At 67.6% G+C, this 57,074-nt stretch carries 56 protein-coding genes (1 of these 56 running past the window's edge); 31 read left to right on the top strand and 25 right to left on the bottom strand.

The window, feature by feature from the left end; translation table 11 throughout:
* The 5 genes from E3O18_RS06105 to rbsD form a co-directional block, all read left to right on the top strand.
* On the top strand, positions 1-179 hold the 3' end of the coding sequence (locus tag E3O18_RS06105) for a sugar ABC transporter ATP-binding protein (protein WP_134393671.1). It extends 1,336 nt beyond the left edge of the window; only the last 179 of its 1,515 coding nucleotides appear in the window; its start codon lies off the left edge, out of view; it ends in the stop codon at positions 177-179.
* 11 nt (positions 180-190) lie between these two features.
* Positions 191-1,162, top strand: coding sequence for an ABC transporter permease (locus E3O18_RS06100; RefSeq protein WP_134417722.1), 972 nt, complete (start codon positions 191-193; stop codon positions 1,160-1,162).
* A 71-nt stretch (positions 1,163-1,233) separates the two neighbouring features.
* Entirely contained in the window at positions 1,234-2,178 is a 945-nt protein-coding gene (locus E3O18_RS06095; protein WP_134417721.1) for a substrate-binding domain-containing protein, read from the top strand.
* Entirely contained in the window at positions 2,175-3,098 is a 924-nt protein-coding gene (locus tag E3O18_RS06090; protein WP_134393668.1) for a ribokinase, read from the top strand. The genes E3O18_RS06095 and E3O18_RS06090 overlap by 4 nt, the downstream gene beginning before the upstream one ends.
* Complete coding sequence (gene rbsD, locus E3O18_RS06085; protein WP_134393667.1) at positions 3,095-3,478, top strand: D-ribose pyranase; 384 nt, start codon at positions 3,095-3,097, stop codon at positions 3,476-3,478. Before E3O18_RS06090 ends, rbsD begins: the two co-directional genes overlap by 4 nt.
* 132 nt (positions 3,479-3,610) lie before the next feature.
* On the opposite strand, the gene E3O18_RS06080 is transcribed toward rbsD, so the two are convergent.
* Positions 3,611-4,504, bottom strand: a complete 894-nt coding sequence (locus tag E3O18_RS06080) for an NAD-dependent epimerase/dehydratase family protein (protein ID WP_134417720.1) — start codon at positions 4,502-4,504, stop codon at positions 3,611-3,613.
* A gap of 74 nt (positions 4,505-4,578) precedes the next feature.
* On the opposite strand from E3O18_RS06080, the gene E3O18_RS06075 reads away from it, so the two are divergent.
* The gene (locus tag E3O18_RS06075) at positions 4,579-5,109 is read left to right on the top strand and encodes a pyridoxamine 5'-phosphate oxidase family protein (RefSeq protein ID WP_134393665.1); all 531 of its coding nucleotides are present in this window, start codon (positions 4,579-4,581) and stop codon (positions 5,107-5,109) included.
* Between the two features lie 258 nt (positions 5,110-5,367).
* Here E3O18_RS06075 and E3O18_RS16065 read toward each other — a convergent pair whose 3' ends face one another.
* Together E3O18_RS16065 and E3O18_RS06070 are read right to left on the bottom strand one after the other, a co-directional pair.
* On the bottom strand, positions 5,368-5,505 hold the full coding sequence (locus E3O18_RS16065) for a hypothetical protein (RefSeq protein WP_166784544.1): 138 nt from the start codon (positions 5,503-5,505) through the stop codon (positions 5,368-5,370).
* A gap of 24 nt (positions 5,506-5,529) precedes the next feature.
* Positions 5,530-5,790 (bottom strand): hypothetical protein, encoded by a 261-nt coding sequence (locus tag E3O18_RS06070; RefSeq protein ID WP_134393664.1) that lies wholly within the window; start codon positions 5,788-5,790, stop codon positions 5,530-5,532.
* A 221-nt stretch (positions 5,791-6,011) separates the two neighbouring features.
* Here E3O18_RS06070 and E3O18_RS06065 point away from each other — a divergent pair, with 221 nt between their 5' ends.
* From E3O18_RS06065 to deoC, 7 genes are all read left to right on the top strand, one after another.
* Positions 6,012-6,506, top strand: coding sequence for a MarR family transcriptional regulator (locus E3O18_RS06065; protein ID WP_134393663.1), 495 nt, complete (start codon positions 6,012-6,014; stop codon positions 6,504-6,506).
* Between the two features lie 92 nt (positions 6,507-6,598).
* The gene (locus E3O18_RS06060) at positions 6,599-7,318 is read left to right on the top strand and encodes a GAF and ANTAR domain-containing protein (RefSeq protein WP_134393662.1); all 720 of its coding nucleotides are present in this window, start codon (positions 6,599-6,601) and stop codon (positions 7,316-7,318) included.
* Positions 7,311-8,024: a GAF and ANTAR domain-containing protein gene (locus tag E3O18_RS06055; RefSeq protein ID WP_134393661.1), complete on the top strand. Its 714-nt coding sequence runs from the start codon at positions 7,311-7,313 to the stop codon at positions 8,022-8,024. Before E3O18_RS06060 ends, E3O18_RS06055 begins: the two co-directional genes overlap by 8 nt.
* Before the next feature lie 277 nt (positions 8,025-8,301).
* Positions 8,302-8,946: a hypothetical protein gene (locus E3O18_RS06050; RefSeq protein WP_241976502.1), complete on the top strand. Its 645-nt coding sequence runs from the start codon at positions 8,302-8,304 to the stop codon at positions 8,944-8,946.
* 116 nt (positions 8,947-9,062) lie between these two features.
* A complete protein-coding gene (locus tag E3O18_RS16060) occupies positions 9,063-9,209 on the top strand; it encodes a hypothetical protein (RefSeq protein ID WP_166784545.1) in 147 nt (48 codons plus the stop codon).
* Positions 9,210-9,576: 367 nt separating this feature from the next.
* Positions 9,577-9,960, top strand: a complete 384-nt coding sequence (locus E3O18_RS06045; RefSeq protein ID WP_241976503.1) for a hypothetical protein — start codon at positions 9,577-9,579, stop codon at positions 9,958-9,960.
* A gap of 177 nt (positions 9,961-10,137) precedes the next feature.
* Positions 10,138-10,851: a deoxyribose-phosphate aldolase gene (gene deoC / locus E3O18_RS06040; RefSeq protein WP_134393658.1), complete on the top strand. Its 714-nt coding sequence runs from the start codon at positions 10,138-10,140 to the stop codon at positions 10,849-10,851.
* Between the two features lie 109 nt (positions 10,852-10,960).
* Here deoC and E3O18_RS06035 read toward each other — a convergent pair whose 3' ends face one another.
* The 3 genes from E3O18_RS06035 to E3O18_RS06025 form a co-directional block, all read right to left on the bottom strand.
* Positions 10,961-12,631 carry an ABC-F family ATP-binding cassette domain-containing protein gene (locus tag E3O18_RS06035; protein WP_134393657.1) on the bottom strand — a complete coding sequence of 557 codons (1,671 nt, stop codon included), beginning with the start codon at positions 12,629-12,631 and terminating at the stop codon, positions 10,961-10,963.
* A 37-nt stretch (positions 12,632-12,668) separates the two neighbouring features.
* A complete protein-coding gene (locus E3O18_RS06030) occupies positions 12,669-15,167 on the bottom strand; it encodes a transglycosylase domain-containing protein (protein ID WP_134417719.1) in 2,499 nt (832 codons plus the stop codon).
* Positions 15,168-15,283: 116 nt separating this feature from the next.
* Positions 15,284-15,748, bottom strand: coding sequence for a MarR family transcriptional regulator (locus E3O18_RS06025; protein ID WP_134417717.1), 465 nt, complete (start codon positions 15,746-15,748; stop codon positions 15,284-15,286).
* Positions 15,749-15,886: 138 nt separating this feature from the next.
* On the opposite strand from E3O18_RS06025, the gene E3O18_RS06020 reads away from it, so the two are divergent.
* Complete coding sequence (locus E3O18_RS06020; RefSeq protein ID WP_198410893.1) at positions 15,887-16,981, top strand: chloride channel protein; 1,095 nt, start codon at positions 15,887-15,889, stop codon at positions 16,979-16,981.
* A gap of 72 nt (positions 16,982-17,053) precedes the next feature.
* A complete protein-coding gene (locus E3O18_RS16475) occupies positions 17,054-17,563 on the top strand; it encodes a CBS domain-containing protein (protein WP_241978127.1) in 510 nt (169 codons plus the stop codon).
* A 22-nt stretch (positions 17,564-17,585) separates the two neighbouring features.
* Here the strand turns inward: E3O18_RS16475 and E3O18_RS06015 are convergent, their stop codons facing one another.
* Complete coding sequence (locus tag E3O18_RS06015; protein WP_134393654.1) at positions 17,586-18,713, bottom strand: nucleoside hydrolase; 1,128 nt, start codon at positions 18,711-18,713, stop codon at positions 17,586-17,588.
* Between the two features lie 29 nt (positions 18,714-18,742).
* A complete protein-coding gene (locus E3O18_RS06010) occupies positions 18,743-20,182 on the bottom strand; it encodes an MFS transporter (protein ID WP_134393653.1) in 1,440 nt (479 codons plus the stop codon).
* 114 nt (positions 20,183-20,296) lie between these two features.
* Between E3O18_RS06010 and E3O18_RS06005 the strand changes: the two genes are divergently transcribed.
* Positions 20,297-21,115 carry a GntR family transcriptional regulator gene (locus E3O18_RS06005; protein ID WP_134393652.1) on the top strand — a complete coding sequence of 273 codons (819 nt, stop codon included), beginning with the start codon at positions 20,297-20,299 and terminating at the stop codon, positions 21,113-21,115.
* A gap of 252 nt (positions 21,116-21,367) precedes the next feature.
* Here the strand turns inward: E3O18_RS06005 and E3O18_RS06000 are convergent, their stop codons facing one another.
* From E3O18_RS06000 to E3O18_RS05990, 3 genes are all read right to left on the bottom strand, one after another.
* Positions 21,368-22,870, bottom strand: coding sequence for a hypothetical protein (locus tag E3O18_RS06000; RefSeq protein ID WP_134417716.1), 1,503 nt, complete (start codon positions 22,868-22,870; stop codon positions 21,368-21,370).
* A 295-nt stretch (positions 22,871-23,165) separates the two neighbouring features.
* Complete coding sequence (locus E3O18_RS05995; RefSeq protein ID WP_134393649.1) at positions 23,166-23,981, bottom strand: alpha/beta hydrolase; 816 nt, start codon at positions 23,979-23,981, stop codon at positions 23,166-23,168.
* Positions 23,982-24,493: 512 nt separating this feature from the next.
* Entirely contained in the window at positions 24,494-25,192 is a 699-nt protein-coding gene (locus E3O18_RS05990; protein ID WP_134393648.1) for a hypothetical protein, read from the bottom strand.
* A gap of 500 nt (positions 25,193-25,692) precedes the next feature.
* Here E3O18_RS05990 and E3O18_RS05985 point away from each other — a divergent pair, with 500 nt between their 5' ends.
* Positions 25,693-28,104: an AMP-binding protein gene (locus E3O18_RS05985; RefSeq protein WP_166784546.1), complete on the top strand. Its 2,412-nt coding sequence runs from the start codon at positions 25,693-25,695 to the stop codon at positions 28,102-28,104.
* A gap of 48 nt (positions 28,105-28,152) precedes the next feature.
* On the opposite strand, the gene E3O18_RS05980 is transcribed toward E3O18_RS05985, so the two are convergent.
* Positions 28,153-28,854: a DUF4386 domain-containing protein gene (locus tag E3O18_RS05980; protein ID WP_134417715.1), complete on the bottom strand. Its 702-nt coding sequence runs from the start codon at positions 28,852-28,854 to the stop codon at positions 28,153-28,155.
* Positions 28,855-28,967: 113 nt separating this feature from the next.
* Between E3O18_RS05980 and E3O18_RS05975 the strand changes: the two genes are divergently transcribed.
* Positions 28,968-29,654, top strand: a complete 687-nt coding sequence (locus E3O18_RS05975) for a TetR/AcrR family transcriptional regulator (RefSeq protein WP_198410562.1) — start codon at positions 28,968-28,970, stop codon at positions 29,652-29,654.
* Between the two features lie 73 nt (positions 29,655-29,727).
* Here E3O18_RS05975 and E3O18_RS05970 read toward each other — a convergent pair whose 3' ends face one another.
* The 3 genes from E3O18_RS05970 to E3O18_RS05960 form a co-directional block, all read right to left on the bottom strand.
* Positions 29,728-30,768 (bottom strand): hemolysin family protein, encoded by a 1,041-nt coding sequence (locus tag E3O18_RS05970; RefSeq protein ID WP_134393645.1) that lies wholly within the window; start codon positions 30,766-30,768, stop codon positions 29,728-29,730.
* The gene (locus tag E3O18_RS05965; RefSeq protein ID WP_134393702.1) at positions 30,761-32,128 is read right to left on the bottom strand and encodes a hemolysin family protein; all 1,368 of its coding nucleotides are present in this window, start codon (positions 32,126-32,128) and stop codon (positions 30,761-30,763) included. The genes E3O18_RS05970 and E3O18_RS05965 overlap by 8 nt, the downstream gene beginning before the upstream one ends.
* A 721-nt stretch (positions 32,129-32,849) precedes the next feature.
* Complete coding sequence (locus E3O18_RS05960; protein WP_134393644.1) at positions 32,850-33,686, bottom strand: exodeoxyribonuclease III; 837 nt, start codon at positions 33,684-33,686, stop codon at positions 32,850-32,852.
* Positions 33,687-33,837: 151 nt separating this feature from the next.
* On the opposite strand from E3O18_RS05960, the gene E3O18_RS05955 reads away from it, so the two are divergent.
* Genes E3O18_RS05955 through cofC form a run of 3 tightly spaced genes read left to right on the top strand, consistent with a single transcriptional unit; the run spans position 33,838 to position 36,316 of the window.
* Positions 33,838-34,839 carry a TIGR03557 family F420-dependent LLM class oxidoreductase gene (locus E3O18_RS05955; RefSeq protein WP_134393643.1) on the top strand — a complete coding sequence of 334 codons (1,002 nt, stop codon included), beginning with the start codon at positions 33,838-33,840 and terminating at the stop codon, positions 34,837-34,839.
* Positions 34,840-34,841: 2 nt separating this feature from the next.
* Complete coding sequence (gene cofE, locus E3O18_RS05950; protein ID WP_198410564.1) at positions 34,842-35,666, top strand: coenzyme F420-0:L-glutamate ligase; 825 nt, start codon at positions 34,842-34,844, stop codon at positions 35,664-35,666.
* Positions 35,663-36,316 carry a 2-phospho-L-lactate guanylyltransferase gene (gene cofC / locus E3O18_RS05945; protein ID WP_134393642.1) on the top strand — a complete coding sequence of 218 codons (654 nt, stop codon included), beginning with the start codon at positions 35,663-35,665 and terminating at the stop codon, positions 36,314-36,316. The genes cofE and cofC overlap by 4 nt, the downstream gene beginning before the upstream one ends.
* Before the next feature lie 107 nt (positions 36,317-36,423).
* Here the strand turns inward: cofC and cofD are convergent, their stop codons facing one another.
* From cofD to E3O18_RS05920, 5 genes are all read right to left on the bottom strand, one after another.
* Positions 36,424-37,425, bottom strand: a complete 1,002-nt coding sequence (gene cofD / locus E3O18_RS05940) for a 2-phospho-L-lactate transferase (protein WP_134393641.1) — start codon at positions 37,423-37,425, stop codon at positions 36,424-36,426.
* Entirely contained in the window at positions 37,422-38,288 is an 867-nt protein-coding gene (locus tag E3O18_RS05935; RefSeq protein ID WP_134417714.1) for an ATP-binding cassette domain-containing protein, read from the bottom strand. Before E3O18_RS05935 ends, cofD begins: the two co-directional genes overlap by 4 nt.
* Positions 38,279-39,301: a putative F420-0 ABC transporter permease subunit gene (locus E3O18_RS05930; RefSeq protein WP_134393700.1), complete on the bottom strand. Its 1,023-nt coding sequence runs from the start codon at positions 39,299-39,301 to the stop codon at positions 38,279-38,281. The genes E3O18_RS05935 and E3O18_RS05930 overlap by 10 nt, the downstream gene beginning before the upstream one ends.
* Before the next feature lie 164 nt (positions 39,302-39,465).
* A complete protein-coding gene (locus E3O18_RS05925) occupies positions 39,466-40,476 on the bottom strand; it encodes a putative F420-0 ABC transporter substrate-binding protein (RefSeq protein WP_134393639.1) in 1,011 nt (336 codons plus the stop codon).
* Between the two features lie 321 nt (positions 40,477-40,797).
* Entirely contained in the window at positions 40,798-41,583 is a 786-nt protein-coding gene (locus E3O18_RS05920; protein ID WP_134393638.1) for a (S)-acetoin forming diacetyl reductase, read from the bottom strand.
* A 472-nt stretch (positions 41,584-42,055) separates the two neighbouring features.
* On the opposite strand from E3O18_RS05920, the gene E3O18_RS05915 reads away from it, so the two are divergent.
* From E3O18_RS05915 to E3O18_RS05895, 5 genes are all read left to right on the top strand, one after another.
* The gene (locus E3O18_RS05915) at positions 42,056-42,904 is read left to right on the top strand and encodes a nitrilase-related carbon-nitrogen hydrolase (protein WP_134393637.1); all 849 of its coding nucleotides are present in this window, start codon (positions 42,056-42,058) and stop codon (positions 42,902-42,904) included.
* Positions 42,905-42,914: 10 nt separating this feature from the next.
* Positions 42,915-44,351 carry a dihydropyrimidinase gene (gene hydA / locus E3O18_RS05910; protein WP_134393699.1) on the top strand — a complete coding sequence of 479 codons (1,437 nt, stop codon included), beginning with the start codon at positions 42,915-42,917 and terminating at the stop codon, positions 44,349-44,351.
* A 12-nt stretch (positions 44,352-44,363) separates the two neighbouring features.
* Positions 44,364-45,380: a TIGR03842 family LLM class F420-dependent oxidoreductase gene (locus E3O18_RS05905; RefSeq protein ID WP_134393636.1), complete on the top strand. Its 1,017-nt coding sequence runs from the start codon at positions 44,364-44,366 to the stop codon at positions 45,378-45,380.
* A 106-nt stretch (positions 45,381-45,486) separates the two neighbouring features.
* Positions 45,487-46,821: an aspartate aminotransferase family protein gene (locus tag E3O18_RS05900; RefSeq protein ID WP_241976504.1), complete on the top strand. Its 1,335-nt coding sequence runs from the start codon at positions 45,487-45,489 to the stop codon at positions 46,819-46,821.
* A gap of 56 nt (positions 46,822-46,877) precedes the next feature.
* Complete coding sequence (locus tag E3O18_RS05895; protein ID WP_134393635.1) at positions 46,878-48,377, top strand: CoA-acylating methylmalonate-semialdehyde dehydrogenase; 1,500 nt, start codon at positions 46,878-46,880, stop codon at positions 48,375-48,377.
* Here the strand turns inward: E3O18_RS05895 and E3O18_RS05890 are convergent.
* Entirely contained in the window at positions 48,374-49,297 is a 924-nt protein-coding gene (locus E3O18_RS05890) for a LysR family transcriptional regulator (protein WP_134417713.1), read from the bottom strand. The two genes, E3O18_RS05895 and E3O18_RS05890, sit on opposite strands and share 4 nt — an antisense overlap.
* Before the next feature lie 137 nt (positions 49,298-49,434).
* On the opposite strand from E3O18_RS05890, the gene E3O18_RS16755 reads away from it, so the two are divergent.
* The 3 genes from E3O18_RS16755 to E3O18_RS05880 all read left to right on the top strand — a co-directional run bounded on the left by E3O18_RS16755 (position 49,435) and on the right by E3O18_RS05880 (position 52,248).
* Positions 49,435-49,557, top strand: coding sequence for a hypothetical protein (locus E3O18_RS16755; protein ID WP_255408580.1), 123 nt, complete (start codon positions 49,435-49,437; stop codon positions 49,555-49,557).
* A 52-nt stretch (positions 49,558-49,609) separates the two neighbouring features.
* Positions 49,610-50,158 (top strand): orotate phosphoribosyltransferase, encoded by a 549-nt coding sequence (gene pyrE, locus E3O18_RS05885; protein ID WP_104170664.1) that lies wholly within the window; start codon positions 49,610-49,612, stop codon positions 50,156-50,158.
* Positions 50,159-50,523: 365 nt separating this feature from the next.
* Positions 50,524-52,248 carry a hypothetical protein gene (locus tag E3O18_RS05880; RefSeq protein WP_134397074.1) on the top strand — a complete coding sequence of 575 codons (1,725 nt, stop codon included), beginning with the start codon at positions 50,524-50,526 and terminating at the stop codon, positions 52,246-52,248.
* A gap of 59 nt (positions 52,249-52,307) precedes the next feature.
* Here E3O18_RS05880 and E3O18_RS05875 read toward each other — a convergent pair whose 3' ends face one another.
* The 4 genes from E3O18_RS05875 to E3O18_RS05860 form a co-directional block, all read right to left on the bottom strand.
* Positions 52,308-53,108, bottom strand: coding sequence for an HAD-IIA family hydrolase (locus E3O18_RS05875; protein WP_134393873.1), 801 nt, complete (start codon positions 53,106-53,108; stop codon positions 52,308-52,310).
* A gap of 53 nt (positions 53,109-53,161) precedes the next feature.
* Positions 53,162-53,806: a metal-dependent transcriptional regulator gene (locus tag E3O18_RS05870; RefSeq protein WP_134417712.1), complete on the bottom strand. Its 645-nt coding sequence runs from the start codon at positions 53,804-53,806 to the stop codon at positions 53,162-53,164.
* Entirely contained in the window at positions 53,806-55,062 is a 1,257-nt protein-coding gene (locus E3O18_RS05865; protein ID WP_134393954.1) for an Nramp family divalent metal transporter, read from the bottom strand. The genes E3O18_RS05870 and E3O18_RS05865 overlap by 1 nt, the downstream gene beginning before the upstream one ends.
* Positions 55,063-55,323: 261 nt before the next feature.
* Complete coding sequence (locus E3O18_RS05860) at positions 55,324-56,016, bottom strand: VTT domain-containing protein (RefSeq protein ID WP_134393871.1); 693 nt, start codon at positions 56,014-56,016, stop codon at positions 55,324-55,326.
* 115 nt (positions 56,017-56,131) lie between these two features.
* Here E3O18_RS05860 and E3O18_RS05855 point away from each other — a divergent pair, with 115 nt between their 5' ends.
* A complete protein-coding gene (locus E3O18_RS05855) occupies positions 56,132-56,761 on the top strand; it encodes an RNA methyltransferase (protein ID WP_134393870.1) in 630 nt (209 codons plus the stop codon).
* A 121-nt stretch (positions 56,762-56,882) separates the two neighbouring features.
* Positions 56,883-57,074, top strand: a 192-nt coding sequence (locus E3O18_RS05850) for a hypothetical protein (protein ID WP_134417710.1), incomplete at its 3' end; no start/stop codon positions are given.

Genomic DNA, 57,074 nt, shown 5'->3' with positions numbered 1-57,074 from the left:
CCGGGGGAGCGATTCTGATGGTCTCCAGCGAGCTGCCGGAGATCCTCGGCATGAGCGACCGCATCCTCGTGATGCGCGACGGCCGGATCGCCGGCGAGCTCAGCGCCGCCGAGGCCGCCCAAGACGCAGTCATGACACTCGCCGCCCGCGATGTCGACGAGAATCACGAACAGAGATAGGGAACCACGCCATGTCCACCACAACCGTGCCGGCGAAGCACCGCAGCTTCGACTACAAGAAATTCCTCGCCAACAACGGCGCCCTCGTCGGCCTCGTCGTTCTCTGCCTCGCCCTGTTCATCGCTACTCCCGACTTCCTGACCGCGCAGAACCTGCTCAACATCGGCATCCAGGTATCCACGGTGGCCGTGCTGGCCTTCGGGATGACCTTCGTCATCGTGGCCGGCGGGATCGACCTCTCGGTGGGTGCCGTGGCGGCCCTGTCGGCCATGTCGTCGGGCTGGATGTTCGCCAGCGCCGGCCTCCCCGGCTGGATCGCCCTCCTCGGTGGCCTCTTCATCGGGGCCCTGGCCGGCACCATCAACGGTCTGGCCAACGCCTACGGCAAACTGCCCTCCTTCATTGCCACGCTCGCCATGCTCAGCGTGGCCCGCGGGCTGACCCTGGTCATCTCCGACGGCCGCCCGATCAAGATGCCGGCCGAGGTCTCCTTCCTCGGCGGCAACCTGGGTCCGCTGCCGATGCCGATCATCATCCTCGTGCTCGCCGCCCTGGTCGCTTCCTTCCTGCTCAACCGCACCGTGATCGGCCGCTCGATGTACGCGGTCGGCGGCAACGCCGAAGCCGCCCGGCTGTCGGGACTGCCGGTCAAGCGCATCCTCGTCACCGTCTTCGCCCTGGCCGGACTTTTCGCCGCCCTCGCCGGGCTGTTGCTCGCCGGGCGCCTCGACTCCGCGCAGCCGCAGGCCGCGGCCGGCTACGAACTCGACGCCATCGCGGCCGTCGTGATCGGCGGCGCCTCGCTCGCCGGCGGCCTCGGCAAAATCTCGGGCACCTTCGTCGGCGCCCTCGTGCTCGTCGTCATCCGCAACGGCCTGAACCTGCTCAACGTGACGTCGTTCTGGCAGCAAGTCGTGATCGGCCTCGTGATCGCCCTCGCCGTGGGCGTGGACGTGCTACGCCGCAAGACCCGTAGCAGCTGACCTGGCCGACGCCCGGCATCCGTTACCCGTCACCTCTCACCCCATCCATCAACACCCCAAAGGAATACACAATGAAGTCCTCCTCATTTCGCAAAATCGCGGCACTGACCGCCACCGCCGCCCTGATCCTGGTGGGCACCACGGCCTGCGGCCGCGGCGGCGGGGACGAGGCGTCCGGCACGAAGATCGTGATGGCCCTCTCCACCCTGAACAACCCGTTCTTCGTGGAACTGCGGGACGGCGCCCAGGCTGCCGCCGACGAAGCCGGCGTGCAGCTGAACATCGTCGACGCGCAGAACGACTCGGCCACGCAGGCCAACCAGCTCGCCACCGCCGCCTCGGGCGGCACCAAGGCCGTCATCGTGAACCCGGTCGACTCCGACGCTTCCTCCTCCTCCGTGAACGAGCTGCTCAGCGCCGACATCCCCGTCATCGGGGTCGACCGCACCGTCAACGGCGCCGACCTGAACTCGCTCGTCGCGAGCGACAACGTGGCCGGAGGCCGTCAGGCCGCCGACGCCCTCGCCAAGGCCATGGGCGAAAAGGGCAGCGTCATCCATCTGCAGGGTGTCTCCGGCACCTCGGCCAGCCGCGACCGCGGCCAGGGCTTCGAAGAGGGCATCAAGGCCTACCCGAACATCACCGTGGTCGCCAAGCAGACCGCCAACTTCGACCGCGCCGCCGCGCTCGACGTGACCACCAACCTGCTGCAGGCCAACCCCGGCGCGACCGGCCTCTTCGCCGAGAACGACGAAATGGCCCTCGGCGCCATCCAGGCGCTCGGCTCGCGTGCCGGCACCGAGGTCGCGGTCGTCGGCTTCGACGGCACAGCCGACGGACTCGCCGCCATCGAGGCCGGCACCCTGGTCGCCACCATCGCGCAGCAGCCGGCCGAACTCGGCAAGCTCGCCGTTGAACTCGCCATCAAGGCCATCGCCGGCGACACGATCGAGAAGACCGTCCCGGTCGAGGTCGTCTCCGTCACGAAGACGAATGTCGGCGACTTCACCAAGTGAGCAACTCCACCAGCACGGTCGTCGTCGTCGGGTCGATCAACGTCGACCAGCTGATCACCATCGAACGCCACCCGCTGCCCGGTGAGACCCTCATCGGAACGTCGATGGAGTTCCTCCCCGGAGGGAAAGGCGCCAACCAGGCCGTCGCGGCAGCCCAACTGGGCGCCACGGTGCGCATGGTCGGCCTCGTGGGCCGGGACCCGCAGGCCGAGGTCGCCACCGCGATCCTGACCCGCTCCGGAGTGGACCTGTCGAATGTGCGCGCGGTGGACGGCCCGACCGGCCTGGCACTCGTCACCGTTGCCGCCGACGGCGAAAACACCATCGTGATCATCCCCGGCGCCAACGCACTGCTGGGCGCGGAGGCCGTCGAAGCCAGCGCGACCGTCATCGCGGAGGCCGCCGTGGTGGTGCTCCAGGGTGAGATCCCCGCGGCGGGCATCATGGCGGCAATGCGGCTGGCCACCGGCCGGGTGGTGCTGAACCTGGCGCCCGTGATCGAACTGGATGCCGCGAGCATCCGTCGGGCCGACCCGCTGGTCGTCAACGAGCACGAGGCTGCCCTCGTGCTCGCGCAGCTCGCCCCGAAAATGGTCATCCCCACCGAGGACGCCGAGCTCGTCGCCCGGCTCCTCGACTGGGGCGTTCCCTCGGTCGTGCTCACCCGCGGTGCGAAGGGCGCGATCTGCGCCGACCGGGACGGCACCCACAGTCTGGCGTCGCCACGGGTCGTTGCCGTGGACAGCTCGGGCGCCGGCGACGCATTCGTCGGCGCCCTCAGCGCGCAGCTCGCGGCCGGGTCGAGCCTGTCCGAGTCCGTGCGGCGGGCCGTGCGCGTGGGTGCCTTCGCGGTGCAGTCGCGCGGCACGCAGACGTCGTATCCGTCCCTGGCCGACGAGCTGCCGCTGGTGCGCGCATGAAGCGCCGCGGCATCCTGAACGCCGACCTCTCCGGCGCCCTGGCCCGCCTCGGGCACACGGATGTCGTTCTCCTCGCGGACTGCGGCATGCCGATCCCGGCCGGCGTTCCCGTGATCGACCTGGCGCTCGTGCATGGTGTGCCGCGCTTCGAGCAGGTTCTCGATGCCCTGCTCGAGGAGATGGTGTTCCAGCGCTGCGTGGTCGCGGAGGAGGCGAAAACCGCCCCTGCCGGGGCCTGGCTGGCCGACCGGTTCGACGCGATCGAATACATCAGCCACGCCGAGTTGAAGGACCTGTCGGCCTCGGCGAAGCTCTTCATCCGTTCGGGGGAGGCGACGCCGTTCGCGAACGCGGCGCTGGTCTGCGGCGTCTCGTTCTAGACGCCTCGTTCCGCGGCGCCTCGTTCCTGAACGAATTCGACGGAGATTTTGGTCAGATCGGCCGTGAGCCCACGAAAAGGCCGTTCTAAACGAAAATCTCCGTCGAATTGGTTCACACTGAACCCGGTCAAGCTACGGGTGACGGATGCCCCGGCCGGCCAGCACGGCCCGGTAGCCCTCGCGGTAGGTCGGATAGCTGAACGTGAAACCCGTGCCCAGCAGCAGTTGGTTGCGAAGGCGTTTGTCGCCTCCGCGCTGGCTGTCCCGCGGGACGGGCCGAGTGGGCGCGGCCGTCGTTGCGCCGGGAGCGCCGGGTGCCTCGGGCATAGGGGCCGGCAGTCCAAGCTCCTCGGCAAGGAACGCCAGCACCTCACCGCCGCGCACCGGTGCGCTGTCGACGCCGAGATAGAGGGGCGCCAGTGCTTCCTCCCGCAGCATCAGGTGCACGATCGCGGCCGCGGCATCATCCCGGTGGATGCGGTTCGTGTGGCGGGCCGAGGCCGACGCGGTGGTGCGGCCGCTCCGCACCTGGGTGATCAGGCGCTCCCGGCCGGGGCCGTAGATGCCCGACAGGCGGAAGACGACGGCCGCGGGGATGCGGGCGTGCAGCATCTGTTCGGCCTCGAGCAGAATGGCGTCGGTGCCCGGCCTCGGGTTGGCGGGCGTCTGCTCGTCGACCCAGCTCTCGTCGGACACGTCGTAGACGGCGGTCGACGACACCAGCAGCACGCGGTGGGGCGTGACGCCGGCCTCGTCGAGCGCGTCGAGGAGGTTCTGCAGACCGTCGACGTAGGCCGCCCGGTAGACCGCGGGGCTGGGGTCGCCCGCGGCGATCGTCACGATCACGATCTCGGTGTCAGCCGGCACGACCGGCTGGTGCGCGCTGAGGTCGACGGACTGGCCCTCAATACTGGCGGGGAGAACGGCCGCGTTGCGGCGCAACCCCACCACCCGGTGCCCGAGCGCCGCGAAACGCAGGCCCACCTCCGTGCCGAGGTCCCCGCATCCTGCAATGAGTACCGTCATCTCGCTCCTCTTGTCTGCTTCCAACGCTAGCGGCACTCTCTGAACGCTGACAGCCGGCGCAGTAGGCTCGGTGGGTGAGCGAATCATTCCGCAGCATGCTGCGTTCCCTGCCGGATTTCCCCGTCGATCTACCGATTTTCGACCCGGCGTCGGCTCCACTCGACCCGGCTGTACTGTTCCGGTCCTGGCTTGATGAGGCCCTCGCGGCCGGGGTTTCCCAGCCGCACGCCTTCAGCCTGGCGACCGTCGGCGCCGAGGGCATGCCGTCGTCGCGCATGCTCATCCTCAAGAATCTCGACGCCGAGGGCTGGCACTTCGCCACCTCGCGGGCGTCGCGCAAGGGCCGGGAGCTGACGGAGCATCCGTTGGCCGCGATGAATTTCTTCTGGTCGGCGCTGGGCCGCCAGGTGCGCGTGGTCGGCCCGGTCACCGAGTTGTCGACGGATGCCTCGGCGGCCGACTGGTCCGAACGGCCCGGCGCCGACGGATCAGAGAACCCCACCTGGCAGCTGTATGCCCTGCGCCCGGTCGAGGTCGAATTCTGGCAGGCCGACCCCAGCCGCCGGCACGTGCGCCACCGCTACCTGATTCCCGCAGAGGGCTGAGCGCGCTGGGGCTGAGAGCGACTACTTCCAGCGGCGGGCGGCCAGGCAAGGAACTGCATATCGCCGACCAGTGACGCGTAGGAGCACGGCACCGGGTATCCGAGCAGCTAGGCCAGGTAGCCGAACCGATGCGCCGCACTACCAGGCCGAGAGGACCGAAGACCCGGCGGCTCTGGAACAAGCGCCGATTCCGAGGGATGGTCGCCGGCACCTCCGTGAACGGCGCAGCGTCTGCCGGGGCGGATCGAAGCCGGGAGATCACTGGCGCCGGGTCTTCCGATGCAGCAGCGTGTCCGCGTCGACCGTGATCAGATAGGGCGTGGTCACGTGGGTCCGTGCTGAGATCAGCGCGTTCGACTTGCCGGGGACAGGTTGCCGCGCGACCAGCAGGTCCACAGCAGGAGATACCAGGTCGGGTAGCTAGAAGTCCTCGTAGGTGAAGGCCTCCTCGGCGAGAAGCTGCGTCCACGGTTCCGGTCGTTGGGAGCGGACTCGTTGCAGGGTGACGGTCGAGTTCGGGGTGATCAGAAGCGTAGTCAAGAACCCGGCGGAATTGATCACATTGATGAATCCGCCACCGCGCTGTACCGCGTCGGCCACGGAGGTTTTCCATGCTGCCAGGTCATCGTCGGTGTCGACAACGTAACGGTCGCCATTCACGGTCAGACGGTACTCGTTCATGGAAATAGACCCTGTCTCTCAGCGGACCCTGAAGCGCCACGTGGTGGTTCAGCAGAGATCGGACGATGCCCTAAGAATTGGCGTCGGAACGTAATATATAGCGATCAGTTTGGATTTCAAACTATTTTATGTTGGAAGATGATGCACGTCGTCGATAGGGTGGAGGCGGAAATGTGCCGCAGTTCCAGTTGAGTACTTTTCGTTGATGTCGGGAGGAAACCATGTTCAAGGAAAATGGCTCCGTCCAGGTTCTCGAGGGTGTTGCTGCTGCGGTGGTCGTTCTGCTTCGGGCGCTGGACAAGACGCGTGCCGGGATGGCGGCTAAGGATGGCTTCACGGGTTCTGAGATACGGGTTCTTTTTCGAATTTCGGAAGCGGGCCGGGTGACACCGAAGATTTTGGCCGGTTCCACAGATCTCTCGATGGGTGCGGTCACCGCGATCTCTGACCGGTTGGTCGCCCGGGATGTCGTACGCCGAGTTGCCAACCCGGATGACCGGCGGAGCCTGTTCCTGGAGCTGACTGCGACGGGCGAGACGTTGATGGATAGCATCTACGGTGATTTTCGTGCACGGATCGCCGAAGCTCAGAGAAAAATGTCGAGTCCTGAACAGGAACTTCTCGAGGCGCAGCTGCTGAATATCGCTGCGGCGCTTGGCTACGACCTGGAAGAAGGACTAGCTGGAACTCAAATATCGGTTGTGAAGGCTTCTTGAGCCTCCTGCTCCGGACGTGGCGGAGTACGTTCGGAAGATGACTTGGCCACGTCTGACAGGGAGCAGCAGAGAGAATCGCAGGAGGGATTGCCATGCGTGATCAATTTGCAGTTGCCGAAAAGGCATTGTCCGCTTTGGCAGGTAGCGAGTCCCGCCTGTTCGAACCGTTCCTCGGGGCACTGCCAGTGGATGGGGTGTCAATCTCGACGTTCGGTGACTTTCTCCCTGATGAGACAATCTCGGCGAGCGACGCCCAATCGTTTCGGCTGGACGAGCTGCAATTCGATCTGGGTGAGGGTCCGTGTTGGGATGCTCTAGAAACCGGGGCGCCGGTTTTCGAGCCGAACATTCGCGAACGGCCGAACCGGGTTTGGCCGGCGTTCTCGGAGGCAATCATCGCCGATGATCTGGGCGCGCTTTTCGCTTTTCCTTTGTCGCTGGGGCCGTTGCGCATCGGGGCGATCGACCTGTACACGAGTCGGCCCAGTCATCTCAGTGATCTGAATATCCAGCGCACTGCAGCCCTCGCGACCGTCGTCAGCCGTCTCGTTCTCGCTCGAGCCATCCGGCTGTCCCAGAGCGACATTCAGGGTGAAACTGGCACGCGCAAACAATTCTCCCGACGTGAGGTGCATCAGGCCACAGGCATGGTGCTGGCCCAACTGGGGATCTCTGCCCTGGATGCCCGTCTGATCATCCAGGGCCATGCCTTCGCCGTCGGCCGATCTGTGCAGGAGATAGCGGAGGAGATCATCGACCGGCAATTGACTTTTGCGGTGAATGAAAACCAGATCGAAGGGTCTCATGATTGATGAAACGAGAGAAGACCGCCTGATCGAAACGTTCGCGACCCTCGCTGACACCCTGGTTGCCGGTTATGACGTGGTGGAGCTCCTCCAGACACTGGTGGAGAGTTGCGCCGGGCTCTTCGATATTGCGGCGGCAGGTATTCTCCTGGCCGACGAAAACGGAGAGCTCGAAGTTGTCGCTTCCACCAGCGAAGCCAGCAGGCTTGTCGAGGTGATGCAACTGAGCGCTCGGGCGGGCCCGTGTGTCGAGTGTTTCATTACCGGGTCGGTCGTGTCCCTGCCGGACGTGGAGGACAGCCCGCCCGCGTGGCGGCGGTTTCGGGACAGCGCCAGGGAGCAGGGTTTCGCTGCGGTCCATGCGATTCCGTTGCGGCTGCGTGAGACGACCATCGGCGCCCTCAACCTGTTGTCCACTGTTCCCGGCGCCCTGCGTCAACAGGATGTTCGCGCGGCCCAGGCGTTGGCTGCTGTGGCCACGATCGGGATTCTGCAGGAACGCACGCTCCGAGAAAGCAACTCGGTGCGGGAGCAATTGACGATTGCGTTGAACTCCCGAGTCCTCATCGAGCAGGCCAAAGGCGTGATCTCGCATTCCCGCGGAGTCTCGATGGAGGACGCATTCGCGTTGCTGCGGAATCACGCTCGCGGTAACCACTTGTTGTTGTCCCAGGTTGCACAGGGGCTGGTCGACCAGACCCTTGTCATCTAGCCGGGAGACCCCCGCGCCTCTCGGAGCGACTGAATCCGCCAGGAGCGCGAAATTGCCTGTCTGATTTCTGTGACGAACACCCTCCGAAATACGACTACATGTTAAGAGATCCTCGTTGTGGACAGATTCTGCCTCGGCGGGACACGCTCCGATCGCGTCCGCTTCATCGATTCTCCTGTGACGCGGTTGAGCGCAGTCGTCCTGACTCTCTGAGTTTCATACCTGTATCAGTAGAGGAGATATCGACATGGCAACATACGACTCATCCGGTTCAAACATGAAGCGAAACATCGACGACCACGGCTCCGACGCCGCGGTATCCGCGGGCGATGGGGCGACCAACCGCCACGAGGTCGCCGGCCGTGACAAGGCTGTCGGCCGCGACGAGGCCCGCTTCGGCGGGATCAAGTGGGGATCGGCCTTCTTCGGCTGGCTCACCGCCACCGGGACCGCGGTGATCCTCACCGCCCTGTTCGCTGCGGTTGGAGCCGCAGTCGGCTTGGGCGGGGCCGATTCCACGGATCAAGCTGCCGGAACTGCTGCCGAGAACGCCGGCACCATCGCACTGGTCGGAGCGATTGTGCTCGCGGTTGTGGTACTCGTGTCCTATTTCTGCGGCGGCTACGTCGCCGGTCGGATGGCCCGCTTCAACGGAATCAAGCAGGGAATCGCGGTCTGGGTCTGGGCGATCGTGATCGCTGCCGTCGCCGGGATCCTCGGGGTCATTGCCGGCGGTGAACTCAACATTCTGGGGAACCTGAACAGCTTGCCCAGCATCCCGCTCAATCCGGAAGGCCTCACGGCAGGCAGCATCGTCACCGCGATCGTCATCGTCCTGATCAGCCTCGTCGGCGCAATCGTCGGCGGACTCGCCGGAATGCGGTTCCACCGCCGCGTCGACCGCGAAGCACTCGGCCGCTGACTCCGAGCACCTAACACCCGTCCGCCAACCTGCACGGGGCGGCTGGGCGGGCGCAGGTCTGCCCAGCCGCTACCGCACTCTCGTACCAAACTTTTTCGAACAGAAATGAGAACGCCATGGCGCGCCTGCTCAAGTACATCCCCGTAATCCTGACCCTGGTCACCAAGTACCTGCGCAGCCCGCAGGGGAAGGCCGCGATGCAGAAGGTTCGCTCGTCGCGCCGCAGGCCGAAGAACGCCGGCAGAACCCGCCCGGGATACTGAAGAAATCCGTCTGGGCCGCGAGCACCGGCCCTGCACCTGGCCGACGCCGCTGACGATGCCTAAAACTGGGAAGTAGCTGAGACAGTCCACAGTGGTCGGCACTGGAGCATGAGATATCGGTCTCGGCAACCGTCACAGATAGCACCTATCCCTGTACGCACCCGTACGGGAAGACGAATCGAACCAAGAGGAGTACTCCGTGACTGGACGCAATACCGTTGTTCGAAGCCTGCATGATGTGGGGTTGGCGCTGTGGGCTGGGGGCGCCTTGATGGGCGCTGTCGGGCTGAATGGGAGCGCTTCGACTGCGAAAGATCCCCGAGAACGCCTGGTTCTGGCGAGTGAGGGGTGGAAGAGGTGGGCGCCGGTGCAGGTCGCAGCTCTCGTAGCCCACGGCGTGGGCGGCGTGGGCCTGATTCTCGGGAACCAGGCGCGACTGGCCGGCCAGCCGGAAGGCCGCATCAACACGATCGTGAAACTCGCCCTCACCGGTGTGGCCGCGGGCACGACGCTGTACTCGGAGATTCTCGGCAAGAAGATGAGCGATCATGCGGGGGAGCCCACCGCCGGAATCACAGAAGCCGGTCCCGGTGTGCCTGAGGAACTCGAATCGGCGCAGCGGCAGCAGCGGGTGTTGCAGTGGGTGACGCCCGCTCTCACGGCGATCCTGATCGTGCTCGCCGCGCAACAGGGTGAGCAGCAGCGACCGATCGCCGGGTGGATGGCGCGATTCGCACCACACTCCCGCTAGCCGACAGGCCGGGCTGCCGGTGATCGAGCGTGTCGAAATCGCCCATTGAGCGGGGACGACACGTCGACCACCGGGGCCTGTCAGCAGGGGACGCGTAGTGCACATCGAGGCGTTTGGCGGATCGGGCAGCAGGCCCGAGGTCCCGCGAGACTCGTCACCATTTAAGGACGCACCACCATGACCACCACCCGTTCCACGCCCACCATTTCCCTTGACGCCGCGAGCGTCGCCCGTTTCATCGACCACACCCTTCTCAAGCCCGAGGCCACCGCCGGTGACGTGACCGCGCTCATTGCCGAGGCAATCGAGCTCGGCGCCTACTCGGTCTGTGTCTCCCCGTCGATGCTGCCGCTGCGCATCCCCGCCGGCGCCGAGCTCAAGGTCGCGGTCGTCTGCGGTTTCCCCAGCGGAGACCACCACAGCGCCATCAAGGAGGCTGAGGCCGCCCTCGCCATCGAGCAGGGAGCCGACGAGATCGACATGGTCATCGACATCGGTGCTGCCAAGGCCGGCCGGTTCGCCGATGTGCAGGCCGACATCGCGGCTGTGCGGGCCAGTATTCCCGCCCCCGGGGTGCTCAAGGTGATCATCGAATCCGCGGCCCTGACCGATGCCGAGATCGTCGCCGCGTGCCAGGCCGCCGTCGACGCGGGTGCCGACTTCATCAAGACCTCCACCGGTTTCCACCCGGCCGGCGGGGCGACCCTGCACGCGGTGCGCCTGATGAAGCAGACCGTGGGCGATCGGGCCCAGGTGAAGGCGTCGGGCGGGGTGCGCAGCTTCGATGACGCCCTGGCCATGATCGCTGCCGGCGCGACCCGACTCGGCGTCTCCGGCAGTGCCGCACTGCTCGCTGGGGCCACCCCGGTAGGACCGGCCGACGGCTACTGAGTCCGTGATGAGAGGCGCCTGACAGCCGTGAGGGATCACGGATTTGGGTTCGCGGCGGTCGTCCGCGAGGCCTGGCAGCGACTCCACCAATCGGATAGGGGCCACTCACCTACGCCTCGGTCACCTGGCCGTTGTCCACCCGCCAGTGCCGATCCGTGTGCACGTTGGCCAGCATCCGTCGGTCGTGGGTGACCAGCAGCAGCGTGCCCGCATAGGACTCGAGGGCCTGCTCGAGCTGCTCGATGGCGGCCAGGTCGAGGTGGTTGGTGGGCTCGTCGAGCACCAGTAGGTTGTTGCCGTGCGCCTGCAGCAGCGCCAGGCCGGCACGGGTGCGCTCGCCGGGGGAGAGGTCCGCGGCCGGACGGTTGACGTGGTCGGCCTTGAGGCCGAATTTTGCGAGCAGGGTGCGCACCTCGGCCGTGGACAGATCGGGCACGAGTTCCTCGAAGCTGGTGGCGAGGGGTCGGGTGCCATCGAGTTGGGCCCGGGCCTGATCGATTTCGCCAATACTGACGCTGGTACCGAGGCTGGCCGTGCCGGCATCCGGAACCTGATGCCCCAGCAGCGCGCGCAGCAGCGTGGACTTGCCGGCCCCGTTCGGCCCGGTGATGCCGATGCGCTCACCCGCGTTGACCTGCAGCGACACCGGGCCGAGGGTGAAATCGCCCTGGTGGAGCACCGCGTTGCTCAGCGTGGACACCACCGAACTCGAGCGGGGCGCGGACCCGATCGCAAAGTCGAGCTGCCACTCCTTGCGCGGCTCGTCGACCTCCTCGAGGCGCGCGATGCGGCTCTCCAGCTGCCGCACCTTCTGCGCCTGCTTCTCGCTGGACTCGGCGGATGCCTTGCGTCGGATCTTGTCGTTGTCGGGCGCCTTCTTCATGGCGTTCCGCACGCCCTGGCTCGACCATTCGCGCTGGGTGCGGGCCCGGCCCACGAGGTCGGCCTTCCTCTCGGCGAACTCGTCGTAGTGTTCGCGCTTGTGCCGGCGGGAGGTCTCGCGCTCCTCCAGGTAGGAGTCGTAGCCGCCGCCGAAGACCCGGTTCGCGCCCTGGGCGAGGTCGAGTTCGAGAACGCGCGTCACGCAGCGGGCCAGAAACTCGCGGTCGTGGCTGACGAGCACGACGCCGCCGCGGAGGCCGGTGACGAAGGACTCCAGGCGTTCCAGGCCGTCGAGGTCGAGGTCGTTGGTGGGCTCGTCGAGCAGCACGATGTCGAAGCGCGACAGCAGAAGGGCGGCCAGTCCGACCCGCGCGGCCTGCCCGCCGGACAGGGACGTCATCAGGGTGTGCTCGGCGAGCTCGGTGCCGAAAGTGAGGCCGAGGCCGGCGAGCACCACGGGCATCCGTTCATCGAGATCGGCGGCGCCGCTGGCCAGCCAGTGCTCGAGGGCGGCCGAGTACGCGTCGGCTGGGTCGAGGCCGTCGGGTCGCGGGCTCGGTGAGGCATCGCCGAGAGCGGATGCCGTGTCGTCCATCTCGAGGGTCGCCTGGGCGCAGCCGGTGCGCCGGGCGATGTAGCCGGCGACGGTCTCACCGGGCAGGCGCTCGTGCTCCTGCGGCAGCCAGCCGACGAAGGCATCGGCCGGGGCGAGTCTGACGGTGCCGGACTGGGGCTCGGCGAGGCCGGCGAGCAGGCTCAGCAGGGTGGACTTGCCCGATCCGTTCACGCCGATGACGCCCACGACGTCGCCAGGCGCGACGGTGAGGTCGAGCGAGTCGAAGAGGGTGCGGTGTGCATACCCGCCGGCCAGGCCCTTGGCCACGAGTGTTGCGCTCATCCATCTATTTTCTCATTGTTGCAACCGCGTCGGGGCGTCAGCCGAGTGCGCCCACGGTGAGGGTGACAGTGTCCCCAGCCCGCGCGAGGGATCCCGAACGGGGCGTCATTGCGTTGACCTTACCGACCTGTTCCGGGTCGGTCATGATCTCGGCAACCGTGACCACGGAGTAGCCGGTGAGCCTGGCCCGAGCGACGCTTTCACTGAGTCCGATGACATCGGGCAGAAGTTTCAGGGTGGCGTCGCTGGTGTAGACGGTGACCGTCGAATCGGGGCTGGCCGTTGTGCCGCCGGCCGGAGCCGAACGGGCCACCGTGCCCGAGGGCAATTCGGAGGCTGTGGCACCGCCGTCCACGACGGTGAATCCGGCAGACTCGAGGGCGGCCTGCGCCTCCGCGAGCGATTGGCCACGCACGTCCGGTACGGCGACCGGCTCACCGTGAACCGTCTTGGCTGATGCTTCGGTGAAGGCTTCCCCCCCGTATTTGGCGTTGGCGATCGACATGACGTCAGGCCACATCCGATGCCGGGCGGTCGCGGCCTGCCCGCTGTCGAAGTAGATCCGGCGTTGGTTGTCCGACCCGGTGACGCTGACCACGCCCGCGACGGTCGCGACCCGGGAGCTGGCCCCGCTCATCCAGGTGTCCTTGTTTCCGTCGGTGGTTCCGGTCTTGCCGATCATGGCAACGCGCGGGGAGGTGTTTCGATAGGACTGGTTGGCGGTGCCTTCGGTCATGACCCGGTGCATCGCGTATGTCATCCCCGCGGCCACCGCCGACGAAACCGATTGGGTGCAATCGGACTGGGAAATCGGGATCTCGGCGCCGCCCGGGCCGGTGACGCTGTCGATGCCGACGGGGGTGCAGGTCGTGCCGTCGTTGGCGATTCCGGCGAAGGCGGCGGCCATCGTGAGGGGTGCGATCTCGTTCGTGCCGAGCACGGAGGACGGTCCCTGTGCCAGCGGGCCGAGGGTGGCGCGATGCACCCCGAAGGCTTCGGCGGTTTTACGGATGCCGCACAGGTCGAGTTTCTTCGCCATGCCGATGTAACCGGTGTTGATGGAGCCGATCGTCGACTGGAGGGCGCTGTAGTTGCTGCCGGACTCGTTGTCATCGTTCTTCGGGTTGAAGACGTAGCTCGCGTTGCCGTTGCAGCTGTCCTTGAAGACGCCCCAGTCGGATTTGCGCCGGGAGTCGACCCGCTCGTTGAGCGAGTGCCCCTCCGCCAGCCACTCGCCCAGCGTGAACACCTTGTAGGTTGAGCCCGGCTGGAAGCCGCTGGACCCACCCTGGTCGAAATCGGTGTTGTAGTTGATGGCGGTGTAGTTGGCGCCGGTCGATTGCACGGCCGGATCCTGGCTGTAGTCCTTGTTCTGGGCCATTGCGAGCACCCGCCCGGTGCCGACCTCCACACTGGTGACCACTCCGCCGACGTCCCAGCCGGGATAGGTGGAGGGGACGTTCGCGGCCAGAGTGGCCACGGCCGCGTTTTGCAGGTCGAGGTCGAGGGAGGTGTAGACGCTGTAGCCGCCGCGGCGGAAATTGAGCTGACGGCTGTCCTGGTTCTTCCCGAAGGCCGGGTCGTGCAGAAGCTGTTTGGTGACGTAGGCACAGAAGAAGGCGTTGGAGCCGGCCGTCTTGCAGCCGGTGCTGGGCTGCGTAATGGTCGGCTCAATGGGAGTGGCGACGGCCGAGTCGTGCTGTTCCTGGCTGATCTTGCCGTGGGTGAGCATCTCGCCGAGGATGTAGTCTCGGCGGCTCTTGTTGGCGGCATAGCCATTCGCCCCTCCGTTCGTGTCGCTGGCCGGGTGGTCGAGCTGGAACTTGCCGGGGTTGTTCACGATCGCGACCAGGCTCGCCGACTCCGGAAGGGTCAGCGTCGCGGCGGTCGTGGCGTAGTAGTAGTTCGCGGCCGCTTCGATGCCGTACACCGTGCCGCCGAAGCCGGTGATATTGAGGTACTGGCGGAGAATGTCGTTCTTGGTGTACTTCTTCTCCAGGCCGATCGCCATTCGCATTTCCTTGAGCTTGCGATCCGGTGTGGTTTCGGTTGCGGCCAGGTAGCAGACGTTCTGATCGGTCTTGTCCTGGAGGACCTCGCACTTCTGAACGAGCACATTCTTGACGTACTGCTGGGTGATCGACGACCCACCCTGGGTGGCGCTGCCGCTGGCCGCTCTCAGCACGGCACGGACGGTGCCCTGAAGGTCGACTCCGCCATGGTCGTAAAAGCGCGGGTCCTCGCCGGCAACGGCGGCGTCCTTGACGAATTGGCTGATCGCATCCCACTCCACCTCGACCCGGTTCTGGTCGTAAAAGGAGGCCAACAGCACGTTGGTGCCGTCGGTCTGAGTGGCGTAGATGTTGCTCTTCTGCGAGAGCTGGTCAATCGCGAGGTAGCTGGGCAGATTCTCAAAAACGTTTATCGCGTTCGTGGCCGCCACGCTCGACAGGGCCAGCACCGGTGTGACCGCGGCCGCGGCGAGGATGCCGGCGAGGGCGCTGGTTGCGACAAAGCCGAGAAGCCCTCCGAGCACCCCGCCAAACGTGCGGTGGTGGGAAGAGATGGTGGTCGTAGAGAAGATGTGATCGCTCCGGGTCGAACTCGTGGCCGTGCAGTCCAGGGCCAGGGGTAGTGCCGTACGGGGGGCAGTCAGATGCCCAGGGTGAGAAGATCCGACGCCGAGGTTTCGCCGGCGGCGTCGGCGAACAGCTGCAATGCGTCGCGTACGGCCTTCTGCTGCTCCGAAGTCAGGGGCGAGAGGATCGCGGCGATGCCCTGCCGGCGACGCTCCGTGACATCGTCGACGAGTTCTCGGCCGGCCGAGGTGAGCGTGATCAGCACTTCGCGGCGGCTCTCGGGGCTTGGGCCCCGTTCAACCCAGCCTCCGGCAACCATGCGGTCTATCGACCGGCTGAAGGTGGACGGGTTGGCCCCCATCCGCTCCGCCAGGGTGCTCATGCGCGTGGGCCCGGCCGAGCTGAGCACGACCAGCACACGGAACTGCGGCAGCGTCACGACGTCCAGGGCCGCCGTGACAGACCGGGCAACCACGCCGAGCAGGGCGCGAGAGGCGGCGAGGGTGGCGTCGGCCGCAGCCGTAGTGAGCGCATCCATGCGGGGCTCCCTTGTTCGGTACAAGTGATATTGCTTTTATTGCATAAAAGCAATAGTTGCGATTGCGCACGCTGAGTCTACACAGGAAGGAGCCCTGATGTCCCAGCCCGCCCTGAGCCTGAGGACGCTCGCGAGCCGTTGGCCGCGGCGACCGTGATCTTCACGGGGACCGCCGACTACGCCGCGACGCAGGGACATCCTGCCCACCCCTGGCTTCCCTGGCTCGGCGGTGCGTTCGTCATCTTCGCGCCGGTCGTCGGCGGTCTTCTCTACGGCCCCCTGGTGAACAGGTTCGCGCCGGAGGCCCGAGGCCACGGTGTGCCGGAGGTCATGTACGCCGTCACGAAGCGCGGCGGGCGGATTCCGGGCAAGGTGGCGATTGTCAAGTCGCTCGCCTCGGCCATAACCATCGGTTCCAGTGGTTCCGGTGGTTCCGTCGGCCGCGAGGGGCCGATTGTGCAGATCGGCTCCACACTGGGCTCGACCCTCGGGCGAGCGGTGCGGATGCCGGAATCGCAGCTGCGGACTTTGGTCGCCTGCGGTGCTGCCGGTGCGATCGCCGCAACCTTCAACGCTCCCATAGCCGGCGTCTTCTTCGCCCTCGAGCTCCTGCTGCGCGATTTCGCGGCTCGTTCGTTCGGCATCGTTGTGCTGTCCTCGGTCACCGCCTCCATCGTCGGCCGGTCGATCCTGGGCGATCATCCGTTCCTCACCCTGCCGACGTGCACGATCGTCAATTCCGCGCAATTCGCTCTTTTCGCGGTGCTCGGACTCGCGGCCGGTCTCGTTGCGGTCGGGTTCACCAAAACCCTCCACGCCGTGGAAGACGCCTGCGACTGGGCCTGGCGGGGCAAGTCGGAATGGCTGCGGCCGGTGGCCGGCGGGCTCCTCCTCGGCCTCCTGCTCTTCGCCCTGCCGCAACTGTATGGGGTGGGCTACCCGGTGCTGGAAAAGGGTGTCGAGGGCGGCTATGCCCTCGGGTTCGTGGCGCTGCTCCTCGTCGGAAAGATCGTGGCCACGAGCCTCACCATCGGCATCGGCGGTTCCGGCGGCGTTTTCGCACCGTCGCTGTTCATCGGCGCGATGCTCGGTGCCGGGTTCGGCCAGGTCTCCTGGGCGATGTTCCCCGTGTTCGCGGGTCAGACCGGTACCTTTGCCCTGGTCGGATGGGTGCGGTCTTCGCAGGCGCTGGGCGAGCACCGATCACCGCCGCCATCATCCTGTTCGAATTGACCGGGGAATACTCGATCATCCTGCCTCTGCTGCTGGCCATCGTGATCGCGACCGGAGTCTCGCGTGTCCTCAGTGAGGACACGATTTACACCCTCAAGCTTCGCCGCCGCGAGGGTGAGCGTCGACGGCGGCCCCGGCGGCATCCTGCTGCATTCGACGCTTGTGCGGGAGGTCATGACCGAGGCACCCGACGCGGTGAGCTCCCGGCTCACTCCGGCGGAAGGGGCCCGGATGTTGCTCGGGTCAGGCAGGCGCGCCCTGCCGGTACTTCATCGTGGGGGTGAGTTCATCGGAATCGTGACAGTCGCTGCCGTCTCTGACTCACTGGGCAACGACGACGACAGCGCCACGATCACCCTCGGCGCGTTGATCGAGACGCCCGCGGTGGCCAATCCCGACGACACCCTGGACAAGGTTTTGGATGTGGTGCTGGCCGCCAGCGAGAGCGACGGCCTGCCCGTTGTCGACTCAGACGGGCTGCTCCGGGGGTGGCTCACCCTCGACGCCGTGCTTCGTGCGGTGACCATCGGGCACGGGCCGGGTTCGGGGGTCGTTACGAGCCCGCCCCGTGGCACCCGCTGACCGACGGATGCCGACGGCCGTCTCAGACGGGTACCGGTTCCGCCTGCCTCCGGGCCCGAGCGGGCGAGAGTGCGCGGGCTCCGGTCGCAGCCAGAGCTCTAGCCGGCACCGGCACCGGAGTCGCGGCGGGCGCGAGGGTGAGGATGCGTTCCAGGAGCAGCGTCGCGGCGTTGCGCCGGAGAGACAGCACCACCCGGGCCTCGTGCGGGTTCTGCCCGGCAGGCCCCGCAGTGACAGGCCCCGCGGTGACAGGCCCCGCGGTGGCAGGCACCCCGACCGCCGCCTCCACCTTGGCGAAGTGGGTCTGGCCATGGCGCGGACCGGCGCTCATGTCCACGCGGACGCGCAGGGTTGGCGCCCGCTCGGCCTCAAGAGCGCCGGTCGCGAAGGCCGCGGCGATGGAGTTGTGCAGGGCGAAGCGCCGCGTGCTGAACTGCGTGCCGCACTGCGTCAGGCAGGTGCCGAGCATGGCGGACAGTGCCTGCTGGGTCAGCCCCGAGGCCGAGGCGAGTGCCCGCCGGTGGGTCTCGTCGAAGGTGTGCGGCACCGTTGCGTCGAGCGGGACCACGGTCACCGGCCAGCTGGCCGCGAAGACGTCCGCGGCGGCCGTGGGGTCGGCGGCGATGTTGCCCTCGGCGAATTTGCCGACGTTGCCGGGCGCGAAGACGGCGCCGCCCATGATGGTGACGCGACGCACGAGCCGGGGAAGTTCCGGGTCGAGGCAGAGGGCCTCGGCCAGGTTCGTCAGCGGGCCGATCGCGATGACCTCCAGTTCGCCGGGATACTCGTGCGCCAGCCGGATCAGCAACTCCGTGGCGCTTTCGTCGACTGGGTGCCGCCGCGAGCGGGGCAGCAGCACGTCTCCGATCCCGTTGCGGCCGTGCATGTGTGCGGTCCCACGCCGGGAGATCCCGCTGACGGGCTCCCAGACGCCGACCGCGACCGGGATATCGTCACGCCGGGCGGTCGCGAGCAGGCTCAGGGTGTTCGCCGCGGCGACGGCCGGGTTGACGCATCCGCTCACCGTGCCGATCCCGACCAGACGGATGCCCGGTGTCGCCAGCAGGAACGCAAGCGCCATCGCATCGTCGATCCCGGTGTCGCAGTCGAGGTAGATCGGGCGGGGGTGGGGAGCCGTCGTGTGAGTCATCGTTGACCATCCGTTCTCATCGTGCTGTTTCAGGGGTTCAGAAGTGGTGCGGGTGTTTCTGCGGCGGGGCGCAGAATCAGGGAGGCCAGGAAGGATGCCAGGGTGAGGCCCGCGGAGATCCACAGGGCCGTCTGGAAGCCGGCGACCGTGCCCGCGGCCACGACCGGGGCGACGATGGCGATGCCGATGCCGATGCCGATGCCGAAGCAGGCGCCGTTCAGGCCGGGCAGGGCCCCGCGGGCCTCGGGCGGCGAGTTGAGCACGGAGATGCCGTTGACCGAACTCTGGAACAGGCCGAGGTAGAAGACGCCCATCACGATGAGCAGGCTGAAAACCAGCCAGCGGTCCATCGCGAACACGGCCAGGCCGACCGTGATCAGGGTGATGACGCCGCTGCTCAGCCGCAGCGCGGTGATCCAACCGATCCGCACGGCGATCCAGCCGGAGAAGATCGCCGCGGTGACGCCGACAAACGCGGTCGGGGTGAGGTAGAGCAGCGCCGACATCGAGGCGGAGAGCCCGTAACCCACCTGATTGTTCTGGCTGAGCAAGACCACGGTGAAGTTGAGCGCGGAGAAGACCCCGGCCAGGGTGAGCACCGTGGACAGCAGGAGCGGCCACACCTGGCGGGAACGCAACGCGTGGATGGGAATGAGCGGCCGTCGGGTGCGCCTCTCAACGAGCACGAAGACGACCGCGCTGACGACCGCCCAGACGAGGTAACCCAGCGTGAGCGGGTCGGCCCAGCCTGACGCCGACGCCTGCGAGATCAGGCTCGTGAGCAGCACCAGAAACAGGGACAGGATGCCGGCACCCCACCAGTCCATTGACCCGTCCTGGGTGCGCGGCTCATCCTGCGGAATGAAGAGTGCGACGCAACTGATCGCGACCAGCCCGAGGCCGAGGGTGATCACGAAGAGGAACCGCCAGCCGATGGTGTCGGTCACGTAGCCGCCGAGGAAGCCGTCGACGCCGAACAGGCCGCCGTTGACCGAGGTGATGATGCCGACCGAGATGCCGAACAGGCGGCTGTTCAGGCGCTCAGAGAGCAGGAGGAAGGAGATCGTGAAGGTGGCGTTGGACGCGCCCTGCAGCACCCGGCCGAGCAGCAGCAGTGGGAGGCTCGGTGCGAGGGCGCAGATGACGGTGCCGATCAGCAGCAGCGTCAGTACGATCACGAGGCTGCGCTTGCGGCCGAGGAAATCGCTCCAGCGGGAAAAGACCATGCCGAAAACGGCGCCGGAAAGAAAAAACACCGACTGCACCCGGGCGACATCCTGCATGCTCTCGCCCAACTGGGCGCCGACGGCTGGCAAGGCGGCGGAGAGGAGGGTGGCATTCAGCTGGAACGTCAGGATCGCCAGGACCAGCGTGCCGATCAACACCCCGGGAGCCCGAGGAGCCCGGGGAGCCCGGGGAGCGCGGGCGCGCCCCATTACGGGAGCGGCTTCGGAGGAAAGCACGAGCATGACAAGCCTCCTTCATTGGAGCAACGACAAGATCGACACGCTCAGTGTACATGCTTGTTATACAAGTGCGTGAGATCACACGCTAGGCTCGACTCACCGACCAGGGGAGAACGAATGGATCGACGCACGGAGGCGGCCCTGGCAGGTCCGCTCGAGACCAATGGAAGTCTGCCGCTGCGGGTGGCGGTGTACTCGCGCATCACCGAAGCGATCCGCAACGGATCCCTGCCGATCGCCTCCCTGCTCCCATCGGAGTCCGAGCTCGGCACGGCGATGGGCGTCAGCCGCACGGTCGTGCGGGAGGCCCTCATACTTCTCGAGGAGGACCGCTTCGTGCGCTCGCGCCGGGGCATCGGGCGCTTCGTCGCCGACCGGCTGCCTCACCTCGGGCTGCAGAAGATCCGTCCGATCGAGGAGCTTCTCAGTGAGACCGGACCGACCGTGCACGTTCGCCGCACCCAGACTGCGCTGCAGTCCGCGTCGCCCGCGTTCACTGCGGACGCCATCGGCATTCGCACCGACGAGGCCTCATGGTTTCTCGAGAGCGTCATCACCCGGGAGGGTGCACCCATCGCCCTGATCCAGGAGCACGTGCCGGGAGACCGCCTGAGCCGGTTCGGCGAGGCGGCGGTGGCGGCCGTGTCCGAGGCAGGCGTCGACGCGAACGCCCAGGGTGACGCGGGAGCTGCGGGACGCAGTGCGCTCGCCGCGCTGATCGCGGTGCTCGGTTCGATCTTCGGGCCCGGCGAAACGGACATCACGCTCGGTGTTCCCGGTGCCACACGCGGCAAGCTGCTCGGGCTGCCGGCCAGCAGCCCGGTGCTCATCCTCACCCAGACTCTCGACCACGACGGGCGCCCGTTCTATCTCTCGAAGGCCCTGATCAACACCGACTTCGTGCAGCTGACGATCAGCCACGCGGTGCAGTCCTGAGCGGGGCCGCTACCGCAGCGCCGAGATAGTCATCGAGATCGCCTTGAAGTTCGCGATCCGCTGTTCGTAGCGGGCCGCGAGCACGATCAGGATGACGCCGCCCACGCCCAGCTGCAGCTACCACGGCACCGCGCCGTAGGCCAGCGAGATCCAGGGCCAGAGCTGCGCGACCGCGTGCAGCAGCAGCACGATCGCGCCGATCACGAACGGAGCCTGCAACTTGCGCACGGCCGGCGTGACGTCGAGGTGCAACTAACCGGTCGCCAGCAGGGCGATGGCCAGAGGAATGCTCACGATCTCCACCGTGGCCGGCGCCGCGTACGCGGACCCGGCGACCACGGCGCCGCCGCCGGCCCCGATTGCCACCCAGGCGACCATCCGGCCCGGTCGGCTGTCGTCGTACCAGAACGCCGCCAGGTGCAGCGCGGAGAAAGTCCAGACGAGCAGGATCACCCGGATGACCGCCAGCGGCTCGTAGCCGAGTGCGACCACCTCGGCCGCGAAAACCCCGATGATGGCCAGGACTAACAGGACGTAACCGAGGTGCAGCGCGGGGGCATCCGTCGCTTCGCCGCGGCCGGGGGCGGTACCCTCATCGGTGCGCCGGGTGACGGTGACGAGACCTGTGCCGACGGCCGCCAGGATCAGCGCCGAGGGCAGCAGCCATGCCTCGAGCCGGGTGTCGGGGCCGTTCGGCGCGAGCTCGAGCAGCGGCTGGATGCGGGATGAGGCCGTGAGCACAACCGTGAGCGCGCCGACGCCGAGGGCCGGCCAGGCGAGGGATGCCCAGCGCGGCCGGACCAGGAGGAGCGCCCCGCTGACGGCGAACGCACCGCCGATGGTCAGGGCCAGCACGGGGCGGAGGAGGTCATTCGTGCCGCCGACCACCGCGCCGGGCAGCAGGGCCAGGGCCAGTCCGGCCGCGATCCAGCGAGCCCGCACGGCGACCGGCACGTCGCTGACAGGCGCACCGGTCACAATGGCCACGGCGACCGGCTCCTCGGTGTCGGCCGGTCGCGCCCGCCCGGCGAGCACCTGGCCGACGACGATAGCGAGGCCGAGCGGCACGGTGACGAGCTCGAACGGTTCGGTGGCTTGCGTCCCCACGGCGCTCACCAGGGCGAACCCGGCCAGCCCCGCCGCAATCCAGCCGACGGCCAGGGTCACGGGCGCGCGCAACCGCCACGCGGCCAGCACGTGCACGACCCCGAGGGCGAGCACGAGAACGGATGCACGCACCGCGGTCACGGTGGCGTCATCGGTCATATCGGCCCCGGTGAAGGCGGCGATCTCGGCCGTCGTCACGGTCGCCAGCGTCAGCACGAGCAGCGTGATGCTCGCGATGGTGCGCGGACGGAGGGTCGCCGGGTCGGTGCGGGCGCCGATCAGGAACGCCCCCGCCGCCGCGGCAGCGAGCGGGAACAACCAGCATTCGAGCCGTGCATCGGGTGTGCCGAACACGCGCATCAGCTGCACGATGCTGGTGACCAGGAGCCCGAGGCGAGCCAGCGGCACGATCGCCACGAGCAGGCCGGCCAGGGTGAGCAGCGCCGCGACCGGGCTTGCCGCTGCAGCCCGAGGGGTGCGGCCGAACCGGCGGATCAGCACGGCCAGGACCAGCAGCATGCCGGCGAACGGGCTCCCGGCGGCGAGGGTCAGGAGCGTGCCGGGAACCAGAATCAGGCCCGCGCCGGCCTCGAGGGCGAGCCGGTCCGTCCGCCCCTGGGCGTTCGCAGCCGTGTCACGTGCCCCCACCGTGTCGAGTACGAGGCCGAGGGCGCAGACGAGTGATGCCGCGGTCGCGACGGCGATGCCGCGGTCGCGACGGCGATGCCGTCGACGGGCGCGGGGGCATCCGTCGTCTGCCGCACGGACCAGATCAGCGCGAGCAGCGTTGGTGCGGCTGCGCCGAGGGCCACGACACGCTCGATCCGTGCGGTGCCGGAATTGCCGTGCAGCCGCAGCCAGATTCCGATGGCGCAAGGGTACTGGTCGGCCGGCCTAACGGGTGCGTGCGCGGTCAACCGGGGGAAAACACTGCCGCGCCGGACTAGAGCCGGTGCTCCGCCAGCCAATCCACGAGCACCCGATTGAAATCCGCCGGGCGTTCGACGCTCGGCAGGTGGGCGGTGTCGCGGAAGGTGAAGCCGGTGACGTCAGGGAGCGTCGACAGAAGGTACTCATATTCGGCGAGATGCGGGGTGATGTCGAATTCACCAACCGAGACGAACGCGGGTACCTCGATGTCGCTGACCTGGTTGAAAGTGGGCGGCTCAAGCGGAATCGGCGTCGGGGACTCTTCCGCATGCACGGCGTTGACACGGCCCAGCGCGTAGGCCGTGGCCACGAATTCGGGGTCGAGGTCGGCCTCGGTGCGCAGTGGGCCGAACGCCCAGAGCGCCACCTCGAGTCGCGCCAGACGGTGCCAGTCCTGGGCGTCGAACGCGGCATCCAGTTCGTCGAACCGGGAGTCCTCGAGATCGGTCAGTTCAACTTCGGGGAATCCGCTGGGCCCGGCTCCCACGGTCACCAGGCCGTCCACGCGGTCGGGACTTTCCGTGGCCAGGTCGATGGCGGTCCCGCCTCCGCGCGAGCACCCGATCAGCGTGGCCGACGCCACCCCGAGATGGTCGAGAACCGCGAGGGCGTCCGCACGCGGCGAGAACTCCACGTTCTCGGTGGTCGTCTGGCCGCATCCGCGGCTATCGAAACGGATGACGAAGTGGCCGGCAGCCAGCGCGTCGATCTGCGGGTCCCACATGCGCAGATTGGCGATGCCGGCGTGCAGCAAGAGGAGTGCCGGTGCCGATACGTGGCCGGCTGTCTCGTAGTAGAGCGACGCGCCCGGAACGGTGAGGTGAGGCATGATTCAGCGTAGGCGTGCGGCGGGCGCCGCGGCAAGGGAATTACCGTGAGCGCACGAATCTGTGACCGCTGAATACCGGCGACCCCAACCCGGGTGACGGGTATGCAGGTGGACAGATTGACATCCATCGGGGCAAGAGTCACATTCGATATATCGACGCCGATCGGTTAGTTGGTTGTCTGCCGTTCTGGGCCACGACGTGGCCCCCTGAATTGGACCCACGACCTGGGACCAGTGGATCAACCCCATGGCGATCGCCCCAGAGTCGCGCGACGCCCCCACCAATGCCCCGTCACCTGCGCCGGGACTGAGCGGGCAAGTCCGAGGACTCGTGTGTCCGGGTTGCCCCGCGAACTCCTGCTCGCTTCGCGTGGCCGAAAAATACGAGGAACACCATGAACGCGTACATCACGACCACCTCTCCCCGCGACGGTGATTTCGGTATGCCTATGGCCCATCCGGCAGGATGGGCCATAGGCTCTTTCAACCCAGAGTCGTGCTGAGGGTGCTGTCTATCCCAGGATGCCGCAGGCGGCCGGATCCGTTGCTTCTGCCGGCAGGTTCGGGTCGAGTTCGCTTGCACCTCGGCTGAAGTCATACTCGCCGTTGCCGTTGTAGTCGACGCCATGGATCACGACGACGCCTTCGCCCTCGCGGATGGAATCAGCGATCTCTTTCGCCGTTCCTGTTCCGCTGGGGCCGGGGTATCCGGTTCCCCCCACCTTGGTGATGTGGAGATTGTCGCGGCTGTAGTGGTAGCTGCCGCCCTCAGACACCGGGAACCGGGTGACGTCCAGCAAGCTGGCCGGTGAGGTGTCCCCTGTCGTCGTCAGTGAGACGACGACCGGTCCGTAGGCGGGAATCCCTTCCACGGTGTTCAGGCGACCATCACCGTTGCTGTCCAGTGCGATGGTGGGGCACTCTTGCATCGCCTGGTTGCCGTAGTGAATGTGCTGAGCGTGCGGGGCATCTGGCATCAGCCCGGAGGCGTGCACTTCAATGTGCTTGATCTTCTGGTTGCGAACTGTCGCGGTTGCAGTTCCGGATGCCCCGGATCCGTTGAGTTCCGTGAGGTTCGCGGTCAACGTCACCGTTTTGGGGGTGCGTTCGGATTGCGTGGTCTGCGCTTGAGCTGCTCCGGATCCGAGTACGGCTGCGGCGAACAACGCAACAGTCGAAACTCCGAGAATCCCGATGGAATGTCGTTTCACGATTTACTCCTTGGTCAGCGGTCAACGAGGAATTCCCGTTGATCATTGGTGGTTCGGAGCGGACAGTAATGAGGTTTGGTCATGTAGACAAGGCCGGGTGCGTGTCGGTCATCCGATTCGGTCTCGGAGAGACGACTTCCTCGTCGCAGGTTTGCCGGTCCATCCACAGGGTTCGTGAACTAAGGTTAGCCTTGCCTCAGTGTGACTGCGGGGGCAAACTTCGACCAGAGACAGCCGTGCGCACCGACAAAACATACGATGCATTCCCGCCCGCAAGGATATGCGCGGTAGAACCACTGAGGAGCACCCGACGCGACCCGGTGGGCGGTTTTGAGGCCCTCCGACTCCTCTCCGGCGATCCGTCCGCGACTGCCCTCGTGACCGCGAATGGAACCATAAACTACGCCGAACTGGACGAACTTGTCCGTGACCGGCGTGAATTATTGGGAGACCGCCGCCGACTCGTCATGGTGTCGTGCGCGAACGCCCTGGAGCCCCTGGTGACTTATCTCGCCGCGCTCGCGGCGGGGCATCCAGTTCTCCTCGTCGCAGGCGACGGGGACGAGCCGAGCCAGGAGCGGAACAGGAACGGGCTCCTTGAGCGTTACGACCCCGACGTGGTTTTGGCGCCCGTCGGCGGCGAATGGCGTCTGGATGAGCGACGCGAGGGAAGCCGGCACACGTTGCACCCTGAGCTGGCACTGCTGCTCAGCACCTCGGGCTCGACAGGATCGCCGAAACTCGTTCGGCTGTCACGCGAGAATGTGCGCAGCAACGCGAGAAGCATCGCCGACTACCTCGCCCTGACCGAGCAGGACCGGGCGGCCACAACCCTGCCGATGCACTACTGCTACGGCCTCTCAGTCGTGAACAGCCACCTGATCTCCGGGGCGAGCCTGCTCCTCACCGAGCGTTCTGTGGTCGAGTCTGCATTCTGGAACGAGTTCGACGCGGCAGGGGCCACCTCCTTCGCCGGCGTTCCCTACACCTTCGACCTTCTCGATTCGACCGGATTCGCTGGGCGCCAACATTCGAGCCTGCGCTACATCACTCAGGCCGGCGGCCGGCTCGGCCCCGACCGGGTGCGCGATTACGCCCGGCTGGGGCAAGAACGTGGATTCGACTTCGTCGTCATGTACGGACAGACAGAGGCGACCGCACGGATGGCCTACCTGCCGCCGGAGTTGGCGGCGACCCGGCCTGAATCCATCGGAATCCCGATACCGGGCGGGCAGTTCCGCATCGACGACGCCGACGAGCACTCGGTCGGTAACCTCGTGTACACCGGGCCGAACGTCATGATGGGATACGCGGAGAGCCCGGAGGAACTCGCCGCTGGACCGACAGTGGGGGATCTGCGCACCGGCGATCTAGCCCGCCAGCACGACGACGGACTCTTCGAAATCGTCGGGCGGAGCAGTCGCTTCGTCAAGATATACGGCCTGCGGATCGACCTCGACCGGGTCGAACGGCTCCTTGACGACGACGGTGTCGAAGCGAGGGCGGTGAACCTTGAGGAACGCCTTGTGGTTTTCGTGCGAGAGCGGTGGGCCCTCGGGCTCGTCGCGCCGATCGTCGCGGAGGCGCTTGGCTTGCCCGATCACATCGTCCGGGTGCACCTTGTCGAGGAGTTCCCCCTGACGTCCAGCGGCAAGCCGGACACCGCGAGCCTGCTTCGGGAGGCGGCGGACCTCGAGCGAGAAGTCCCGCTGGTGGATCGCAGAGGGACCGTAACGGCGGAAAATATTCGGGCGCTCTACTCAACCCTCCTTGACCGTCCGGACGCGGTCCTGGACGACAGCTTCGTCGCGCTGCACGGCGACTCGCTCAGCTACGTCGAGGTCTCGGTGCGGCTCGAGCAGATGCTCGGCACGCTCCCCAGGGACTGGCCCGCGAAATCGGCCCGGGAGTTGGCGAGCCGCCGAACCGCACCGTCCGGGGCGCGACCCCGACGGTCGCTGGCGCGCATGGAGACATCCGTAGTGCTGCGGGCTATCGCCATCGCGCTCATCACGGGGACGCACGCCAACCTCTTCCAGATGCAGGGCGGTGCTCACCTGCTGCTCGGAATCCTGGGCTATAACCTGGCCCGATTCCAGTTCGCCGATATACCTCGGCCGGTACGGCTCGGGAAGCTTCTGCGCAGCGCCGTCCAGATCTTCGTCCCGGCCGTGCTGTGGATCGGTGGAGTTGCCCTGATCGGAGGGATGTACGAACCCGCGACGGTCTTCATGCTGCACAACCTGCTCGGCGGCGACGAACGCTGGACGGTGCAATGGCAGTACTGGTTCCTGGAATCCGTCGTGTGGACGATCCTTGGCCTTGCGCTTCTCTTCTGCGTGCCCCAGCTCGACCGGATCGAGCGCCGATACCCCTTCGTCTTCGCGGCGTCCTTCTTTGCGGGGGCGCTTCTGCTTCGTCTGCTGCTGACCGGAGGGGTCGAGGCAGGGCCGACCGAACGTTATTCGCTGCCGTTCGTGCTCTGGCTCATCGCTCTCGGCTGGCTCATCGCGCGTTCCACGGACGTCACTCGGCGGGTGCTGAGCTCTGCGCTCGTCGTGCTCTCCGTTCCGGGCTTCTTCGGCGACCCGGCCCGCGAGGCGATCACGATTGCGGGACTGCTTCTTCTCCTCTGGATTCCGGCCGTCCCCGTCCCGCGGATTCTGGTGTCGGTGCTGAGCGTCACGGCCTCGGCATCGTTGTTCGTATATCTCGTCCATTGGCAGGTCTTCCCGCTTTTCGGGGACGACGTACCGCTGCTCGCCACCCTTGCCTCCTTCGCGGTGGGTATCCTCGCCTGGCGAGGATATTCCGCACTGAGCGCTTGGTGGACCCGTCATCCCGCGGTCGCAACCCGCACGCTTGTGGCCAATGTATTCGCGACAAGAACGTCGGCCGGTCGCCGGCGGTGAGGTTGGGCTGGATGAGTGGGGCATAGTTCGGGGTGAGGTCGGGTGCGGTTAGGAACGCGGGAGACGCCGTCCCCCGATGAGCAGCCAGAAGATCATGGCGGTCTCGCCCACGAAGCCGAACAGGCCGAAGGTCGGGGTGAAGGCGGGTGCCACCACCAGGCCGATGAGGTCGGCAATGTAACCGATGCCGGCGAGACCGATCAGGATTCCAAAGACCTTCGGCATGAAGCCCGAGCGGATCGACAGGTAGGCGATCAGGAGGAGATGCACCCCGAACAGGCCCAGGGCGGTGGTCCAGATCGACGAGAACGAGTCGATGTCGGCCAGCGCGGCTTCCGGGGTGTCGAGGTTGGTGAAGGCGACCACGAGCCGGCTGAGGGCGACCATGAACCACCCGGCGAAAGCGATTCTGATCAACCCGGCACCAGCGGAGACGACACGGCTGACGGGCTTGAAGAGCGCGTAGGTGCCGGCGGCGGCGACGACGTCCAGCACGACGACGACACACAGCGCGCCGATCCCGGCGAGCCACAGCGCCGGCGAGGCGGAAATGGCATCGGTCGTCTTTTCCGCATCACCGGCGGTCACGAGGCTGTTGACGGCGATGAAATAACCAAAGATCGAGAGGAACACCATGGCCGTGAGGGCGGTGCCCGTTACGAGCGCTCCGGTCCGCTGTGACCAGCGGAAGGGGTTGAGGGTGGCAGCCGGCGCCGTGGCGCTGGGGGCGGGGTGGAGGTGAGTGGTCATGGCTCGTATCCTTACTGTATCTGTGGCTAGAACTTACGACGTATGTTTATCATGTAAGTAAAATATATGTACGTGGTAAGGTTTGTCAACGAATATGAGTGCAGGAGAGAGACTTGGCAGCAGCACGTGAAGCAGCACCCGCACCTCGAGCTCGTTTGAACCGCGAGCGGGTGATCGCCACCGCCGTTCGCCTTGCCGACACGGAGGGGCTTGAAGCCCTCACGATGCGGCGTCTGGGCGAGGATCTGAACGTGAAGGCCATGTCGATCTATAACCACGTGGCCAACAAGGATGACCTCATCAACGCCATGGCCGATGCGATCTTCGGCGAGATCGAATTGCCGTCACACAGCGATGAGTGGAAGCCGGCAATCCGAAAGCGCTCGATCTCATTCCGGGATGTCCTCGCCCGTCATGCCTGGGCTACGACCGTTCGTGACTCCGGAACGAACCCGGGACCGGGCACCCTCCGCCACCACGACCGGGTGATCGGAACCTTCCGCAACGGCGGTTTCTCGGTTGAGAAGACGGCCCACGCGTTCTCCGCTGTCGACAGCTATATCTACGGGTTCGCGATGCAGGAGAAGAGCCTGCCCTTCACCACGCCGGACGAGACGGCAGCGATGGCCGCGATCATGCTGGCGCAGCTGCCCACAAGCGAGTACCCGTACCTGGCTGAGCTCACGGCCGACCACGTCTTGAAGCCCGGATACTCCTATGGAGATGAATTCCTGGTCGGGCTCGACCTCATACTCGACGGACTCGAGACTCTGCGAGACACCGACTCGGCCTGTGAATGAATGAGGGCGTCATCAGACACACGTGACGGGCACCCATCGACATTCCACGCGGCATCCGCGCCCCGGCCGTCACCTACACGGTGGTGGCGTCATCGACCTGGCCGACGAGCTCCTCGATGATGTCCTCGAGGAACAGAACGCCCGTGGCGACTCCGTCAGCGTCGAACGATGTGGCGACATGCGCGCCGAGGCGCCGCATCGACGCCAGGGCATCTTCGAGCTCGCTGCCCCGGAACACGGAGGCCAGGCGACGGATGCGTTTGGCCGGCACCGGCTCCGTGAACGTGCTCCCGGAGGTGAGGTCCATCACGTCTTTCAGATGCAGGTAGCCCGTGGGCTGCCCGTCGACGTCAGTGAGGATGTACCGGGAGTAGCCGTGCTGGGCGACGGCCTGCTGGATGTCGGCGGGTGACGCGGATGCCGGCAGGCAGACTATTGCGCCGATCGGCACCTCCACGTCGGAGACTCGCTTCAAGGTGAACTCGAACGCGGCGGAGAGGGTGCCCGAAGCATCCGTCAGCAGGCCCTCTCGGGTGGACTGCTCCACGATGCCGGCCACCTCGTCGAGGGTGAACGCGCTGGTCGCCTCATTCTTCGGCTGCACCTTGAACAGGCGCAGCATGCCGTTCGCCAGCCAGTTCAGGCTGACGATCACCGGGCTGAAGATGCGGGCGACGAGGACGAGCGGCGGCGCCAGGATGAGCGCGGCGCGGTCGGGCACGGAGAAGGAGATGTTCTTGGGCACCATCTCGCCGAACACCACGTGCAGGAACGTCACGAGCGCGAGTGCGATAGCGAAGGCGATCACGCTGATCGCGCCCTCAGAGAGTCCGGTCAGGGCCAGCGGGTACTCCAACAGGCCGTGGATGGCCGGCTCGGACACGTTCAGGATCAGCAGCGAACACACGGTGATGCCCAACTGGCTGGTCGCCAGCATCAGGGTCGCGTGTTCCATCGCCCAGAGGGTGGTCTTCGCCGCCTTGTTGCCGCGGGCGGCGAGCGGCTCGATCTGGGACCGGCGGGCCGAGATCACGGCGAACTCGGCGCCCACGAAGAACGCGTTGACGGTCAACAACACGACGAGCCAGATCAGGCCCGGCCAGTACTCACTCATGGGCCAGGTCCTTCTGGATTCGCGTGACGATGCGGTCGTGTCTGGTGGCCAGGCTCGGATCGTGCTCGGGGTCTTCCGGGGTGTAGCGCACGCGCTGAACCTGCACGCCATCGACTCGGTCGATCCGCAGGATGCCCCCGTCGACGGGGACCTCGTCGCCGAGTTCGGGAATGCGGTCGAGCTGATCGGCGATGAAGCCCGCGACGGTCTCGTAGTCGCCGTCCTCGGGCACCGTGACGCCCGTACGATCGAACAGCTCGTCCGGCCGCCAGCCGGCGTCGAACACCACGGAACGCCCCGAACGTATGACGCCGGCTTTCGCCCGGTCATGCTCGTCTTCCAGCTCGCCCACAAGTTCTTCGACGAGGTCCTCGAGAGTGACGATGCCCGCCGTTCCGCCGTATTCGTCCGCGACGACCGCGATCTGGAAGCCCTGCCTGCGCAGCAGGCCCAGGAGCGTGTCGACGGCCATCGACTCGGGCACACGCAGTGCCTCCACCTTCAGCTCGTCGGCGGTGACCCGGTCGCGTTGCGTCAGCTCGACGGCGAAGGCCGCCTTGACGTGGAGCACCCCGACGATGTCGTCGGAATCCCTGTCGATCACGGGGAAGCGGGAGTAGCCGGTGGCCGTGGACAGGGCCAGGATGCTCTCGGCAGAGTCTGTGACCTTGACCGAGGACATCCGTACCCGGGGCGTCATGACGTCGTCGACCGTGTGGTCGGCAAAGCGCAGGGTGCGGTGCAGCATGGCTGCGTGGTCGTTGTCGAGCACGCCTTCCGTCGCCGACCGGCGCACGAGGAAGCTGAGTTCTTCGGCGCTTCGGGCACCCGAGAGTTCCTCTTTCGGCTCGATGCCGACCAGGCGGATCAGAGCGTTGGCGGTGTTGTTGAACAGCAGGATGACGGGCTTGAACACGGCGGTGAACAGGGCCTGCGGGGGCACCACGATCTTTGCCGTGGCCAGCGGCACGGCCAGGGCGAAGTTCTTCGGCACGAGCTCGCCGATCACCATGGAGAACAGGGTGGCCAGCGAAATGGCGGTGATGGTGCCGAGCAGCGGCACGAGTCCTTCGGGCACGCCGGCGCCCGTGAGCGGCCCGGTCAACAGCGAGCTGATGGCGGGCTCGAAGGTGAACCCGGTCAGCAGGGTGGTCAGCGTGATGCCGAGCTGCGCGCTGGACAGGTGCGTGGAGGTGATCTTCAGGGCCCTGATGGTCGGGCCGAGGCGTTTCTCGCCGCGTTCCTGCCGGGCCTCGAGCTCGTTGCGGTTCAGGGTGACCAGGGAGAATTCGGCGGCGACGAAGATGCCCGTTCCGACGGTGAGGAGAAGCCCGACCCCCACCATCGCCCACTCAAACAGCATGTGGCCCCCTCAGATTCGGGCGCAGGATGTCGAGGTGTGGCTGGATGGGCGAGGGTTTATCGGGGTCCATGAGGAGAGCAAGACTATCGGGCGGTGCCCGGTTGTGGCTGGGAAACTGTCGGTTCCGGCCGCCCCAAGCTCGTCGAATAGGCGGTGTTCTGGTCGGCTTCTCCATCATCCGATTCGTGATCTTCGTAGGTTATCTCGCCGAGCTCCGCGGCACCATCGGCGTTGGCGCCGGGCTGGCCATCAACCGGGTGTCCTTTCACGCTCCGATGGCTGAAACCGTGCCGGCTGCGGCTGCTCCGGGCGTTCGGTATGGCGTTGCACGGGGAGCGCCTGCACGAGGCGGGTTCGGGGCGCGAACGTGGAGCTGTTCGCGGTGGTGGCCGTCGCGGCGCTGCTTGCCCCGATCTAGCGGCCGGCCGGCCGATGGCCGAGCACGACATCGATCGCTCGAAGCCGAACACGGCTCCGGAGCACAAAGCGAGGGAAGGCCGGCCGAGCTGAGTCCGAGGCCCTGCGCCTCGTTCCGCCGTCGATGAACCGAGGCCACTCGGTGCGGTCGGCTCGATGCGGCGGGAGACGGTGCCGGAGGTCGCTGGGCGCGCGTGTGGCGATCCTGTGGCGCCCCCCCGGGGTACGGAAGGCATTGTGCGAGTATCGCCGCCGCGCTCGCCCGCGCCGTCGCCGGCACGTTTCCGGCTCGGTGCGCCGGTTAGAAGATCATCGGGCGGTCGTCGTCCTCGCCCTCGAGGGCCAGCTCCACGACCACGGGAACGTGGTCGCTCGGCGCATCACCCTTGCGCTCATTGCGGTGGATGCTCGCCGCGGTCACCAGTTCCGCGAACGCAGGGGAGCCGAGGATGAAGTCGATCCGCATGCCCTCGTTGCGGGGGAACCGCAGCTGTTTGTAATCCCAGAAGGTGTAACCCTCCGGAGCCAGCGGGCGCACCACATCGAGGATGCCCTCTGCCTCGAACGCGCGGAACGCGGTTCGCTCGGGCTCGGAGATGTGAGTGGATTCGCCGGGAACGAAGCTCGGGTCACCCATGTCACGCTCGAACGGGGCCACGTTCCAGTCGCCCATCAGTGCGAGGGCCAGGTGCGGGTCGCGAGCCAGTTCGTCCCGGGCGTGCGCGCGCAGGCGCTCCAGCCAGTCCAGCTTGTAGGCGAAGTGCGGGTCGTCGATGCCGCGTCCGTTCGGAACGTACAGGCTCCACAACCTCAGGTCCTCCACCGTGACGCCGAGCGCCCGGGCCTCGAGCGGGAGGCCGGGACCCTCCTGGCCCTTCAGAAAGCCGGGCATGCCGGGGAAGCCGGTGGCGACATCCGTCATCTCGTGGCGACTGGCGAACGCGACGCCGTTCCACTGGCTGAGGCCGTGGACGGCCAGCTCGTAGCCGGCGTCCTCGAACGCCTGCGCCGGGAACTGCTCGGGCTTGCACTTGATCTCCTGCATCGCGAGCACGTCGATGTCTTCGCGCACCATCCAGTCGACGACCCGGCCGACTCGGGCACGGATGGAGTTGACGTTCCAAGTGGCGATGCGCATGCTTCCAGCCTATTTGACGGATGCCCGGTGACGGATGCCCCCTGACGGATGCCCCCTGACGGATGCCGCTCGGGCGTTTCCGGGTGGGGAGGGGAGTTCTCGGAGCCGGGAGTGACAGGATCGAACCACAACGAAAGACAGGGCGGTACCCATGACGGATTTGCAGATCGGCTACGCGGCGATGCTGGAGCAGTTCGCTCCCGCGGAGGCGGTGGCCCTGTCGGCCTACGCCGAGGAACACGGGTTCACCGGGGTGATGGCGGCCGACCACTTCCAACCGTGGGTGCCCGCCCAGGGTGAGTCCTCGTTCGTCTGGAGCGTGCTCGCGGCGATCGGTGAGCGCACGAAGGGGGACCTCGGCCCCGGCGTCACCGCGCCCACCTTCCGGTGGCATCCGGCGATGGTGGCGCAGGCCTCCGCGACGCTCGCCTCGATGTACCCCGGCCGGCACTGGCTCGGCCTCGGCTCCGGCGAAGCACTGAACGAGCACATCGTCGGCCAGTATTGGCCGGAAGCCCCCGAGCGCATCAACCGCATGTTCGAGGCCATTGAGATCATCTCCAAGCTGTTCACCGCCTCCATCGCAGGCAAGGACGTCAAGCACTCCGGCCAGTTCTACAAGCTCGAGTCGACCCGGCTCTGGACCATGCCCGAGGTGGCCCCGGAGATTCTCGTCGCCACCGCCGGCCCGGTCACGGCCAAGCGCGCCGGGCGTCACGCCGACGGCCTGATCACGGTCGGAGCCCCGCTGGAAAAGATCTCGATGCTGTTCGGCAAGTTCGACGACGGCGCCCGGGATGGCGGCAAGGACCCGGCCGCTATGCCCAAGGTGCTGCAGCTGCACATGAGCTGGGCCGAAACCGACGAGGAGGCCATGCGGAACGCCCTGATCGAGTGGCCGAACGGTGGGATGAAGTTCCCGAAGGGGGATATCCGTTCACCGTTCGAATTCGAGCAGATCGCCAAACTCGTTCGCCCCGAGGACTTCGAGGGCCGCATGATCATCTCGGCCGACCCCGACGACCACCGGGCCTACATCCAGAAGTTCGTCGACCTCGGCTTCGACCGCATCTATCTGCACAACGTGGGCCGCAACCAGCGCCAGTGGATCGACGTTTTCGGCGCATCCGTGCTGCCGAAGCTCGTGCGCTAGTGGTGCCAGAACCAACCGGCCTGCACGTTTTCGTGCTGGAGGGCATCGGTGAGGTCGAGGCCGGCGCAGACCTCGCTGCGCTCATCGCCGACGCGGCAGGCAACCGCCTGCGCGACGGCGACATTCTCGCGGTGACAAGCAAGATCGTGTCAAAGGCCGAGGGCCGCCAGATGCGGGCGGCCGATCGGGAGCAGGCGATCACCGACGAGACGGTGCGGGTCGTCGCGACCCGCGCCTTTCCCGGCGGGATGACGCGGATCGTCGAGAACCGCCAGGGCCTGGTGATGGCCGCGGCCGGCGTCGACGCGAGCAACACCCCCGACGGGTTCGTGCTGCTCCTTCCCGTCGATCCGGATGCTTCCGCGCGCGCCCTCTGCACAGCCCTCCACGAACGCACCAGCCTGCGGCTCGGCGTGCTGATCACCGACACCGTCGGGCGCCCGTGGCGTGAGGGCCAGACCGACATCGCGATCGGCGCCGCCGGAGTCACGGTTCTCGACGACCTGCGCGGCACGACCGATGCGACCGGTCGGCGCCTCGACGTGACCGTCGCCGCGGTCGCCGATGAGATCGCCGGCGCGGCCGATTTGGTGAAGGGCAAGACCAGCGGAAACCCGGTCGCTGTCGTGCGCGGGCTCCGTCGCCTCGTGGGCGAGCCCGACGAAGCGGATGCGCGCGGAGCGACCCGGCTGCTGCGGCCGAGCGAGAACGACATGTTCCGGCTGGGGAGCGCCGAGGCGCACGCCGAGGGTTTCTCGGAAGGGTACGCGGCGGGGCTGGCCGCTGCCGCCGTCGACGCGGCATCCGTCGTGTCCGTCACCGAATGAGCTGGGTGGCGATCGTGCCCGTCAAGGGCAACCCCGGGGCGAAGAGCCGGCTGGGCAAGCGGCCCGATCGGGCCGGGCTGGCGGATGCCTTCGCTCTCGACACCGTCGCGGCCCTGCTGGCGGCGAATGGTGTCGACCGGGTGCTGGTCGTCACGGGCGACGGTGAACTGTCGGGTCGGCTGGCCGAGCTCGGGGTCGACATCGTGCGCGAGGCCCCGGCGCGCGAATCGATCCTGCCCGCGGACCCGTTGAACGCGGCAATCCGGCAGGGGCTGATGGTTGCCCGCGGGGCATTTCCGGAGGCGAACCTGGCCGTGCTGACCGGCGATCTGCCGGCGCTGACGCCCGCGGATGTCGAGCGCACTCTGCACCTCGCCGCCGCGCACGATCGCAGTTTGGTGCCCGACGCGGCCGGAACCGGAACCACGACTCTGCTCGCGCTCGCCGGAATCCTGATCGAGCCTCGGTTCGGGGTTGGGTCTCGGGCGGCCCATGAGGCCGCCGGCCATGTGCCGCTCCTGCTGGCGGCATCCGTTTCAATCCGTCACGACGTCGATACCGCCGCCGACCTTGCGGTGGCGCAGCGGCTCGGCGTCGGGCCGCACACCCTCCGGGTCGTCGAGGCCCCGGGGTCGGCCGCCGCCCGCTGATCGGCGCGTCGCTACAGTCGGAGATTTTTCGCACAACGCCGGGTGAGCGGGCGCCGCGAACGGCGTGTCACGAAAATCTTCGAGGCTACGTGTCCGCCCACTGCCGCTCAGACGAAGGAGAAGGTGCCGCGAGCGAGGGCGACCGCGTCCGCCGCTAGCCGCATGGTTGTCGCGGCATCCCGCATCCAGAGCGGCACGGCGACCGAATAGATGCCGGCGGCCGCCAGCGCCGGCAGCGCACCGGCATCCGTCTCGTCCACCAGCCACCCGTCGAGCACGCCGCCCGCGGCGCGGGAGCCGTAGTGCAGGCCCACGGCCTCGGCCGAAGTCTCGACGCCGATGGTGTGCAGGCAGGCGTCGGCCATGCCGCGCACGGCCGCGCCCGCGATGATCGGCGAGACGCCGACCACCGCGGCGGCGCTGGAACGCAGGGCGTCCCGGATACCCGGTACGGCGAGGATCGTACCGACCGAGACGACCGGGTTCGACGGCGGCAGGATCACCAGGTCGGCCGTCAGGATGGCGTCGACGACGCCCGGCGCGGGCACGGCGGCCTCACGTCCGACCTGCACGAACTCGGTCACCGGGACGCCGGCGCGATAGCGCACCCACCACTCCTCGAAGTGGATCAGCTCGCCGGCCCGGTGCTCATCGGCATCCATAGCCAGTCGGGCATGTGTCTCGACGGGGATGTCGCTCATCGGCAGCAGGCGCGCCCCGGGCTGCCAGCGGCGGCAGAGGAACTCGGTGGCCTCGCTCAGCGTGGAGCCGTTCCGGAGCAGGTCGCTGCGCACGATGTGGGTGGCCAGATCCAGGTCGCCGAGCGTGAACCAGGACCAGCCACGCCCGTAGGCGGCGATCTCAGCGGAGGCGCGGCGGGACTCCTCGGGCCGCCCCCAGCCCTGTTCCTCGTTGATGCCTCCGCCGAGGGTGTACATCACGGTGTCGAGGTCTGGGCAGATGCGCAGCCCGTCCAGCCACATGTCATCGCCCGTGTTCACGATCACCGTCACCGTCGCCTCCGGCTCGGTTGCCGCCAGGTGCTTCAGCAGCCCGCGGGTGAACCGGGCGCCGCCGATGCCGCCGGCCAGAACAGTGATGGTCGTCATCGGTGCGCTCTTTCGTGCTGGGTGACTTCGGGTTCACGGGGAGGCGGGAAGGCCGGAATCGGCGTGGATGGAGAGAACACGATCACCGGATGCCCGCCGCGCGGATGGGGGATCACGTCGCAGTCCACGCCGTAGACCTCCGCGATGGTCGCCGGCCGCAACACCGCCTCGGGGGTTCCGGCCGCGACCAGTCGCCCGTGGTGCAGCAGCAGGATCTGGTCGCAGAACGCGGCGGCCAGATTCAGGTCGTGCAGGGCCATGATCGCGGTCAGGCCCGTGCCGGCCGCGCCCGCGCAGAGCCCGCGCACCTGCCCGAGCAGTCCGAGCTGGGCGCTCACATCGAGGTGGTTGTTCGGCTCGTCCAGCAGCAGCAGACTCGGCCGCTGCGCCAACGCTCGGGCGATCTGCGCGCGCTGCTGCTCGCCGCCGCTGAGCGTATGCCACGCCCGATCGGCGAGGTCGCTGCCGCCGACCACGGCGAGTGATTCCTCGGCCACCCGGTGGTCGTCGTCGTCGCCGAAGCTGCCGAGCACCCGGCTGCGGTGCGGGATCCGGCCGAGGAGCACGACCTCGCGCACCGTGAGGTCGACGCTGGGCGCGGCGTTCTGCTCGAGCAGCGCCACCCGCCGGGCGGTCTCGCGCCGCGACAGACCGGACCCTCTGCCGGAGCGCGCTCCGTCGAGTTCGACGCCGCCGGCATCCGGCGTCTCCAGCCCTGCGATCAGGCGCAACAGGGTGGACTTGCCGGCCCCGTTGGGTCCGAGCAGGCCGGTCACCGCGCCCGTGGGCACGACCGCCGACACATCGGTCAGAATCGGGGTGCCGTCGACCTGGAACGACACCCGGTCGAGGATCACGACCATGCTGCGGCCCTTCTGCTCTTGATCAGCACGATGAAGACGGGCACGCCGATCAGCGCGGTGATGATGCCCACGGGCAGCTCGCGCGGGTCGAACACCGTGCGGGCGACCGTGTCGGCCACGATCAGGAACAGGGCGCCGAGCACCACGGTCAGCGGCAGCAGGCGGCGGTGGCCGGGCCCGCTCAGGCCGCGCACCAGGTGCGGCAGGATCAGGCCGACGAAGCCGATGGCCCCGCTCACGGCCACCATGGCGCCGGTCAGCAGCGCCACCGCGCCGAGCAGCATCCACCGGGTGCCGTTGACGTTGATGCCGAGGGATGCCGCGGCGATGTCCCCGAAGGTGAATGCGTCCAGACGGGTGGCCGAGAGCACGATCCCGGCGCCGACCACCACGAGGGCGGTGCCCGAGATGACGACGCTCGACCACGAGCTGCCGGCCAGCGAGCCCAGCAGCCAGTTGAGGATCTCCCGGTAGGAGTCGCCCTTGGCTGCCCAGAAGATGATGAAGGACGTGCCGGCCGCACCCAGTTGCGCAATGGCCAGGCCCGAGAGCACCGCCCGCCCGGGCGTGATCGTATTGCCGACCCGCGCGATGCTGAGCGTGGCGACGAGGGCTGCCAACGCGCCGAGGAACGCCGCGGCCGGCAGCGCCACCGCGACGCCGAGAACGATCACACAGACCGCGCCGAGAGAGGCCCCGCTCGACAGCCCGAGCAGGTAGGGGTCCGCCAGCGGGTTGCGAGTCACCGACTGCATCACCGCGCCGCAGAGCGCGAGCCCCGCGCCGACCGCGGCCGCCGTCAGCACGCGCGGCAGGCGCAGCTGCCACACGATCGAGTCGGTCAGCGGCGCCACCCCGGCGGCGCCCGGCAGGCCGAGGTGCCGGGCGAGGCTCGCGGCGACATCCGTCAGGCTCACGTCGGCCGGACCGATGGTCACGGCCAGCCCCGCCGTGAGCACGAGGGCCAGGACCGACAGGGCGAGCCAGCCCAGGTAGCGCGCGCGCCCGGCCACGCGACGGCTCTGGGCCGCCGTGCGTTCCGGCTGCTGCAGCTCCACCCGATCCACCCGATCCACCTGCCTCGCCTGTTCCGTCGTGTCTGTCCTGGTGGTGCTGTCCTGTCGTGCGTCGTGCGTCGTGCGTCCTGCTCTGGCGCCGGTCGCTAGCCGGCCGTCGTCTACTCGAGCGCGTCGAGCTGTTCGATGGTTGACGCGGCGGCGTCGACGTTGCGGATGCCGGCCTCGGTGGCCGCGAACGGCAGCACGATGTAGCGCTGGTTCTTCACGGCGTCGAGTTGCTGCGTGGCCGGGTTCGTCTCGAGGTTCGCGATCTTCGACTCCGCGGTGTTCCATATGGCGTCGACGAGCACGATCACGCCCGGGTTCGCCTCGATGACCGACTCCCACCCGACCGAGGTCCAGGTGTCCTGCACGTCGGCGAACACATTGGTCAGGCCTGCGGCCGCCATGATCATGTTGGGTGAGCCGATGCCGGCGCCCACGTAGGGCGTGTCGGTGCCGCTGGAATACCAGAGCGCGGTGGTGTCCGCGGCGGCGGGGTCAAGGGCCGCGAGGGTCTTCTGCTGGTCGGCGACCAGGTCGGCCGCGGCCTTTTCGGCGCCGAAGATCGCGCCGGCCTCGGTGATCTCGGCGAACACGGAGTCGAAAGTGAGCGGGTCAGGCATGTAGCCCTCACCCTTGCAGGCGGCGGGGGATACGTAGCTGCCGATGCCGAGGTCGGTGAGGCTCTGGCGTTCGCCCACGCCCTCGGCTGAGAAGTTGGACTCCCAGCCGCCGTAGACGAAGTCGGGCGTGAGTCCGAGCACGGCCTCCTGGCCGGGCACGAAGTCGCTGACCACGTTCAGATCGCCGCCAGCCTTTGCGAGGGATGCCGGCAGCGGGCCGTCGAGGAACGCCGAGCCCACGATGCGATCGCCGAGGTCCAGTGCGAGCAGCAGCTCTGTCGTCGACGACTTGATCGTCACGATCCGTTCGGGTGCGGCTTCCACGGTCACGTCGGTGCCGCAGTTGTCGATCGTGATCGGGTAGCCCCCACGCGTGCCGGCGCTCGCGCCCGGCGCGGCACTGGGCGCGGCGGCGGGACTCGCCGCAGCGCATCCGCTCGACAGCAGGGCAGCCGCAGCAACGACCACCAGCAGGGGACCACGGAACAAACGTAATTGGGACATGTTACCGATCCGGTTCAGGGTTGCGAGAGCTGGTGAATCGTCGGTATGCGCGCGCCACAGCGACGATTCACCCGCTCTGGCGAGCACAGGGAGAACTGCGGGGCAGGAAGGGTGCGACCGAGCATGTGTCGGCGACCTGCCGCCCAAGTCGGGGCCGGCTCAACCGGTCAGAGCCAACCGGCGGTCTTCTTTCAGCCTAGGCCAGAACTCCGGCGCGGCCCATCCCGGGCGAGCGGGGCATGAGGCGACGGATGTCCGGCGCGCCCCGGATACTCGATGCGGCCAGTCGCCGGGCCGGGGTGAGTCAGTCTCGTCCTCCGCTTAGTTGAAGACCATTCCGCCGTCGACCAGAATCGACTGTCCAGTGATGTAGCCGGAGTCGGGGCCAGCCAGGAACGAAACGACCCCCGCGACCTCGGACGCTTCGGACAGGCGGGCGAGGGCGATGCCGTTCGTGAACTGATCCCAGCCCCACTCTTCCGACTGGCCCGCGTCGGCTGCCACCTTTTTCGCGAGCTCCTCCATGAGGGGCGTCTTCACGATGCCGGGAGCAAAGGTGTTGACCGTGATGCCGAATTGGGCCAGGTCCTTGGCGGCTGTCTGGGACAGGCCACGAATGGCGAACTTGGTGGCCGAGTACAACGCGATGCCGGGGTTCCCGACATGACCGGCCTGGGACGCAGCGCTGATGATCTTGCCACCGTGGCCGAGCTCTTTGAACGCCTTGGTGGCTGCCTGAATGCCCCACACCACGCCGTTGAAGTTGATGGAAAATATCTGTGCGATGCTTTCCTGGGTGATGTCATCGAGTGGAGACGTGGGGGCGATGCCGGCGTTGTTGACGATGACGTCGAAGCCGCCGAGCTCCGTGACAGCCTGCTCGACCGCGGCAAACACGCTGTCTCGGTCGGAGACATCGACGTGCAGCGCGAGTGCTCCGCCCTCCTTACCTCCCAGGGAATCTGCAACTGCGCCTGCGGTCGCACGGTTCAGGTCGGCGATGGCGACCTTGAAGCCGTCAGCGTGGAGCCGCTCAGCAATGGCCTGACCAATTCCCTGTCCACCACCGGTAACGAGTGCGACTTTTCCGTTTTCTGTGCGTGCCATGGTGTGGATTCCAATCTCGATTATTCACAACCTGCCGGCGAGTCGATGACGTCATGTCAAAGCAGGACAGGAGTTTTACTGATCCGATACGCACGGCGCCAGCAGCGCGGCGCGCACCGAAAATTTCCGGCGTCGTCGCGGCGGATGAGTGGCCCCGACGGCGAACCTCTCGGGGTGAACTGAGACGTCCCCGTTTTCTGTGTCGAAGTTGTCCGAGAACTCCAGCAGCGGACGAGGCATTACCCCCATTGTAGGCGCGATCGAGTGATACTCGGTCGGCCAGTGCCTCCGTGCTGGGCCGCGACGATAACGGTTTGCATGAATCCTTGCCACCGGCAGATTCACTCGACAGGATGATAAACGCGTTGGTCACACAGAGAAACAGCACCAAATGTTTGCGTCGAAGAATAACAAGCCCGGACGCTGTCGTTCGGCTTGACGTTGTTCCGTCACTGGCGAATGTGGAGACAAGATGACTGTAGTTCGGGCCGCAATCACCCAGACCGAGTGGACGGGCGATCAGGAGTCGATGATCCAGAAGCACGAGGGATTCGTGCGCACCGCCGCCGAAGCGGGAGTGCAGGTGATCTGCTTCCAGGAGCTGTTCCACGGCCCCTACTTCGGCATTGTGCAGGACGCCACGTACTACGACTACGCGCAGAGCGTGCCGGGACCGCTCGTGGAGCGGTTCCAGAAGCTCGCCGCCGAGCACACGATGGTGATCGTGCTCCCCATCTACGAGGAGGAGCAGCCCGGGGTGCTCTACAACGCGGCCGCCGTGATCGACGCCGACGGCACCTACCTCGGCAAGTACCGCAAGCACCACATCCCCCACCTGCCCCAGTTCTGGGAGAAGTTCTACTTCCGCCCCGGGAACGCCGACTACCCCGTCTTCGACACCATGGTCGGCAAGATCGGCGTCTACATCTGCTACGACCGGCACTTCCCGGAGGGCTGGCGCGTGCTCGGCCTGAACGGCGCCGAGATCGTCTTCAACCCCTCGGCCACCAAGCCCGGCCTCTCGAACCGGCTCTGGGAGCTCGAGCAGCCGGCCGCCGCCGTCGCCAACCAGTACTACATCGGCGCCAACAATCGCATCGGTACCGAGACCGAGGAGTTCGGCGCCGACGCCGTCACCTTCTACGGAAGCTCCTACTTCGTCGACCCGCGCGGCAACTACGTCGGCGAGGTGGCCTCCACCGACACCGAGGAGGTCGTCATCCGCGACCTCGACCTGGGTGTCATCCGAGAGGTGCGCAACTCGTGGCAGTTCTACCGGGACCGCCGTCCTGACTCCTACGGCCCGATCGCCCGGCCGTAGCCAGGGGTGCATTGTGACGATCCTGATCCAGAACGGCACCGTGGTCAGCGCGACCGGCCGGGTGCGGGCGGATGTCCTCATCGACGGCGAGATCATCGTCGCCGTGCTGGCACCGGGCTCGGCCCTCCTCGGGAACGACCTCGCCGCATCCGTCGACCGTGTGATCGACGCCACCGGCAAGTACGTGATCCCCGGCGGCGTCGACGCGCACACCCACATGCAGCTGCCGTTCGGCGGCACCGCGGCCAGCGACACCTTCGAGACCGGCACCCGGGCCGCGGCCTGGGGCGGCACCACCACCATCGTCGACTTCGCGGTGCAGAGCTACGGCCAGCGGGTCTTCGACGGTTTGGCGGCCTGGCACGAGAAGGCGGCCGGCAACTGCGCCATCGACTACGGCTTCCACCAGATCATCGGCGACCTCAACGAGGACTCGCTGCAGGCGATGGACGGGCTGCTGGACGAGGGCATCTCCAGCTTCAAACTGTTCATGGCCTACCCCGGCGTCTTCTACTCGGATGACGCGCAGATCCTGCGCGCCATGCAGAAGTCCGCCGAGACCGGGCTGATGACCATGATGCACGCCGAGAACGGCCCGGCCATCGACGTGCTCGTCACGCAGCTGCTCGCAGAGGGCAAGACCGACCCCTACTACCACGGCGTCGCCCGCGCCTGGCAGCTGGAGGAGGAGGCCACCCACCGCGCGATCATGCTCGCGAACCTCACCGGGGCGCCGCTCTACGTGGTGCACGTGAGCGCCAAGCAGGCCGTGGAGCAGATCGCCGCCGCCCGGGACCACGGCCAGAACGTGTTCGGGGAGACCTGCCCGCAATACCTCTACCTGTCGCTCGAGGAGAATCTCGGGGCACCCGGGTTCGAGGGCGCGAAGTGGGTCTGCTCCACGCCGCTGCGCTCGCGGGCCGAGGGCCACCAGGACCACCTGTGGCAGAGCCTGCGCACCAACGACATCCAGATGGTCTCCACCGACCACTGCCCGTTCTGTATGAAGGGGCAGAAAGAGCTGGGCCTCGGCGACTTCTCGAAGATCCCGAACGGCATCGGCTCGGTCGAGCACCGCCTGGACCTGCTCTACCAGGGCGTCGTCAACGGCCGCATCTCGCTCGAACGCTGGGTGGAGATCACCGCGACCACCCCGGCACGGATGTTCGGGCTGTACGGCAAAAAGGGGGTCATCCAGCCGGGCGCCGACGGCGACATCGTGATCTACGACCCGAACGGCCACACCTCGATCGGCCTGCCCGTCAACGGGAATGGCAAGACCCACCACATGAACATGGACCACTCCGCCTGGGAAGGCTACGAGATCGACGGTCACGTCGACACCGTTCTGTCCCGCGGCAAGGTCATCATCGACGACAACTCCTATCTCGGCTCCACGGGTGACGGCCGGTTCGTCAAGCGCGGCCTGAGCCAGTACCTGATCTAGGCGGGACCCCAGATGGACTTCGGAGCAGTGCTGCAGACCAACCCCCCATCCGCCCGCACCGTGCACCTGGCCAAACTGGCCGAGGCGCACGGCTTCAGCCACGTCTGGACGTTCGACTCGCATCTGCTCTGGCAGGAGCCCTACGTCATCTACAGCCGGATCCTCGCTGAGACGGACAGGATCATCGTCGGACCCATGGTCACGAACCCGGGCACCCGCGACTGGACGGTCACAGCCTCCACCTACGCGACGCTGAACGAGATGTACGGCAACCGCACCATCTGCGGCATCGGCCGCGGGGATTCGGCGGTACGGGTCATCAACGGAACCCCCACGACCCTGAAGACGCTGCGCGAGTCGGTGCATGTGATCCGGGAACTCGCGAACTCCCGGTCGGTCGAATACAACGGCGCGACCCTGCAGTTCCCGTGGAGCCGCGGCTCCACCCTCGATGTGTGGGTGGCGGCCTACGGGCCCCTCGCGCTCAAACTCGCGGGCGAGGTCGGCGACGGTTTCATCCTGCAGATGGCCGATCTCGACGTGGCCGAGTGGATGATCAAGACCGTGCGGGAGGCCGCGGCGAAATCCGGCCGCGACCCGATGGCGGTCAAGTTCTGCGTGGCCGCGCCCATGTACATCGGCGACAATTGGGGCCACATGCGCAACCAGTGCCGCTGGTTCGGCGGCATGGTCGGCAATCACGTGGCTGACATCGTCGCCAAGTACGGCACCGAATCTTCTGTGCCGAAGGCCCTCACCGACTACATCATTGGCCGGCAGGATTACGACTACAACGAGCACGGCCGTCCCGGAAACGCGCACGCCGAATTCGTGCCCGACGAGATCATCGACCGGTTCTGTCTGCTCGGCACCGCGAAGGACCACATCGAGAAGCTCGAGGCCCTGCGCGCCATCGGCGTCGACCAGTTCGCCGGCTACCTGCAACACGACAACAAGGAAGAAACGATGCGCGTCTACGGGGAGACCGTGATCCCGGCGATGACCGAGCCCATCGTGGCAAAGAAATGACCCGATCCAGGTGAATGGTGCAGACTTCAAGCCGATCGAGGTCACACTGAAGGTGGGCGATCCACGACCTCACCATCTCAACGCAGAGAGAAAGAACCCGATATTCGTGAATGACATCACTTCCCCGAGCGCCACGGCCAGCCGCAACGAGCTCGCCTACGACCTTGACCGGGCGCACGTCTTCCACTCCTGGTCGGCCCAGGGGGCCCTCAAACCGCTGGTGATCGCCGGCGGGCAGGGCTCCCGGGTCTGGGATTATGACGGGCGCAGCTATCTGGACTTCTCCAGCCAGCTCGTCAACGTGAACATCGGCCACCAGCATCCGGCCGTCACCGCGGCCATCATCGAGCAGGCCGGTCGGCTCACCACGGTGGCGCCCTCCACGGCGACCCTGTCCCGCGGCGAGGCTGCTCAGCGCGTCGTCGAACGGGCGCCGGAGGGCTTCAACAAGGTCTTCTTCACCAACGGCGGGGCGGATGCGATCGAGAACGCGATCCGCATGGCGCGCCTGCACACGGGCCGCGACACGGTGCTCTCCACCTACCGCTCGTACCACGGCAACACGGGCGCGGCCATCGTCGCGACCGGCGACTGGCGCCGCATCCCGAATGAGTTCGCCCGCGGGCACGTGCACTTCTTCGGCCCCTACCTCTACCGCAGCGAGTTCTGGGCGACCAGCCCCGAGCAGGAGTCGGAGCGGGCCCTGCGCCACCTCGAGCACGTGATCCAGAGTGAGGGACCCGCCGGCATCGCGGCCGTGCTGCTGGAATCCATCCCCGGCACCGCCGGCGTGCTCGTGCCGCCGCCCGGCTACCTCGCCGGCGTGCGGGCCCTCTGCGACCGGTACGGCATCATGCTGATCCTCGACGAGGTGATGGCCGGCTTCGGCCGCACCGGCAACTGGTTCGCGTTCGACGGCTTCGACGTGGTGCCGGACCTGATCGCTTTCGCGAAGGGCGTCAACTCCGGTTATGTGCCCACCGGCGGTGTGATCATCTCCGACCCCATCGCCCACGACTTCGACACCACGGTCTATCCCGGCGGACTCACCTATAGCGGACATCCGCTGGCGATGGCGTCGATCGTGGCGGCCCTGGATGCCATGAAGAACGAGGGCATCGTGGAGAACGCCGCCCGAATCGGGCGCGACGTGCTCGCGCCCGGGCTCGCCGAACTGGCGGCCAAGCACCCGATCATCGGAGAGGTGCGCGGGGTCGGCGTGTTCTGGGCGATGGAACTCGTCTCCGACCGGGAGACCCGCCAGCCGCTCAGCGGCGCCGTGATGGGCCGGATCAAATCGGAGCTGCTGGCCCGCAACCTGCTGCCGTTCCTGGCCGAGAACCGCATCCACGTGGTGCCGCCCTGCGTCGTCACCGACGCCGAGGTCGCCGAGGCGCTCACTATCTATGACGAGGTCCTCAGCCTCGACCTGCTCGGCTGACGCCCCGCTCACCCTCACCCCGACTCGATGAAGAGAATGAAGAGAGACGAACGCCCATGACCGAACTGCCCCTCATCACCCACTGGGTCGACGGGGCTCCCCTCCGGGGAGCCTCGACCCGCACCGCGCCCGTCTTCAACCCCGCCCTCGGCGCCGTCGCGAAGAACGTGATCCTGGCCAGTGCCACCGACGTCGACACCGCCGTCGCCTCCGCCCACGCCGCCTATCCGCTCTGGCGCGACACATCCCAAGCCAAGCGCCAGGGCGTGATGTTCAACTTCCGCGAGCTGCTGAACGCGCGCAAAGGCGAGCTGGCCGACATCCTCACCGCCGAACACGGCAAGGTCACCTCGGATGCGCTCGGCGAGATCGCGCGCGGCCTCGAGGTCGTCGAGTTCGCGCTCGGCATGCCGCACCTGAGCAAGGGCGAGTACTCCGAGAACGTGTCCACGGGCGTCGACGTCTACACGCTGCGCCAGCCGCTCGGCGTGGTGGGCATCATCAGCCCGTTCAACTTCCCCGCCATGGTGCCCCTCTGGTTCTTCCCGATCGCCATCGCCGCCGGCAACACGGTCGTGCTCAAGCCGAGCGAGAAAGACCCGTCCGCGTCGAACTGGATGGCTGCCCTGATGACCGAGGCCGGCCTGCCCGCCGGTGTGCTCAACGTCCTGCACGGCGACAAGGAAGCCGTCGACGCCCTGCTCGTGCACCCCGACGTGCAGGCGATCTCGTTCGTCGGCTCCACGCCGATCGCGCAGTACATCTACGAGACGGCCGCCCACCACGGCAAGCGCGTGCAGGCCCTCGGCGGCGCGAAGAACCACATGCTCGTGCTGCCCGACGCGGACCTGGACCTGGCCGCGGATGCCGCGGTCAACGCCGGCTTCGGCTCGGCCGGTGAGCGCTGCATGGCAATCAGCGTGGTGGTGGCCGTGGAACCGGTCGCTGACGACCTGGTCGCGAAGATCACCGCACGGCTGAGGGGTCTCAAGGTGGGCGACGGCATGCGCGGATGCGATATGGGACCTCTGATCACGAAGGTACACCGCGACAAGGTGGCCTCCTACATCGACCTCGCCCAGACCGACGGAGCCGAGGTCGTCGTGGACGGCCGCGGCATCGAGGTGGACGGTGACGCGAGCGGATTCTGGCTCGGCCCGACCCTCTTCGACAGGGTCAGCACGGACTCGGACGTCTACCTCGACGAGATCTTCGGCCCGGTGCTCTCCATCGTGCGGGTCGCCAGCTACGCCGAGGGGCTCGACCTGATCAACCGCAGCCGCTACGGCAACGGCACGGCCATCTTCACCAACGACGGCGGTGCGGCCAGACGGTTCCAGAACGAGGTGCAGGTCGGCATGGTCGGCATCAACGTGCCGATCCCGGTGCCCGTGGCCTACCACTCGTTCGGCGGCTGGAAGGACTCCCTGTTCGGCGACGCCAAGGCCTACGGCCCGGCCGGGATCGCCTTCTACACCCGGGAGAAGGCCATCACGAGCCGGTGGCTGGACCCGAGCCACGGCGGCATCAACCTGGGCTTCCCACAGAACGCCTAGGGGATGAGGGAGTGCTTGGCCTGCACGCGGGCGGCCTCGGTGCGGAGCACCTCCAAAACGGTGCGCACGGCGAGGCGCTCGGCCCGGTCGGGGCGCATCAGCGCCACGATCTGGCGTTCGGCGTCCACCCCGCGCAGCGGCTTGAGCACGAGCCGGCCCGGCTGGTCGCCGCCCCAGGTGTACCGGGGCACCAGGGCGATGCCGAGGCCTGCCACGACGAACGCCTCGATCACTCGCAGGTCGGCGAACTGCTGGGCGACGGTGATCTGGCTGCCGGCCTTCTGCTCGATCTGGTGCAGGATGCGCTCAAACGGGTAGCCGGTCGGCGCGCCGATCCAGGTCTCGCCGATGACGTCCGCCGGAGTGATCCACGACCGGGAGGCCAGCCGGTGGTCGGCCGGCACCCCGACGTCGAGCGGCTCGGTCATCAGCGGGACCACCGTCAGGCCCCGACCGCCCCAGGGGAGCTGGCCGCGCAGGCTGTAGGCGAGCACGATGTCGTACTCCGCCGTGAGCGCGGGGAAGTCGCTCAGTTCCGGGTCCTTATCGGTGCAGGTGACGACGAGTCCGGGCACGGCGGCGATGGCCTTCACCGCGCCCGGCAGCAGCATCTCGCCCGCGGTCGGAAACGTGACCAGGCTCACCTCGCCGGTGGCGTCGTTGCGGAACTCGTCCCAGACCGCTCGGGCGCGGGCGAGGGCGACCGCGACATCCGTTGCGCTGCGGGCCAGGGCGCGGCCGGCATCCGTCAGAATGAGGCCGCGACCGCTGCGCTCGGTGAGCGGCAGGCCGGCCTCGCGTTCGAGCACTTTCAGCTGCTGCGAGACAGCGGATGGCGTACGGTGCGTGGCGCGGGCAACCTCAGTGATGCTGTGGCGTTCGGCCAGTTCGCGGAGAAGTTCGAGTCGTTGGACATCCATGTAGTAACGCTACACACTCCGTGCAGAACTATGCGATTGTGCTGCAAGGTTAAAGATGATGAACTATCTACGTCGAACTCGTGCAATGGTGCCTCCGTCTCCCCGACACTCAACCCCATTTCCCGAAAGGTACGACCGTGTTTGTTCTTCTCGCCGTTCTCGTTCTCATCGTCATCTCCTCCGTCGTTGCCGTCGTCGTCGACGTGCACAAGGACGGATTCCGCCGCGTTCCCGAGCGCAAGCTCGTTCGTATCTTCTAGAGCAACGCCTGCTTCAGGTTCACCGACCGGCCGATGGCCTAAAGTTGGTCCTGTGACGGACACACGCCAGCAGCTCATCGCCCACATCTCAGCCGAGGCCGTTTTTCACGGGGACTTCACCCTGACCAGCGGCAAGAAGGCGACGTATTACGTCGACCTGCGCAAGGTCAGCCTCGACCACCGCGTCGCCCCACTGATCGGCCAGGTCATGCTCGACCTGATCGCGCACATCCCGGATGTCACCGCGGTCGGCGGCATGACCATGGGCGCCGACCCGGTGGCGGCGGCCATCCTTCACCAGGGCGTGGCCCGCGGGGCCGCGTATGACGCCTTCGTCGTGCGTAAGGAGCCCAAGGACCACGGCCGGGGCAAGCAGGTCGAGGGACCTGATCTCGCCGGCAAGCGCGTCGTCGTGCTCGAGGACACGTCCACCACGGGCGGTTCGCCCCTGGCGGCGATCGACGCGCTCCTCAAGGTCGGTGCGATCATCGCCGGCGTAGCCGTCGTGGTCGACCGAAACACCGGCGCGCGCGAAGTGATCGAAGCCGCGGGCTACCCCTACTACGCCGCGATCGGCCTTGAGGACCTGGGGCTGAACTAGTGCCCGCAGACGAGGTGCCCGGCGAGGACGGAATGAAGTGGCTGGCATCTCAGCTCGGTGACGGTGCGCGCCCGGCCCTGCCGGATGAATATTCGCCCCGCCAGTCGCCGCGGTGGCCGAGAACCTCCCGCATTGTTCCACCGGCACCCGCCGAGCCGTCGACCCATACCGGCGTCTTCCTCTGGGGGCTCAAGCCGACCTCCCAGCCTGACCCTCGGCTCGCCAAGGGTGCCGCGGCTCGGGCCGCCGCTGCTGCGGCTGGTCCTGCTCCGGCGCCTCCGGCCGCTCCTGTGCCTTCGTCGGGAGCGACGCCTTCGGCTGGAGCGACGCCTTCGTCTGCGGGGCCGGCCAATGTGACAGGAACCGTGCCGATCACGACCGCTGCCCTGTTCGTCCTGACGCCCGCAAACCCGGCGCGTGCTGCTTCCGCAGTCGGTGCCGCTGCTTCCGGTGCTGCTTCGTCTGCCGAGTCGACTGCGGCCGCGTCCTCGTCTGCGGCCGCGTTTTCCGAGCTCCAGCCGGCCGCGTTCGCGCCCTCGGCCGCTGTCAGGTCGGCCGCTTCGTCCGCCGCGCTCACGGCTGACTCGGCCTCGGAACTGACGCCCGCCGAAACACGCTCGGCCTCAGCTTCGCGGCCCACCCCGTGGGCGCCCGACGCGTCGGCACCGGCACCTCTGGCACCCGTCGAGGCTCCCGCGCCCCTGCCGGTGCCCGGCGGGACCGGGCCGGACGAGTCTGACCGGAGCGGCGGCATCCGTTCGGAGAAAGCCGATCTCGCACCGGCGCCGTGGTGGACCACCGTCACGCAGTCACCGCTCGAGCTGACCGCCGAGGAGATTGCGGCCGCCGATCTGCTGGCCGGGCGCACGCCGCCTGCTCCCGACCCCGAGCCGGCCGCGCTGCCGGCTCCGGTCTCCGCCCGCGGCCGTCTTCGCGCACGACTGGCCGCGTCGCTGTCGGTTCCGGCCCCGCTCGCGGGCCAGGCCCGCGACGCCGCCGGGATCGCTGGAGCCGAGGCACGAGTTGCGGCGGGAGCCGCGGCCGTTGTTGCCGCCTCGGGTGCCCCGTTAGCCGCGGCAGCCATCCCGGCGCCGAAGACAGCCGTCCGAGCACCGGACGCCCGTGCAGGCACACGGCTGGCCGAGACGGCGGCGCAGGCCTCGGCTGCGGCCCGCGCCGCGCCCACCGCACCGCCGGCCCACCTGTCCGGCGCGCCCGTGTCCGCCGCCACTGCTTCCCCCGAACCCGCACCAGCCGGGGCGGGGGCCGGTACCCACGCCGGTGCGAGTACTGCTGCCACCACTCCGCGGCCCGCGTCGGGCCCGACGAGTCCGTTCGGCGCGGTATCCCCGCGCCCCTCGTCGGGCACGAACTCCTCGTCGGGCGTGGCCACTCCGGTCGGAGCGAACGGCCGGCGTTCCGCCGTGGACGCGGCGCTGTCCGGTGCCGGTGCCGCGCGGCCTGCCTCGGCCGGTCGCCCGCCCGGAGGCAGCCGCCCCGGCAGACCCCGGCTTCTGATCTGGAGCGTCGGCGGCCTGGTGCTCGTGCTCGCGCTGGCGGCACTGTTCTTCCTCGGGCAGAGCCTGGCCGGCGGCGACCCTGCCCCCGTTGCGGTGGCCACGTCCAGCGCCACACCTGCCCCGAGCGCCACCCCGAGTGCGGCGCCGTCGGCGCCGCCCGAGGCCACCGGCCCGCAGCCGGTCGGCGTGCACCAGTGGGACACCCTGTTCGGCGGCGAATGTCTGCAGCCGTACGTGACACCCTGGGAAGAGGAGTTCACGGTCGCCGACTGCGCCACCCCGCATGCAGCTCAGCTCGTGTACCGCGGTGTGTTTGCCGGGGATGCCGCCACAGCCTTCCCTGGCGAGGCCGAGCTGGCCGGGCAGATCAACCTGCTCTGCAGCGCGACCGGCGTCATCGACCTGGCCGCGGCCTCGGCCTACGACGACGTGCAGGTGCAGGGTAGTTACCCGATCACCGAGGAACAGTGGTCCGATGGCGGCCGCTCCTACTACTGCTTCGTGAGCCGGGCCTCCGGCGAGCCGATGAACGCGAGCATCGCGGGCCCCGGACCGGGACCCGCCGCATAACCGCTCCGGAGCATCCGTCACCGACGTCTGCCGCCCGGCTGCGACGGGAGCGACCGAACCTAGATCGCGTCGGACTCCACGGGCTCCTTGGAGACCAGCTCGTGCACGCCGGAGAGGATCTCGTCCGGGCGGAACGGGTAGCGGTGCACCTCAGCGTCGTCACTGATGCCGGTCATCACGAGAATGGTGTGCAGCCCGGCCTCGATCCCGGCGATGATGTCGGTGTCCATCCGATCACCGATCATGGCCGTGTTCTCCGAGTGCGCGCCGATCTTGTTCATCGCCGAGCGGAACATCATCGGGTTCGGCTTGCCCACCACATAGGGCTCCATGCCGGTGGCCTTGGTGATCAGGGCCGAGATCGCACCCGTGGCGGGCAGGGGGCCGTCCGAACTGGGGCCGGTCGCATCCGGGTTCGTCGAAATGAAGCGGGCACCGTTCAAGAGCAGTCGGATCGCCTTGGTGATGGCCTCGAACGAGTAGTTGCGGGTTTCGCCCACCACCACGTAGTCCGGGTTCGTCTCGGTCATGATGAAGCCCGCCTCGTGCAGGGCGGTCGTGAGCCCGACCTCACCGATCACGAAGGCGGTGCCGCCGGGTGCCTGGGAGCGGAGGAAGTCGGCCGTCGCCAGCGCGGAGGTCCAGATGCGGTCTTCGGGCACGTTCAGGCCCGAGGCGCGCAGGCGGGCACTGAGGTCCCGGGGGGTGAAGATCGAGTTGTTCGTGAGCACCAGGAACGGCGTGCCGGCGTCGCTCCACTGCTGCAGCAGCTGCGCCGCTCCCGGCAACGGACTGTTTTCATGCACGAGCACGCCATCCATATCGGTGAGCCAGCATTCGATGTCTTCGCGGCGTGTCATTGGGTGCTCCCTCGGTTCGGGAACAAGCCTAGCGGCGCGAGGTTTCCGGACGGTTACGAGGTGAGCCAGATCGACCGGGCCGCCGCAGACGACAGCCGACGGATTCCGCCGCCAGGTAGCCGCACCACGCCGGGTTCGAGAACGGTGAGCCGGGTTCCCGGGCCGACCCGGTGCACGGCAAGGTCGCGCAGGATGTCCGGGTCGCGGTCGCTGATGCGCACGACCTCCCCGACGTGGCCGGGTGCGGCCTCGGCCAGCAGGATGGCGTCCGGCCGGGTCAGGCTGCCGTCTTCGGCCGGGATCGGGTCCCCGTGCGGGTCGGCCGACGGATTCCCGAGCCGGTCGTCGATCGCCGCCAGCAGCCGGTCCGAGATCGAATGCTCGAGCACTTCCGCCTCGTCGTGCACCTCGTGCCAGTCGTAGCCCATCTCCCGCACGAGCCAGGTCTCGACCAACCGGTGCCGGCGCACCACCGCGGTTGCCCGCAGGAAACCGGTCCGGCTCAGGGTGAGCGGCCCGTAGGGGACGTGCTCGATCAGGCCTCCGGCGGCGAGCTTCTTCACCATCTCGGTGACCGACGACGGCGCCACCCCCAGCCGCGCGGCCAGCACCGAAGGCGTGATCGGACTTGGCTGCCATTCGGTGTGCGCGTAGATGGTCTTGAGGTAGTCCTCGGCCGCGGGTGTGGGGTGTTTCATCACGCCCCGGTGAACACGAGCACGAGCAGCACCACGTTCAGGGCCACCAGAAGCAGGGCGCAGACGGCCCCGGCGACCGTCGTGTACCAGCGGTTGGCATGTTCGCCGAGCACTCCGCGCTGCATGGTGAGCCAGACCAGGGGGATCAGCGCGAACGGGATGCCAAACGACAGGACGACCTGGCTGAGCACCAGGGCCTCGGTCGGGTCGAAACCCACGCCCAGGATCAGCAGCGCGGGAATGAGGGTGACCACGCGGCGCGCCAGCAGCGGCACGCGCACGTGCAACAGGCCGTGCATGATCTCCGCGCCCGCGTACGCTCCGACCGAGGTGGACGCCAGCCCGGAAGCGAGCAGCCCGACCGCGAACACCGTCGCAATCACGGGCCCGAGGGTTGCCTCGAGGGCGGCGTGGGCGCCCTCGAGCGTATCGGTCCCGGCGACGCCCTGCAGAGCGGATGCCGCAAGCAGCAGGATCGACAGGTTCACCGTGCCGGCGATGGCCATCGCGATGGTGACGTCCCATTTGGTGGCCCAGAGCAGGCGTCGCGTTGCCGGGCCGCCCGCCACGACGGGGAATCGGTCCCGGGTGAGCGCGGAGTGGGCGTAGATGGCGTGCGGCATGATCGTCGCGCCGAGGATGGACGCGGCCAGGAGCACCGAATTCGCGCCCTCGAACCGCGGCACGAGGCCGGCGACGACACTGCCGGCATCCGGCGGAGCGAAGAACACCCCGGCCGCGAAGCCCACGGTGATGATGAGCAGCAGTGCCACGATGACGCGTTCGAAGGTGCGCGGGCCGCGGCGGGTCTGCACCGTGAGCACGATCATCGAGATGACCCCGGTGATCACGCCGCCGGCGAGCAGGGGGAGGCCGAAGAGTAGGTTCAGGGCGACCGCGCCGCCGATGATCTCGGCCAGGTCGGTGGCCATGGCCACCAGTTCCGCCTGCACCCAGTAGAGGCGGCGGGTGAGCGGGCGCCGAATGCGTCGCCCGAGGATTTCCGGCAGACTCGTGCCGGTCACGATGCCGAGCTTGGCCGAGAGGTACTGGATCAGCCAGGCCATCACGTTGCCGGCCACGACCACCCAGACCAGCAGGTAGCCGTAGCGGGCGCCGGCCGTCATGTTGCTGGCGACGTTGCCGGGGTCGAGGTAGGCCACGCCCGCGACGAGGGCAGGGCCGAGCAACCAGAGCAGGTGAGAGGATGCCACGGTGGCGATCTCCGGGACCGGCTTCCTCGCATCCGTGCGCATGTTGTTTTTCGCCACACCGGAAGGATAGGGCAGATTTAGGTGCGCCGAAAGATCAGCGTCTGTTTGGGCGGCTGGGCACAGCAACGTTTCGGCGCGGTCGTGCGTTTGAGTACGCAAGCAGAGTGAGGAAACGGGTTCACGGTCGGTGGGGCCGAGGCCTACGTGCGGCGGGCCATCCTCAGCGGCTACCTCGACGAGGGCCGGAAACGCACCCCTGTGGAACCGGATCGCCCACCTGGCCTCGCTGACGCTGAACTGACGCTACTCCTCGCGCAGGTCCTCGGGGATCGTGGTAATGGGCACGGCACTCGTGCCGCGGGTGCGCATCGTCTCGCGGCCGGCCTTGTAGAGCTCGGACAGGATCGGCACGCCCGAGAGCAGCACGATGCCGATGATGAAGAATTCGGAGTACTTCGCCACGAACTCGATCTGGCCCAGCAGAAATCCGACGAGGGTGAGGCCGACACCCCAGGCGAAGGCACCGACCAGGTTGAAGAGCACGAAGGTGCGGTATTTCATCCGGCCGACGCCGGCGGCGACCGGCACGAACGCACGGAACACAGGCAGGAAGCGGGCGATGATGACGGCCTTGCCGCCGTGCTTGGCGAAGAACGCGTTGGTGCGTTCCACGTTCTTCGGGTTGAACAGGCGGTTCTGTTCGCGGGCGAAGACGGCGGGACCGGCCTTGCGACCGATGTAATAGGCAAGCTGGTCGCCGGAGAACGCGGCGATGAAGATGACCAGGCAGGTCACCCAGATCGGGAACGGCACATCCCCGGTGGCGGTGAGCAGTCCCACGGTGAAGAGGAGCGAGTCTCCGGGCAGGAAAGACAAGACGATGAAGCCGGTCTCGACGAAGACGACGCCGGCGACGCCCAGCAGCACGAACGACCCGAACCAGCCGATCAGCCATTCCGAGTCGAGAAAGTCGATACCGAAGAGCGTGGGATGCATGGTGCTGGTTCCTTCCGGGCGGGGTGCGAGCCGGCGAAACGCGAACCCTGCAGGCCAGAGTACCCGACGGCATGCCCGGCACGCCCTGCGGTGCCCGGCGGGATACGGTGGACCGGTGCAAGAACCGCAGAACCCCACGCCCGAACTGTCCACCCACGGCGTCGGACCCTGGGCCGGAGAGTGGCCCGAGGAGTCGTTCTACGACCGCGAGCTGCTCGAGCGTGGCGACACGCGCAACGTGATCGACCGCTACCGCTACTGGAGCATGGCCGCGATCGTCGCCGACCTCGACGAGAAGCGGCATCCGTTTCACGTCGCCATCGAGAACTGGCAGCACGACATGAACATCGGCTCGATCGTGCGCAGCGCCAACGCGTTCGCCGCCGACACGGTGCACATCATCGGGCGCAAGCGGTGGAACAAGCGCGGGGCCATGGTCACCGACCGGTACCAGCACGTGCTGCACCACCCGGATGTCGCATCCTTCGTCGAGTGGGCCGCCGCCGAGACCGTGCCGATCATCGCCATCGACAACGTGCCCGGCAGCGTGATCATCGAAACGTTCCGCTTCCCCGAGCGCTGCGTGCTCCTGTTCGGGCAGGAGGGTCCCGGCCTCTCTCCCGAAGCGATCGAGGCAGCGGATGCCGTCGTCGAGATCAGCCAGTTCGGCTCCACCCGCTCGCTCAACGCGTCGGCCGCCGCGGCCGTCACCATGCACAACTGGGTGTTGCAGCACCGGTTCTGAGCGGGCATTTCACCACCCGCCGATCCCTCCACAATCACGGCCTGATCGGGTTATCCACAGGGTGCCTGTGGGTGGGCGGATGCCGCGGGCAATGTCGGTGGGTGCCCGTAGCGTGTGTGTCATGAAGCCCTCATTCATCGAAGAGCAGGAGGCCCTCGGGGAGTATTTCGAGGCGAACGCGGCGGCGGTGATGCTCGCGGCGTTGAGCCTGCAGGGGCTGGGGGAGGAACGCACCCTGACGCAGCTCACGGCGGATGTGTTCGCCGACATCATCCTCGACGGGGTCACCCCGTCCGGCCTCGGCACGGGCATC

The organism is Cryobacterium sp. TMT2-42-4 (assembly GCF_004402645.1).
In the GTDB taxonomy this organism is placed as follows: Bacteria; Actinomycetota; Actinomycetes; order Actinomycetales; family Microbacteriaceae; genus Cryobacterium; species Cryobacterium sandaracinum.
This window is presented reverse-complemented; position numbering and strand designations above follow the sequence as displayed.

Coding starts and splice junctions, on each gene's coding strand:
- E3O18_RS06100 (WP_134417722.1), top strand. CDS start 191: ATGTCCACCACAACCGTGCCGGCGAAGCACCGCAGCTTCGACTACAAG.
- E3O18_RS06095 (WP_134417721.1), top strand. CDS start 1,234: ATGAAGTCCTCCTCATTTCGCAAAATCGCGGCACTGACCGCCACCGCC.
- rbsD (WP_134393667.1), top strand. CDS start 3,095: ATGAAGCGCCGCGGCATCCTGAACGCCGACCTCTCCGGCGCCCTGGCC.
- E3O18_RS06080 (WP_134417720.1), bottom strand. CDS start 4,504: ATGACGGTACTCATTGCAGGATGCGGGGACCTCGGCACGGAGGTGGGC.
- E3O18_RS06070 (WP_134393664.1), bottom strand. CDS start 5,790: ATGAACGAGTACCGTCTGACCGTGAATGGCGACCGTTACGTTGTCGAC.
- E3O18_RS06065 (WP_134393663.1), top strand. CDS start 6,012: ATGTTCAAGGAAAATGGCTCCGTCCAGGTTCTCGAGGGTGTTGCTGCT.
- E3O18_RS06060 (WP_134393662.1), top strand. CDS start 6,599: ATGCGTGATCAATTTGCAGTTGCCGAAAAGGCATTGTCCGCTTTGGCA.
- E3O18_RS06055 (WP_134393661.1), top strand. CDS start 7,311: ATGATTGATGAAACGAGAGAAGACCGCCTGATCGAAACGTTCGCGACC.
- E3O18_RS06050 (WP_241976502.1), top strand. CDS start 8,302: ATGAAGCGAAACATCGACGACCACGGCTCCGACGCCGCGGTATCCGCG.
- E3O18_RS16060 (WP_166784545.1), top strand. CDS start 9,063: ATGGCGCGCCTGCTCAAGTACATCCCCGTAATCCTGACCCTGGTCACC.
- deoC (WP_134393658.1), top strand. CDS start 10,138: ATGACCACCACCCGTTCCACGCCCACCATTTCCCTTGACGCCGCGAGC.
- E3O18_RS06035 (WP_134393657.1), bottom strand. CDS start 12,631: ATGAGCGCAACACTCGTGGCCAAGGGCCTGGCCGGCGGGTATGCACAC.
- E3O18_RS06025 (WP_134417717.1), bottom strand. CDS start 15,748: ATGGATGCGCTCACTACGGCTGCGGCCGACGCCACCCTCGCCGCCTCT.
- E3O18_RS06015 (WP_134393654.1), bottom strand. CDS start 18,713: ATGACTCACACGACGGCTCCCCACCCCCGCCCGATCTACCTCGACTGC.
- E3O18_RS06010 (WP_134393653.1), bottom strand. CDS start 20,182: ATGCTCGTGCTTTCCTCCGAAGCCGCTCCCGTAATGGGGCGCGCCCGC.
- E3O18_RS06005 (WP_134393652.1), top strand. CDS start 20,297: ATGGATCGACGCACGGAGGCGGCCCTGGCAGGTCCGCTCGAGACCAAT.
- E3O18_RS05995 (WP_134393649.1), bottom strand. CDS start 23,981: ATGCCTCACCTCACCGTTCCGGGCGCGTCGCTCTACTACGAGACAGCC.
- E3O18_RS05980 (WP_134417715.1), bottom strand. CDS start 28,854: ATGACCACTCACCTCCACCCCGCCCCCAGCGCCACGGCGCCGGCTGCC.
- E3O18_RS05970 (WP_134393645.1), bottom strand. CDS start 30,768: ATGAGTGAGTACTGGCCGGGCCTGATCTGGCTCGTCGTGTTGTTGACC.
- E3O18_RS05960 (WP_134393644.1), bottom strand. CDS start 33,686: ATGCGCATCGCCACTTGGAACGTCAACTCCATCCGTGCCCGAGTCGGC.
- E3O18_RS05955 (WP_134393643.1), top strand. CDS start 33,838: ATGACGGATTTGCAGATCGGCTACGCGGCGATGCTGGAGCAGTTCGCT.
- cofC (WP_134393642.1), top strand. CDS start 35,663: ATGAGCTGGGTGGCGATCGTGCCCGTCAAGGGCAACCCCGGGGCGAAG.
- cofD (WP_134393641.1), bottom strand. CDS start 37,425: ATGACGACCATCACTGTTCTGGCCGGCGGCATCGGCGGCGCCCGGTTC.
- E3O18_RS05935 (WP_134417714.1), bottom strand. CDS start 38,288: ATGGTCGTGATCCTCGACCGGGTGTCGTTCCAGGTCGACGGCACCCCG.
- E3O18_RS05925 (WP_134393639.1), bottom strand. CDS start 40,476: ATGTCCCAATTACGTTTGTTCCGTGGTCCCCTGCTGGTGGTCGTTGCT.
- E3O18_RS05920 (WP_134393638.1), bottom strand. CDS start 41,583: ATGGCACGCACAGAAAACGGAAAAGTCGCACTCGTTACCGGTGGTGGA.
- E3O18_RS05915 (WP_134393637.1), top strand. CDS start 42,056: ATGACTGTAGTTCGGGCCGCAATCACCCAGACCGAGTGGACGGGCGAT.
- E3O18_RS05905 (WP_134393636.1), top strand. CDS start 44,364: ATGGACTTCGGAGCAGTGCTGCAGACCAACCCCCCATCCGCCCGCACC.
- E3O18_RS05895 (WP_134393635.1), top strand. CDS start 46,878: ATGACCGAACTGCCCCTCATCACCCACTGGGTCGACGGGGCTCCCCTC.
- E3O18_RS05890 (WP_134417713.1), bottom strand. CDS start 49,297: ATGGATGTCCAACGACTCGAACTTCTCCGCGAACTGGCCGAACGCCAC.
- E3O18_RS05875 (WP_134393873.1), bottom strand. CDS start 53,108: ATGACACGCCGCGAAGACATCGAATGCTGGCTCACCGATATGGATGGC.
- E3O18_RS05870 (WP_134417712.1), bottom strand. CDS start 53,806: ATGAAACACCCCACACCCGCGGCCGAGGACTACCTCAAGACCATCTAC.
- E3O18_RS05865 (WP_134393954.1), bottom strand. CDS start 55,062: ATGCGCACGGATGCGAGGAAGCCGGTCCCGGAGATCGCCACCGTGGCA.
- E3O18_RS05860 (WP_134393871.1), bottom strand. CDS start 56,016: ATGCATCCCACGCTCTTCGGTATCGACTTTCTCGACTCGGAATGGCTG.